We start from the raw sequence: 56,320 nt of genomic DNA on the forward strand, positions 1-56,320 counted from the left end.
ATGTGGAACAGCGTGACGCCCGTTTCGGCTTTGGCGCGCCGCAGGCAGCGCTCGATGTGGGTGCTGAGGTACTGCCTGTTGGGCAGGCCGGTCAGCGGGTCGTGCAGCGACTGGTGGCTGAGTTGGTTCTGTAGCAGGGCGATCTCGGAGTCGTCCTGCACCGCCGTGACCAGGTACCTCGGCTCGCCGTCCACATCGAACACCAGTGATGCGGTGAGCGAGGCACGAACGGTCTCGTTCTCCTCCAGCACCAGCCTGCATTCCCGCCACAACCGGGGAATCCTGCCGTCCAGCAGCTCCTGATATGCGTCGCGCAGTTCGGCAGCATCGTCGGGGTGCACAACCTCGAACAGTGTGCGGCCGGCGAACTCGGTCGTGGTGCGGTTCAGTGTCCAGGCCAGCGCCTCGTTGACCCGCAGGAACCGGCCATCGAGTTCGGTGAGCGCCAGCCCGCACGCGGAATTGGCGAACGACTCGTCCAGCGTGGACTCGCAGAGCTGCTGCTTTCTCCTTGCTTCCCAAGCCACCTTCAGTAGCGCCTGGTTCAACTCTTCCTGCCGTTGCTGGTTGAGGTGGCGCTGCCGGTCGCTGTAGCCCGACATGAGCGCACCGAGTGCGGGCAGCACCCGGTCGGCAGGTTGGTCAGTACCACGCAGCCGTGGGCTGTGTAGTAGAGCCTTGCCGAGAAACTCCACCGATCGGCTCAGGTTGTCGGTGTCGACGCACTGGGACTCAGCCAGCCGCGCGCCGACACCGGCGGCGGGCTCGGCGTCGAACGGGTCGGCGAGCACGATCTGGAACAGCCGTTCGATGGTGTCGACCAGTTCGCGCTCAAGCTCGCCGCGGGCAAGGTGGAGGTAGCCACGCCTGCTGAGCAGGTGCATCCATTTGTGGGCAAGCAGAGCCGACTCCCTGTGGTCGCTGCCACGGGAAGCCTTCTCCTCGGTAGGGATGCTGTCGTTAGGAAGCGAGACGCTCATGTCATCGGTTTCCAGGGGGCCGGACGCTCGATGAGCGTGCACTATACCTATCCGGTTGTACTCCATTCGGGTGGTATCGATAAAGCAGCGCCTGGTAGGTATCCGCTAGGTTGTGACCCCCGGTACGGCCGCCCGACGACGGTCTGCCGGATGAGCGAACCCATCATCCCCGTGCCCGCTCGCGCAGGCGCAGCAGGCCCAACGCGACCAGACCGAGCACGGCGCCGTAGACACCGTTGCCGACAATCATCGCGGCGAGCCCGATCGGGGGTGCCATTTCCGCGTCCGTGGTAGCGGCGCCGACGATGTTGAGCAGCAGTGCCAACACCCCGTATCCGACACCCGCCAACGCCAGCGTGGCCACCGGTTCGCTCACCCGTGTGGCGACCACGGCGGCCACCCACACCACGGCGAGCACCGCGGTGACGGCCACCGGACTCCACGGTTTGCCGAGCGCGTCGAGCACACCGAACATGCTCAGCAGCGGTCTCACCAGTCCGATCGCGGACAAGATGGCGATCAATCCCCACGGCAGGGTGGCCGCTGTGCTCCTGCTGGTTTCGCGCATGGTGTGCCTCGTCTCGAAGTGGCCGGTCGCCGGGGGTGCCGTCCTCCCGACTCACCGCACGGTAGGGCTGCCGCACGTGGGCTCACATCGGTGTGAACTCGAGACCTGCCGTCGACTCGCCACGTACCACCGCGTCGCTTCCGGCGGATACCGCGATCGTTTCGGGTTGTCCTTCGCGACGTGGCCATCGCGGAAGCTGGCTCAGTCGGGCGGTGCCAGCACACCGTCGGCGAGGCCGTCGGTCAGCTTCCGTGCGAGTTCGCCGCCCGTTGCCGTGGCGGCTCGCAAAAGCGGTCGGCTTCAGCTTTCCTTGCTCAGGCGGCCGAACAGCTGAGCGAGCTGGTCCGCGTAGTGCTGGACCAGTTCCGGTGAGCTGCCGTCGGCTCCGAAAATGCCACGGGCGAGCTGTGGGTAGACCGCGAGAGCGTTCGCCGCGCTCATCCCGATCAGCAGCAGCGCGGCGGGGTCGAACCGGTCGTCGAGTTCACCAGCGCGCTGCCGCTGTCGAATCGATTCCACCTCGCGCCGAAGTCTGGCATCGCGTTCCCGCGCTTCGTCGTCGTCGACATCGGAGCCGGAGTCGGCAAGCCCTTCCCAGGCGAGCAGGCGCCCGTTGAGCTTCGGGTCGACGCTGGCCCGAACGTAGTTCCTGACCAGCTCCGGAAAGTCCAGCTCGTCGGGAAACGCCTGGGCCTCGTAGGCCCGCCAGCGCCGTCCGACCGCGCGGTACAGGCCCTCCTTGCTGTCGAAGTAGTAGGCGATGAGCTGCTGATTGACACCCGCTCGCGAGGCGATCTCGGACACCCGCGCGCCCGCGAAACCCTTGGCGGAGAACACCTCGACGGCAGAGGCGAGGATGCGTTCCTTGGTTCGTTCTGGATCGCGCTGCCGCTCGTGCGGCGCAGGAGTTCGCCGCGAAGCGCCTCGGCGCCTGTTCCCGCTGCCCTTCGGCTCGGACCCGCTCGCCATGTCCGACATTCTGCCATCCCGTCGTCGAGCTTAATCATATGTCTGTTTGACAAAGTCATGCATACAAATGACACTGCGTTGGGGACACGACGACAGGAACCGGGGCCCACATGATGGTGACGTCGAACCGGGGGCGCTGGGTGGCACTCGCCCTGCTGCTGACCGCGGTGTTCATGGACATGGTGGACAACCAGATCGTGAACATCGCATTGCCGAGCATCCAGCGCGACTTGCAGGCGCCGTCATGGGCTCTGCAGTGGATGGTCACCGGATACACGCTGGCCTTCGCCCTCACGCTGATCACCGGTGGTCGCCTCGGCGACCGTTTCGGCCACCGGACCCTTTTCGTGCTCGGAACGGCGGGTTTCGCTGCGGCATCGCTTGCCGCGGGAGCCGCGCCGGGGGTGGCCGTGCTGCTGGTCGCCCGCGTCGTGCAGGGAGTGTTCGCGGGCCTGATGGTGCCGCAGGTGCTTTCGTTCATCCGCACCGAGTTCACCGGCGCCGACCAGGGCAAAGCCATGGGTTTCTACGGTATGACCTTCCCGATCGGAGGTCTGGCGGGTCCGCTGCTGGGAGGGGTGCTGACCCAGGCCGATCTGTTCGGCTGGCACTGGCGGGCGATCTTCTTCGTCAACGTGCCGATAGCCGTCGCGGCCGCATTCGGCGCCGCATTGGCCATGCCTGCGCGCCGACCGCAGGCCCGCGGCGGCGCCGACCTGATCGGGGTGCTCCTGCTGGCCGCCGCGCTGCTCGCCGTTCTCTATCCGCTGGTGCAGGGTCGGCAGTCGGGTTGGCCCGGCTGGGCCTTCCTGCTGATGGTCGCCGCGATCCCGATGCTCGGTCTGTTCGCAGCCCGGCAGCGAGCGCGGCAGCGGCGCGGGCAGTTGCCGCTGATCCCGCTCTCCCTGCTCCGCGGGCGAGCGATGCGCTACGCCATTCCGATCATGTTGATCTTCTATTGCGGGCTGGCCGCGTTCTTCGTCCTGACGTTGTACCTGCAGGGCGGGTTGGGTTACTCCCCATTGAAGACCGCGCTGGCCATGCTCCCCGCCACGGTGGGAATCGTCGCGGGCAACGGGATCGGCATGCCCATGGCGCCGAGGCTGGGTCGCGGGCTGCCGATGTTCGGCCTGATCCTGCTGCTGGCGGGAACGGCCCTGTTGGCCGCGGCCGTGCTTCGATACGGCAGCGAGTTGACGCCGTGGCAGCTGGCTCTCCCGGTCCTGCTCTACGGTGCGGGCCTCGGGCTCGGGGCTTCGTCACTCATGCTGATCGCGCTCGGTGAGGCGGCCACCTCCGACGCGGGAGCGGCATCCGGGCTGTTGAACACGGTGGTGCAACTCGGCATGGCCGCCGGGCCCGCGACCGTCGGTACGGTCTTCTTCGATCGACTCGCCGTCGATGGTGACTTCGTCGTTGCCACGCGAAACAGCTTGTTCGCCGGCTTCGGGCTGTTCGCAGTCGCGCTGCTTGCCTGCTTGCTGCTGCCGCGCCAGTCCCAACCTGCCGCCACCGACACCAACACCGGCGCCGCCGTCCGCGAGATACCGGGCTGACCACAGGTGACCGCGGTCAGCGGTCGCGCTCGGCCATCGTCTCGATGCCCGCGAGGAGGAGGTCGAGCCCGAACCGGAAGTAGCCGTCCGGATCTTCGCACTCGCTCAACGGCCCGGCCGCCTCCACCAGTCGCGGGTACCGGTCGGGCGGCAGTGACCGCAGAAATAGCCGTGTTCTGCGCCTGGTTTCCACTAGTTCCGCGGATTCCTCCCCTGGTCCGGCACCGGGTACACCGCTGACGAGATTGGTAAGGGTGCTCAGTGCGTGTCGCAGGATCTGCGTCGCCTCCGCCGGTGAGAATCCGCCGCGCCGCAGGATTTCGAGCATGGTTTCGGCCGCGCGCAGGTTGCCTTGCGAAGTGGTGTTGCGGGATGCGAGCAGCGGCGCGGCAGAGGGGTGGGCTCGCAGCACCTTGACCATTGAAGCCAGGACCGCCCTCAACTGTCGCGGCCAGTCGGATGAGTCCTCGACCGTCGTGTCGACCTTCTCGTAGATCCGGCCGACCATGCCGTCCAGCAGTTCGTCCTTGTTGCGGAAATGCCAGTACAGCGCCATGGGCGATACACCCAGATCCCTGGCCAGTCTCCGGATCGTGACGGCGGCCAGCCCCTCGGTCTCCGCGACTGAAAGGGCCGCGTCGACCACGGCGTGGGGTGTGAGTCGCGTCCGCTCGGTGGCGGCTTCTCGATGCTGTTGAGTCATGACCCATCGATTGTACAGCGTACAGGCGATACTGTACGTTGTACATGTACGTTGTACGTGACAGAAGGGAGGTGCGATGAGTCTCAAACGGTGGTTCTACCGGGGTGGCCGTCCCAACCGGGTGGCGCGCCTGCTCGACAGGGCTACGGCCGGGCTCTATGCGCGTGGGGTCGCCCCGAACTACCTGGTAATGCTCCAGGTGCGAGGACGGCGTTCCGGAAAGCCTGTCGCTGTGCCGCTGGTCATGACCGTGATCGATGGTGAACGCTACCTGGTTTCGATGCTCGGGGAAGGGACGAACTGGGTCCGCAATGTCAGAGCCGCCGCCGGTGAGGTCACGATCCGCCATGGTCGCCGCGAGCGGGTTCGGCTGGAAGAGGTCGCACCGCAGGGCCGGGCGCCCGTGCTCAAGGAGTACCTGCGGCGAGCGCCCAACGCCAGGGCGCATCTACCCGTCGCAGAGGACGCACCGTTGGCCGAGTTCGAGCGGGTAGCGAGCCGGTTCCCGGTATTCCGCGTCGTGTCGGCGGAGCGGTTGTAGGCCGGTTCGGGTCGCCGATCGTTAACCCGATACCAGGATGCTGCGTTCGATGGCCTGCGTGGCGAACTCGATCAATCGCTTCGTGCGGACCCTGCCCTGCCGGGAACCACCGAGAAGCAGGTCGTCCGCGACACCGATGAGCGCGTCCCATACCCAGTGGGGAAGGGCTGCGTCATCGATCAAAGTTTGTCCACACGTCTCGGCCGTCTCCCGCAACGTGTGAGCGAGTGTCCGCAGCGTTTCCTGATACACCGACGCCGAGGTCGCCATGCCCTTGCTCCGCCTGCCGCTGGCGAGCACCTTCGCCTCCCATTGCGGCGCGGAGCGGCCGAGTTTGCGCCACAGTTCGGTTACCTGCGGCAGAATCTCGCGCAACACCGCGGCGATTCCGATCTCGCGGTCCACGTCGCGCAGGGTGGCCTGTACCTGTTCGAGTCGTCTGGCCGTCAGTGCGACGAAGACGTCATCCTTGCCGCCGAAGTACTGATATACGGTGCCGGAGCTGACGCCAGCGCCGGAGGCGATCGCGCGCATCGTCAGCGCCGCGTAGCCGGATTCCTCCAGGAGCCGTTCCGCTGAAGCGAGAATGTCGCGCCGTCTGCCTTCGGCATCACCCCACGCGGCCTGGAGCCGCTGTGTCGTCGCCGCCATGACGCGACCTTACCGCACGGGTGGACAATGTTCAGTTTGACTATTGGACATTGTTCAATTTACCGCTACGGTGGCTCGCATGAAACGGACCGGCACGGCGAGCAAGGCTGAGAAGGGGGCGAAATGACACTCGGCCAGCTGGACCGACTCGAGGCCGACAGCATCGACATCTTCCGGGAGGCTGTCGCGGAGAGCGAGCGGCCGGTGCTGCTGTACTCGATCGGCAAGGACAGTTCGGTGCTGTTGCACCTCGCTCGCAAGGCCTTCTACCCCAGCCCACCGCCGTTTCCGCTGTTGCATGTAGACACGACGTGGAAGTTTCGCGAAATGATCGCCTTCCGCGACGAGACCGCGCGCCGACTTGGTCTGGAACTGATCGTGCACCGCAACCCGGACTGCGTCGCGCAGGGCATCAACCCGTTCGACCACGGCTCGGCACGGCACACCGACCTGTGGAAGACGCAGGGGCTGCGCCAGGCCATGGACAAGTATCGCTTCGACGTTGCCTTCGGTGGTGCGCGGCGGGACGAGGAAGCCTCCCGCGCCAAGGAACGCGTGTTCTCCTTCCGGACCGCGCAGCACAGGTGGGACCCGAAGAACCAGCGCCCCGAATTGTGGCGGCTGTACAACACGCGGATCGCGCCGGGGGAGAGCATCCGGGTCTTCCCGCTGTCGAACTGGACCGAGCTGGATGTGTGGCGCTACATCGAGCGCGAGCGGATACCGATAGTCTCGCTGTACTTCGCCGCGAAGCGGCCGGTGGTCGAGCGTGACGGTGTGCTGATCATGGTCGATGACGACCGGATGCCGCTCGCCGACGGCGAAGTGCCGATGTGGCGCAGCGTCCGTTTCCGCACACTCGGCTGCTACCCGCTGACCGGCGCGGTGGAAAGCCGGGCGCGCACCGTCGAGGAGATCATCGCCGAGATGCGCGACACGACCACGTCGGAGCGCCAGGGCAGGGTGATCGACCGCGATCAGTCCGGCTCGATGGAACGCAAGAAGCAGGAGGGCTACTTCTGATGACGGTGCGGACGGTGCGATCCAGAAACCGAGAGGACGAGACCGGACTGCTGCGGTTTTTGACCTGCGGCAGCGTCGACGACGGCAAGAGCACGCTCATCGGAAGGTTGCTGTACGAGTCGAAACTCCTCTACGCCGACCAGCTCACCGCGCTGCGGGCCGACTCGTCGCGGTACGGCACGAGGGGCGCCGAGTTGGACTTCGCGTTGCTGGTGGACGGTCTGGCCGCCGAACGCGAGCAGGGCATCACCATCGATGTGGCCTACCGCTTCTTCGCCACCGGGGACCGCCGGTTCATCGTCGCCGACACCCCGGGTCACGAGCAGTACACCCGCAACATGGTTACCGGGGCGTCCACCGCCGACGCGGCGGTGATCCTGCTCGACGCGCGCAAGGGCATACTCACCCAGACCCGCAGGCACACCATTCTGGTCGCGTTGCTGGGCATCCGCCATGTCGCCCTCGCGGTGAACAAGCTCGACCTGATGGACTATTCGCGGTCGGTTTTCGACGACATCAGCGAGCGGTATCGAGCGTTCGCCGCCGAACTCGGGATCGCAGAGGTTACCTGCATCCCGATGGCGGCGGTCGAAGGGACGAACGTCGTTACCACCAGCGATCGGACACCCTGGTACGAAGGGTCCGCGTTGCTCGAATGGCTGGAGTCGGTGCCAATACACGAGGCCGAGCAGGTCGGCCCCGCGCGGTTCCTGGTGCAGTGGGTGAACCGGCCGGACGACACCTTCCGCGGCTTCTCCGGCCGGGTGCTGCGCGGCACGCTCCGTGTCGGCGACGAGGTCCACGTGTTGCCAGGCGGCCGGAAGTCGAAGGTGGAGCGGATCACGACGATGGACGGCGACCTGCCTTGTGCGGTCCTCGGCTCATCGGTGACCGTCGTGCTCGCCGACGAGGTGGATGTCAGCCGGGGCAGCGTGCTCGCGGCGGAGGAACCGCTGGATGTCGCCGACGCGTTCCAGGCGCACGTGGTGTGGCTGGACGAGCACGAGTTGCTGCCGGGCAGGCGGTACCTCGCGAAGCTCGGCGCGAGTACCGTCGGATTCAGCGTTGATCGTCCGAAGCACCGGATCGACGTGGACACCGGTGCCAGGCTGCCCGCGAAGACACTGGCAGCAGGCGAGATCGGGGTGGCCAACGTGCATCTCGACCGTCCGGTCGCCGCCGAGCCGTACCACACCTCCCGCGATCTCGGTTCCTTCATCGTGTTGGACCGGCTCAGCAACCGGACGGTCGGTGCCGGAATGATCGATTTCGCGCTGCGGCGTTCGGCCAACGTCCGATGGCAAGCGGTCACAGTGGACAAACAGGCACGGGTGGCCCGCAACGGGCACCGTCCCTGCGTGGTGTGGTTCACCGGTCTTTCCGGTGCGGGCAAGTCCACCATCGCCGACCTCGTGGAGAAGGCGCTGCACGCTCGCGGGGTGCACACCTTCCTGCTGGACGGTGACAACATCCGGCAGGGGCTGAACGCCGACCTCGGCTTCACCGATGCCGACCGGGTGGAGAACATCCGCCGGATCGCCGAGGTTTCCGCGCTGCTTGTCGACGCAGGGCTGGTCGTGCTGGTCTCCTTCATCTCACCGTTTCGGGCCGAGCGCGAACTTGCCCGCGGACTCGTGGAGCGCGACGAGTTCTGCGAGGTGTACGTCGACACCCCGCTGGAGGAGGCGCGGCGGCGCGACCCCAAGGGGCTCTACGCCAAGGTACGCCGCGGTGAACTGGCGAACTTCACCGGAATCGACTCCCCTTACGAACCGCCTTTCGAGCCGGAGGTATGGCTCGACACGACGACGTCGAGCCCCGATTCGGCGGCCGAGCAGGTGCTCGCCAAGCTACGCGAGATGGGAATACTCGACGAGCATTGAACATTGTCCAGATTCCGGTACGCTAACTAGAACTCGTTCTACCAAGAGGAGCTGCCGTGACCGACGTGGCGAAGGCCTGGTCGGAGTTCTGCCGCGGGATCGAGGCGGCCGGGCAGGAGGTACTGCGCGACACCGCGCCGGACACACCGCTGGACAGGGCGGAGGGCTTTCGCTACCTCGCCAGGCTCACCCGCGAGATGCTCTACTCGTGTGTCGACAACGCCGACCCGGACTTCCCGCGACTGCACGAGCTCGACCTCGTGAAGATCGGTGCCGACAATCCGGACAACGTCTACCTTTCGGCGAACATCCGAGGCGACCGCAGCTACCGGATCACCGGCGAACGAGGCACCATCGCCTACTTCAGCATCGGCTCCAAGGCCAACCGCTACGCCAAGGACGGCACCATGGCGTCCACGGGCGAGTTGACCGATGCCGACCTTGTCGCTGAGCCGGACGGGACCATCGAGATCATCGCCAGCGCCACACAGCAAGGGCGCAACTGGCTACCACTTGCCCCCGACTCGACCGGACTCGTCGTGCGCCAGACCTACCTCGACCGTACCACCGAGACGCCGGGGCAATGGCGCATCGAGCAGATCGCAGGACCTACCGAACCGGCGCCGCTGACCCCGGAGTTCATGGCCAAGGCGCTGCGCAGGGCGGCGCTGTCGGTGCACGGCACCGCGGCGACGTTCGCACAGTGGACAGAGCTGTTCATGACCAAACCCAACGAGCTGGCCGACTTCGGCCAGGACATGTTCCAGCGCGCGGGCGGTGACCCGGAGATCTACTACCTGCACGGCTACTGGACGCTGCGGCCGGGACAGGCATGGCTGATCGGGACCGAGGTGCCCGACTGTCCCTACTGGAACTTTCAACTGGACAACTGGTGGATGGAGTCGCTAGACAACCACCGCCGCATCACCGTGAACAAGCACACCGCCGTCGTCGATGACGGGCGGCTGACCATCGTGGTGGCCGAGCGTGACCCCGGGTTCGGCAACTGGATCGACACCTGCGGGCACAGCAGTGGAACCGCGCTACTGCGCTGGCTCGGCGCGAAGTCCAACCCGGTACCGAAGTGCCGGGTGGTCGCCCTGGATTCGCTGACCCAAGGGGAAGTCTGATGGGGCGGCCGTCCCAGCACGCCGCGATGCTCGACGGCGAGGTCGTGCTCATCACCGGTGTCGGGCCGGGACTGGGCAGTCACCTGGCGGTCCGCGCCGCGGCCGAAGGAGCGAAGGTGGTGATGGCGGCGCGCTCGACCGACGTGATGACGCGGCAGGCCGAGAAGATCGCCGAGTCGGGAGGGGAAGCCATCGGGGTTTCCTGCGATGTCCGCAAGCCTGACGACGTCAGCAGGTTGGTGGACACCGCCGTGCAGCGGTTCGGCACCATTACCGGCCTCGTCAACTCCGCCTACGGGCATCCCGGGTTCGCCGACCTGCTGGACACACCGGAGAAGGCGATCCGCCGCTCGATGGACATCATCCTGTTCGGTGCGCTCAACGTGACCCGTGCGGTGGTGCCGCACATGAAGCAGGCTGGCCGCGGTTCCATCGTCAACATCGGCACGATGGCCACCCGTAAGCCCGCGCGAGGTGAGGGTGCCTACGCGGCGGCCAAGGCCGCGATGGCATCGGTGACCAGGTCGCTGGCGCTGGAGTTGGGTGAGTACGGAATCAGGGCGAACCAGGCACTCATGGGCTGGTTGGACGGGCCCGGTGTGCGGTTCTACCTGGGGATGACCGCGGAGGAACGTGGGGTCGGCGAGCAGCAGATCTACGACGAGATCGCCGGTCGTAACCCGCTCGGCCGCATTCCTACCGACGAGGCGTGCGCCGGCGCGGTGCTGTTCCTGCTTTCCCGCTACGCATCCGAGGTGTCCGGGGCGACCCTGGATGTCAACGGTGGGGAGTACATGCCTTCCTGAACTCACCGACGGCGGGCAGGGTTGCCGCGACCCCTGCCGCCACACCTCATCGTTGCCCGTTCGGCGTACGTAGGAGCAGGAACGGGGCGACCACCGTGCCGAGACAGCCGTTGCCTCGCCCTTCGCCGCGCCGGATCTCGAAGTCCCCGCCCGGCTCGATGCCAGGATGCCGTTGTAGATAGTGCCGACCGAGTTGTTCGGCTCCCTGCTCCTCGTCGAGCCACAGGGTCTTGTAGCCGCACTTGGCACACCAGTACCGGAACTTCGCTGACATCGTGGTCCTCCCGTTGTTGGCGGAGTCTTGCCGGTTTCGCGGGTCGTCAACCAGGCCGACTACCTGCCATTCGTGGCCGGTTCGCGGGGTAAGATCACAGGGTCTTTGGTTGTGTTGGGGGGAATTTGCGAGTTGGTGAACCGTTTCGGAGTTTTGCTTCGTGATGCCCGGCGGCGGGCGGGGTTGACTCAGGAGGAGTTGGCTGCCCGGTCGGGTATTGGGGTTCGGACCATTCGGAGGTTGGAGACCGGTAGCGGTACCGATCCTCGGATCGGGACGGTGACGTTGCTGGCCGATGCGTTGGGGGTTGGTCAGCGGGAGCGGCAGAGCTTGTTGGCCGCCGCTGACGGTAGGTATCAGGAGTCGTCACCGGAGTCGCCCGGGCCAGGGCCGGGGTCGTCTGGTGGTGGGGCGGTTTCGGTGCCGGTGGGGGGTGCCGTGGGCCCGGTCACGGGGGCAGCGTCGGCACTGCCGGTGTTGCCGGTGGTGCCTGCGGAGGTGTCGGAGGCGGCGGACCATCTGGCGTTGGTGGTCGCGGCCCGGCTGCGGCGTGAGGAAGAGTTGCGTCGGTTGCATGACCCGTTCCCGCTGCCGGTGCGGTGGCGGCCCGCGCCTGCGCGGTTGGCCGATCATTGGGACAACATCTGCAGGGTCCCGGTCGGGGTGAGCGCGGGGCCGCTGGAGTTGTCCGGCGAGGTGGGCGACATCGCGGGCACCTATCTGCGGGTTCCGTCGGGGCGGCTGGTGGTGCTGGGTCAGGCGGGTTCGGGCAAGACGGTGCTCACTTTGCGGTTCGTGCTGGACATGCTGGCCGCGCGAACGCCGGGGGGCGCGGTCCCGATGATCTTCAACGTGGGGTCGTGGGATCCGACCGCGGCCCCGTTGCGCGGCTGGCTGGTCGAGTTGTTGCAGCGTGATCAGCCGGGCCTGGCCGCGGAGGCGCCGGGCGGGGCGACACTCGCGGCGGTGCTGGTGGACACCGGGCGCATCCTGCCGGTACTCGACGGTTTCGACGAGATCGCCCAGGGCCTGCACCGGCCTGCGCTGGAAACACTCAACTCGCTGTCCATGCCACTGCTGCTGACCAGCCGCGTCGAGGAGTACCAGCGGGCCGTGACCGTGGTCGACGTGCTCACCTCGGCCGCCGTGGTCGAGTTGACCGACCTCACCCCCGACGATCTGGGCGGCTACCTGCCCCGCACCGCACGGCAGGTAGCTGTCGCCACCGAGGGCGGCGGCACGGCCACCGCCTGGGACAGCGTCATCACCGCACTACGAGACCACGACACGACCCAACCCCGCCCCGCCACCGCGCATCTGGCCACCGTCCTGCGCACACCCCTGATGGTCAGCCTCGCCCGCACCGTCTACAGCGACTCCCGCGACCACGACCCCACCGAACTGCTCGATGACACTCGCTTCCCCACCCCACAACACATCGAGGAACACCTCCTCGACAGCTTCGTGCCCACTGTCTACCACCAACACCCCACCCCCACCCACCACGGCAAACGGCACGACTGGGACATCGCCCGCCTCCGCCGCTGGCTGGGATTCCTCGCCGACGACCTCGACCGCCAAGGGACCAGCGACCTCGAATGGTGGCGCATCAGCGGCAGACTCCGCGACTCCACCCGCGTCCTACTGGTAACCGGATTCGCGTGTGTCGCGTCGTTGCTGGTCGACTGGCTGGTCTTCACCCCGGTTCACACGCTCACGTCCGGGATGACGTTTCACTGGTATGTCGCTCTGCTCGACGGGCTCGTGATCGGCCCGGTCATCGGCTTACCTGTCGGCTTGCTGTACCTGCTGATGGTGGTGCGCAAAGGCAAGGTACTCGAACCGACCCGAGTCCGGGTCCGCCTGCTCGACGGGTCGGGCAGGCAACCAGGGCTTCGGCGAAAAGTCGCGACACGGTTCCTTGCGGGTGCGCTCGGTGGCGGCATCGGGGGTGTCGGTTACGGGATCGCGAGAACCATCGTCATGGCGGTATCTCCGAATCTGACTCTCGCCGACGAACCCGCCGCGATCTTGCGGGGGATGCTTGTCGACGCCGCCATCTGCTCGGTGGTGTTCGGTCTGGCGTGCGGTCTGGTGCTGGCACTGGCGGCCGCGCTGGAGGCCCCCGCCAACCTCACCACCGCCACCAGCCCCGCAGACCTGCTCGCCGCCAACCGCACGACAGTGCTGCGCCTTGCCGGTGCGCTGTCGCTCGCACTCGCGCTCGCACTCGCCTTCGGTGGCGTCGCGGTCACGAGTGCGCTGCGGGCAGCCCTGGGCCCAGTGCCATGGAGCCTGAACTGGAACGTGGGCAACGGCCTGCTGGTCGGCCTGATCGGTGGGCTGAGCACGGGCCTTGCCTACATCGTGGCCTTCACGGCGTGGGGACAGTGGCTGCTCTTCACCCGATTCCGGCTACCGGCCAGCGGCAGACTGCCGTGGGCGGTCGGCACGTTCCTGGACGACGCCTACCGCCGGGGCGTGCTGCGCCAGTCCGGCGCGGTCTACCAGTTCCGCCACGCACGCCTGCAAGAACACCTCGCCAAGGCCTACCGAACCGGGCGCTGACAGGCGTCCCGGTCCGGGTCGACCGACGGCCTTTTCTCCCTGGTGCGTTCCAAGCTGGCTGCCTTTTTGCCTGCTCAGTGGCACCGGCCAGCAATGGCCGCCCGCGTGACCTTCCCGTTGTCCCGGACCGGCAGTGAACATTGGCGAGCCGATGAGGAGTCGGTGACCGGAAAGGGGATTCTGGGTGGCAAGCGAGACGTCAGCGGCAGGGCAACACCCGGAGCCGGCGTCCGCCGCCGAGCAACCGTGGGCGGCGGGCGACACGGCGGGTGTGTGGGACGTGTACTTCGGTCAGGACGCGCCGTCGGAAGGCAGCGTGAACTGGGAGGCGTACAGCCACGAGGAGCTGTACCAGATGTTGTGGCAGGACGCCGACGTCGCTGACGTCAGCTCCATCGCCGCGGAATGGTCCGAACATAGGGCCGCGTTGGTCAACCACGCGGAGGTGCTTCGCGAGCAGCGAGCCGCGTTGCTGCAGAGCTGGCAGGGAACTGGTGCCGAGCAGGCGGCACGCAGGCTCAGCGAGCTGGCCGACCGGGTGGAGAAGCTCGCGGAGCTCGCTCACGCGGGCGAGCAGGCCTGCGAACAGGCGGCCGATGCGCTGGCCAGGGCAAGGGCCACCATGCCGCCGCCACCGGGAGACCCGGCCGCGCCGATGAACGACGCGGCAACGAACTGGGCGGGCATCACCGGGGCGTCGCTTGCGAGTGCGCCTGATCGATCGAACCAACCCGAGGTGCCCTACGCGGGGATGTTCGGCGCGGCGGATCGGTCCGCCACCGGGCCGGAGGTCCTGGCACCGAGCGAGCCCGTGCCGGAGCGGGCCACCTCGCAGGCGCAGGCTACTTCGGATGCGGGGACGGCCTTCGGTGCCGTGGGCAGCGCGGGGTTCAGCTTCTATGCCGGCGCCGACTCGACGGACATGCGCAAGCAGCAGGCGGTTCGGTCGATGCAGGGCTATGAATCCAGCCTTACGAACTCAGGCCAGTTGATCGGCCAGGCGCGGAGCACGATCCCGGCGGCGGCCACGAGCGCCTCCTCCAAACCCTCGGGCAAGGCCGTGGGCGGCGAGTCGCCGAAACGCCTCGCGGGACCAGGAAGTCGTAGCGGTACCGCGGAGGCGCTCGCGGCGGGTGCGGTAGTCGGGGCGCTCAGTGGCGGCGCGGGCGCGGCCGCTGGGTTTGCCGCTGGGTTGGGACAGGGTGGCACCCCGCTGCTACCCGGCAAGGGAGTGGGCACGGCGACGATGCAGGGCGGCACCAATGCGACGGCGGCTCGGCTGGCCGCCGAGTCGGCCGCAGGCCGGTCGGGCGCCATGGGAGGCATGATCCCGCCCGCTTCGGGCGTGCGCGGGGGGCAGGACGAAGCAGAGCACGAGAACCAACTTCCGACGATCGACCACGAGCTCTTCCCGGTCGAAGAGCCGGGCAGCGAAGCGGTCATCGGCCTTTCGACGGAGGGCCAATCATGAACAACGGGCAAGGAGTCGAACTCCAGCTGGATCTGCTCGATCAGCGAATCACGACGCTGGCCGAACTCGGCGACCTGACCGGCGACCTGGTAGCCACCGCGAGCAGGCTCGCTGAGCGGTTGCCGATGCTGGGCACCGCACCGCCCGCCGTGCATCTGGCGATGCGGCTGCGGGATGCGGCGGGCAGTTCCGGCCTCGCGGGCGAGATCAAGGCAACGGAGCGAGAGGTGCGGGAGTTCAAACAGTCGCTCGCCGAAGCCAAGAACAAGCACACCGAGCACGAGGCTCAGGCGAGCGACGACCTGCGTGCCAGGGAATCGTCCTTGGACGAGGCACGCGGGCAGGAGCGGACCGGCCGGCGTGAGTCGCCAGGACGGCCGTCATGACCGCCACGGTCGGACCAGCCGTCGAGCGGGGTGCCCGCTTCGAGCCGCCGGAGCTGGATCTGCTCGCGGCCCACGCGGGCATTCGCCCTCCGTTTCCGCTCAGAGTGCCCTCGCTCGGCCGGATCAGCGGTGAACGCGAGGCGTTGCTGGCCGCGGCAGCCAGGTCGCTGTCCGCGCGGGGGCTCATCACCAGGCACGGCCCCTCAGGCGTCGCGGCCGACCTGGTCGCCGCGTTGCGCGGGCACCGCGGTGCGGTCGACCTCGTCGTGATCGACGGTGGGACGGTGACCGGCGTCGTGGCCATGATCCACGGGCCTGGAGCGGTGGTGTGTCACCAGTCCATCGGGGGGGCACCGGGCCCTGTCACCGTCGCGCGCGTCACGACCGCCGCGCTGACCGACGAACTGGCGAACCGGATCCCGAAGACCGGTGCCGCGCAGACCATGCCGATCGCGTTGCCTCCCGGTGTCGTCGGTGACGTGAGCCGGTTGCTGGAGAACACGGCCGGCATCGCGGCGCCCCGAAAGCGAATACGGGCACTGGTCGCCGAACGCGGTGGCGACGAATCCGCTGTCGACGCGCTGGTCGACCTGTTGCCTTCAGTACAGGGGCGCGGGCAGCTCGGAGCCGTGATCGGACGAGCGGGAGACCGTGCCGAACGGCCACTCGAACTGTCGTGGTTGGACAGCCCGAAGGGGCGAATCAGAGTAAACACCGACGATCGCGGCTGGGTGAGCATCAACCCGTTGCGGCACGGCGAACTCCTACGGGTGCTGCGCGAAGCGGCAGCACTGGCCCGCGGCTAGCGCCGGGGCTCACAGCATGCTGAGTCGAAAACCTGGGGAAGGGAAGGGGAGCAATATGGATCCGGCACGGTGGCTGGCCGAATACCGTGATCGTCTCGAGCGGGCGTCCTACGGCGCGCGGCAGGCCCGCGAGAGCCTGCGGGAAGTCGAGGCGACCGCGAGGTCGCCGAGGGGTGAGGTGGCGGTGACGGTGAACGCCGCTGGTGCGCTCGAGGGAGTCAAGTTGACGCCCCCGGCGCGCAGGCTTGAAGCCGAGGCACTCGCCGCACTCATCGTCGACACGGCACGCGAGGCGCAACGCATCGCTGCCGCCAGGATGACCGAGGTGATGGCGGGCTATCTCGGCGACAGTCCGGTCCTCACGCAGATCACCCAGCACGTGCCCCCGGAGGTCGTGCGATGACAACGCGGCCTTCGTACAACGTCGATCCCGACCAGTTGCGGCGACACGCGGGCAGGCTGGCCACACACGCCGATCAGCTGTCGTCGATCGGCAGTGCGTTGCCTGGCGAGTTGGGGCCGCTTTCGCTGGGCGTGTTCTCGCGGTTCGTCGCCGCGAGCCTGGGCACCGCGATGGCTGAAACCAGAGGAGCCTTCGAGCATGCCGCGTCCACTTTGGACAAGGTGAGTGACGGGATGGGACGTGCCGCCGACGAGTACCAGTACGCCGACGAGGGCCACGCGGCCGACCTGACCGGCATCGGCTCGAGCCTTGGCGATGAGGGGGACCGATGAACACGACAGCGCAGACGTGGGAGCTCGCCGAGACCGCCCCGCAGAGCCAGACCGAGACCGAGGCCGGGGGTTCGCCGGAGCCGGGCGAGGCAAGGCGGTCCGCGGTCGAGATCAACACCGCGCTTGCCGACCTGCGGCTCGCCGGAGACGCCGTCGGCAACAAGGAGTGGCTGTCCGTCGAACTCGCGGGAGAGCCCGTCGTCTCGATCGACATGCTGGGCTCGACAGCGAGCCCGCTGTCCGCCCTGGTCAGCGCGGGGTGCGACTTCCTCATTCCGATGATCTCGTTTCTGGAGGAGCCGCTCGACCAGTTGCGTGGCGAGCCGGACTCGGTATCCGGCCCCGCGGGTGAGCACGACGGATGCTCGCAGCAGGCGAACTCCGTCGCCGACGACTACGAATCCACGGTGGAGGAAGAGACCGGCGAGTGGTCGGGCGAGGCCAAGTCGGACTACGCGGAGACGGCGACCAAACTGACCGACGGGGTCAAGTCGATCGCCGAAGCGGCGATGACCAACTCGAAGGCGATGATCGCCGCGGGCGAAGTGGTCGCACAGGTCGTCGACATCGTCACTCGGTTGATCACCGAAGCCGTTGGCAAGATCGTGCCCATCATGACCGAGGCGATCGCCGCGGCTCCCGCGACGTTCGGGGCGAGTATCGCGCAGGCGATCCCGCAGTGTGTGGCGATCGCGGTGGACTACGGCGGGCGGATCGCCGCCAAGCTGGGCGAGTTGCTCGCCAGCGGCGAGAACCTGGTGAAGCTGATCGACGGCGTGCTCGGCGCACTCGACGTCGTGAAGGAAGGGCTCAGCGTAATCGGCGACCTGGCGGGCGGCGACTCGTCGGGTTCAGCCGCCGACACGCAATCAACCGGGGGTGACGACCGATGAGTTCATCGGGGAAACGAATGGGGTCGACAGCATGATGAGGAACAAGACTCAGCGATGGTTCGCGGGTGTGGCAGGCGGTACCGCGCTCGCGGTGACCGCACTCGTCGCGCCCGCGCAGGCCGCGCCAGCGCAGGAGCACGCCGACACTCAGGCGATGCTCGACCGGTACCAGCGGCAGGCCGGTCCCGGCGCGGCCGTCCACGCGGGCGACGGTGCGGAAGCCTGGACGCTGTCCAGCGGCTCGCGCGGCGTCAACGACAACGGGCCGCTCACCGCCTCCGACCATTTCCGTGCGGCCAGCCAGACCAAGACATTCACCGCGACCGTCGTGCTCCAGTTGTTCGACGAGGGGCTCGTCGACCTCGACGCGCCCGTCGAGCGGTATCTGCCGGGTGTGGTCACCGGCAACTACGACGGCACCGTCATCACCGTACGCCAACTGCTCAACCACACCGCCGGTCTCTCCAGGGATACCAACGGCGCGGCGGCGAACCCGGACGGAACCTACGAGCTGGCCGAACTGGTGCGGGCGGCGATGGACGAGACACCGCAGTCCGCGCCGGGTGGTCCCACCAAGTACTCCAACGTCGGCTACCTGGTGCTGGGGATGCTGATCGAGAAGGTGACCGGCCAGTACGTCGGTGACGCGATCACGCAGCGGATCATCGAGCCGCTCGGGCTCAGTGAGACGTCGTTCCCCGCGCCGGGAGAGCGGGCGTTGGCCGACCCCTACCTTCCCGGCTACCAGGGATTGCGGATCGGCGGCTTCTACTTCTGGATCGAGGCGACCACCATGATCGAACTTTCGCTGTACAGCAGCGCAGGCGCGATGGAGTCCACACTGGAGGATCTGGCGAGATTCTACCGCGCTCTGCTCGACGGCGAGCTCCTGTCCCAGGACGCACTCGCCGAGATGCGCACCACTGTGCCGTTCTCGCCGGAATACCCGGACGGCTACGGCCTCGGCATACGCAGCCTGCACCTGTCTTGTGGCGTCGTGGCGTGGGGGCACGACGGCATGTCGCTAACCGGGCACGCGTCGCTCACAATGGTCACCGATGACGGCCGGTTCGCATCGGTGGTCACCAACGCCAACATAAGTCCGCAGGACCCGGCGGCGCTCGATGTCGCCAACGCCGCCCTGTGCGAGGGACAGTCATGACGAAGCGCCGCAGGACGGTTGTGGTACTCGGTTTCATCTTCGCGTTGGTTGGCCTGCTCGGTTTCACCGGCGCGACCCCGGCGGCACATGCCGGCAACGCACCGCCGGTCTTCGCCGACGGCCACGGGCTCACCGTCGTCAAGCAGCCGTGGTGGGTGGACGGAGCCGAGCGCACCTTCAAATTCGTTGTGCGAACCGTCGAGGTGCCGGAGTACTCGACCATGGCGGGGCAGAACTCGGGGGAGCACGTGATCATGGTGACGCTGCCGGAGGGCTACGACTCCTCCGGCGCCACCCGCTACCCGGTGCAGTACCACCTGCACGGACATCCCGACTACCCGGACACCGCCCTGAACCAGCAGATGTTCGAGGAGTCCACGGCGGGAGGCGTCCCGCTGATCAACGTAGCGCCCAACGGGTCCGGCCGTGGCTGGTACACGAACTGGGTCAACCCTCCCGCCGCGCTCGGCCCGCAGAACTGGCAGAACTTCCACCTCGACCAGGTGATCCCGTTCGTGGACGCGAACCTGCGAACCATCGCGGCAAGGCAGGGGAGGGCGATATCCGGTCATTCGATGGGCGGTTTCGGCGCATTCCACTACGCGCAGAGCAGGCCGGAACTGTTCGGCTACGTCGGCAGTTTCTCCGGCGGGCTGGACCTGCTGAACCAGGCGCAGCGAGCGGCGGTGGTGGCCACCACGCAGCTGCCGGGTAGCGGCACGCCCACCGTTGCTCCGGATGCGATCTTCGGAGTACCGGTGTGGCCGCTGGACACGGTGTGGAACGAGAAGAGCCCCGCCCAGCACGTGGAGTCGCTTCGCGGCATGGGCGTGGCGATGTACACCGGCAATGGTGGGAACCTGGCGGACAATCCCCCGCAGGCCCTGACCGAACACGTGGCACGGGAGACCAATCTGGTCACCAGGGACAACCTCGTCGCGGCCGGGATTCCACACACGTTCATCGACTACGGCGACGGGAGCACGTGGGCGGAAGGCTGCAACGGCAAGCATGCGCAGCCCGCCTGCCTGAAGGCCGACATGAATCACTTCGTCGGGCTGCTCATGAAGGAACTCGCTCACCCGTAGCAGCCGGGTGAGTGCGCTGCCGGTCGGTTCCGTGCGAACCGGCCGGCAGCGGCGTGAGCAAGCTACTCGGCGCTGACTTACGCGCCTGTTCGCGCAACGATGGCGACATCGAACGAGTCTTCGTCCTCGGCGTCGAGTGCGAGGTCGATGTACTCGCGTGCAGTGTCCTCGGCCTCGGTAAGTGATCGGGTCTGGGTGACACCCACACCGTCGATGTGCGGTTCCCAGCCATATGCCTGGCGCTCGGCCGTGACGGTATAGGTAGCTGGGTCGGCTCGATGCGGGTCCCAGTGCTCCACACGTTCAAGGTAAATGGGAGCTGGAAGCCCTGTGCGGACGCCTCCCACGTGCGCTCGAACGGGTCCCGGAGCTCGACCTGCCGCTTGACACGGCGTTCACCCGCTCTAAGAATGACACATGAACCACCTGTCATGTATTGATCTTCCGGAAGGTGCTGGGTGAATCACAGCGCAGCCGCGACCGACCCACTGGTGCGTCGTCGCGACGAGGGCTCCGTCGCCGTCCTCACCCTCAACCGCCCCGAACGCCACAACGCTCTCGTGCCCGCGCTGCTGGATGGGCTCAGCGAGGCGATCGCGGGTGTTGCGGCCGACGACAGCGTGCGGTGCCTGGTGCTGGCAGCGCGGGGGCGCAGCTTCTCGACCGGCGGTGACGTTGCGGAGTTCGCCCGGCACACCGGCGACGAACTGGTCGGGTACGCGCGCAGGGTCGTGGGTGCCTTGCACGACACGGTCATGGCCCTGCTCGCCCTCGACGTGCCGTACGTCCCCGTGGTGCACGGTGCGGTCACCGGCGGTTCCCTCGGCCTCGTGTTGCCAGGCGACGTCGTGGTCGCCGGACCGCGCGCGACCTTCGCCCCGTGGTACGTGCGGGTGGGGTTCTCGCCGGACGGAGGCTGGACCGCCCTGCTGCCAAGGAGGATCGGGCACGGGCGCGCGGCAAGCTGGCAGTTGACAAACCGCACCGTCGACGCCGTCACGGCCGAGCAGTGGGGTCTGGTCGACGAAGTCCACGACGATCCCGGTGCCCGAGCCATGGAGATCGCCCGGCACCTGGCCGGTATGCGCCCGGGCGCGGTCGCACGCACCAAGCGACTGGCGCGAGGTGACCTCGCCGCCGTGCGCGCGGGTCTGGACGCCGAACTGGAAAGCTTCGTCGAGCAGATCCAAACCGACGAGGCCGGCGCCGGAATGGCCGCCTTCCTCGCGGGAACGAAGCAGTGAGCAGCGAACCTCGTCGGCTGATCGGAGCGCCATGCACCTGCCCGACCTGACAGCCAAGCGCGCCGAACTCCACCCGAACCGGGTGGCGCTGGTCGATCCCGAACGCGGTCGCGAGATCACCTACGCCGCGCTGGAGGAGCGTGCCAGCCGGCTGGCCGGGCACCTGCGCACCGAGTGGCGGATCGAGCCAGGCGACCGGATCGCGACGCTCGCCCACAACCGCACCGATGCGGTGGAGTTGCTGTTCGCCTGCGCCAAGACCGGTGCCGTGCTGGTACCGCTGAACTGGCGGCTCGCGCAGGCCGAACTGGAGTTCATCCTCGCCGACGCCGAGGTCGTGGGATTGGTGCACGACACCGCCAACGCACCGATGGCGCGAACGCTCCAGGTCACCGCGAAGGGCGCCCGTGGCGCGATCCGGCTGCTGTCCTTCGACGACGAGTACGAGGCAGCGCTGGATGCCGCCAGCGGCAGGCAGGTCGTGCACGAGCCCCGCGAGGAGAGCGCGCTGTGGTACCTCATGTACACCTCCGGCACCACGGGCCGCCCCAAGGGCGTGCTGCAGACGGCAGGGATGGCACTGGTCAACCACCTCAACATCGGGATGGCCGCCGGGATCACCTTCGAGGACGTCTTTCTCTCGGTACTGCCCCAGTTCCACACCGGCGGCTGGAACCTCTACACCCTGCCGATGCTGTTCGTCGGTGGTACCGCGATCATCCCGTCCGGCTTCGACGCGGGCCAGTCACTGCGGCTGCTGCAGGACCGGGCCTCGGTCTTCTTCGGCGTGCCGACGATCTACCAGATGTTGGTCGAGCACCCGGACTTCGCTGCCGCCGACCTGTCCAGGGTCCGGTCGTGGTCGGCTGGCGGCGCGGCCATGCCGGTGCCGTTGCTGGAGCGGCTGGCCGACGCCGGGGTGTCTGTGCAGCAGGGGATGGGCATGACCGAGACCGGCCCCACCGTGTTCCTGCTCGACGAGGAACACGCGATCAGCAAGGCGGGATCGGTTGGCAAGCCGCAGCCGTTCGTCGACGTGCGGCTCGTTGACTCCCGCGGTCGTGATATCGCCCCGGGTGAGTCCGGTGAACTGCTGATCCGTGGCCCCGGCGTCACTCCCGGATACTGGCGTAACCCCGAGGCCACCGAGCAGGCCTTCGAGGACGGCTGGCTACACAGCGGCGACGTGGGCAGGCAGGACGAGGACGGCTTCTTCTACATCGTCGACCGGGTCAAGGACATGTACATCTCCGGTGGCGAGAACGTCTACCCGGCCGAGGTGGAGGCGGTTATCCATCGGCTCCCCGGCGTGCGGTCGTGCGCGGTCATCGGTGTCGCCGACGAGCGGTGGGGAGAGGTCGGCCGCGCGGTGGTGGAGGTCGAGCCGGGTGCGGGGCTCGACGAGGAGGCCGTGCGTCGTCACTGCCGCGAGCACCTGGCCGGGTTCAAGGTGCCCGCGTCGGTGCGAATGGTTGCCGAGTTGCCGCGAAACGCGACGGGCAAGGTGCTCAAGCACGTACTGCGCCACCAGCAGGGAGAGCCCGAATGAGCCACGAGTCCGACTTCCTGGTCGTGACCCAGGAGCACCTGGACGGTTTCGCCGAGATCTCCGGTGACGACAACCCGATCCACGTCGACGCGGAATACGCCGCGACGACACCGTTCCGGCTGCCAGTGGCTCACGGCATGTTCCTCTTCTCGCTGGTCCGGGCGCGGGTGCGTCGTCACTGGCCGGATGCCCGGCTGGTTGAGCAGCGACTGATGTTCCCCGCGCCTACTCCGGTGGGAGCGCGGATTCGGGTGGTGCTGGAGGAGCGGCCCGCCAAGCCGGGAGAACTGGCGCTGGCGACCCGGGTGGTGCACGAGGACGGCACGGTGGGACTCACCGGCGAGTGTCGCATGTGGATCGACCCGGGCCACCGCGCGGAGGAGGCGACGTGATGAGTGACTGGTGGGAGACGGCGGTGGGCCGCTCGCGAACGCTGTATCGCACTTTCAGCGAGGCCGACCTGACCTCGTACGGCGCGCTGGCGGGCGACACCTGCCCGGAAGGTGAGGTACCCGAGCCGCTGGTGGCGGGTCTGTTCTCGACGCTGCTGGGGGTTCACCTGCCCGGTCGCGGCACCAACTACCTCAAGCAGGCGCTGCGGCCGGTCTCGGCGGCGCGTATCGGGGAGGAACTCGCGGCGACGATCGAGGTGGTTCGGGTGGTGCCTGACAAGCGGTTGGTCTACCTGGCCACCACCTGCCACGGCGCGGACGGTCGCACCGTGGCCGAAGGGGAAGCACTGGTCCTGGCCGGAGGCATCCCCACGCCCTGAACGGCGCTGAACAGCGAGAAGTCTCGCCAGCAATACTCGCCACAGCTTCATCACGCACCTAGTCATGAGACATGAACCACCTATCATGTTGAGACGTCCAAAGGAGGACTGACATGGCCAACAGCTCAACGTTCAAGAGGGTGCGACTGGGTGCACTCCTCGTCGGCAGCCTGGCGCTCGTCGTCGGAGCGTGCGCGTCGGAGGACCCGTCGGGCGGCGGTGACGCCGGCCCGGTCAAGGTCGGCGTCGTCACGTCGCAAAGTGGACTGCTCTCGGCCTACGGCGAGCAGTTCACGCAGGGTTTCAAGGCGGGCATCGACTACGCCACCGACGGCACCGGCGAGGTCGACGGGCGAAAGCTCGACATCGAGTACGCCGACGACGGCACCGACCCGGCCAAGGCGACCGCGGCGGTCACCTCGATGGTCGGCAAGGGCACCCAGATCATCACCGGCCCGGTCTCCTCAGGTGTTGCCGTGCAGGTCGCCCCACTTGCCGAGCAGAACCAGTTCCTCTACATCTCCGGCTCCGCCGCCACCGATGCCATCACCGGTATCAACGACTACACCTTCCGCTCCGGCCGGCAGACCTATCAGGACGTGGTGACCTCGGCGCGCATCGTGGGCGACCTCAACGGCAAGAAGGTCGTCGTGTTCGCCCAGGACTACGAGTTCGGCCAGGCCAACGTGGCCGCGGTCAAGGCGGTCCTCGGTGAGGAGCAGGGCGCCGACGTGGTGCCCGTGCTGGCGCCGGTCGACGCGACCGACCTCACGCCCTTCGCCCGACAGGTGATCGACGAGAAGCCGGATCTGGTCTTCGCCGCCTGGGCGGGCGAGACCACCAACGCGATGTGGCAGTCGCTGTCGCAACAGGGCGTCTTCGACGACACCGTCGTCGTGACCGGCCTCGCCGACCGTGCCTCGTTCGACAGCTTCGGACCCGCGGCGCAGCGCATCGACTTCGTCTCGCACTACTTCGCCGAGGCCAGCGACAACGAGCCCAACAAGGCACTCGTCTCCTATTTGGAGGGTGAGAATGTCAAGGCGGACATCTTCCACAACGACGGCTTCGTTGCGGCGCAGTTGGTCGTGCGGGCCGTTCGCGAGGGCGGCGACGACGTCAACGGCATGATCGAGGCGCTGGAGGGCTGGGAGTTCACCGGTCCGAAGGGCCAGCAGCGAATCCGCGAGGAGGACCACGCCATGCTCCAGCCGATGTTCACCGCGTCCCTCACCGGTGAGGTCGGCGCCCTCACGCCCGAACTCGGCGAAACCCTGGCCGCCGAGGACATCGCACCGCCCGTCGCGAGCGAATGACCGGAGCCCGTTCGTGAGCGCAGTAGAGAATCAGAGTGACTCGCGAGGGTCGGTGCGCCCGACCCTCGCGGGGAACCCCGTGGTCCGGACCGAGGGGCTTTCGTTCACCGTTGGCCGGGTGGGGATCGTCTCCGAGGTCGACCTCGAGGTCCGCGAGGCGGAGTTCCTCGCCGTGATCGGCCCCAACGGTGCGGGCAAGACCACCCTGTTCAACCTGCTGACCGGGCTGTACAAGCCGACAGGCGGCCGGATACTGCTCGGCGGCGAGGACGTGACCCGGCTCAGCCCGGCGAGGCGGGCACGCCGAGGGATGGCCCGCAGCTTCCAGGTGACCAGCCTCTTCTCCCGGCTCACCGTGCTGGAGAACGTTCGGCTGGCGGCCCGCGCCCACCTCGGTGGCTCGGGTCGGATCTGGGGCCGCGTGCACCGCCGCGACGAAGCCGTCAGGCGGGCGCGGGAAGCGCTGGAGACCGTCGGCCTTGCCGACCGGGCCGGTGAGGTCGCCGCCAACCTCTCGCACGGCGACAAGCGCAAGCTCGACCTCGCCATCGCGATCGCGGGCGAGCCGAAGGTGCTGCTGCTGGACGAACCCACCGCGGGCATGGGTGCCGACGACCTGCCGCCGGTCATCGAACTGATCAGCGAGATCCACCGCCGCGGCACGACCATCGTCATGGTCGAGCACCGGATGGACCTGATCCTCGGACTTGCCGACCGGATCGCGGTAGTGCACCACGGTGCCCTGCTGGCCTGCGGCGAGCCGGACGCGGTGATGGCCGACGAGACCGTGCAGACCGCCTATCTGGGAGAACCCCTGTGACCACCGTCCCAACCGACCAGCGGGCGCCGGGCGCAGCGTCGACCGCCGACCCCATCCTGGAGTTGCGGGGTGTCGATGCCTTCATCGGCGAGTCGCACATCCTGCACCGCGTCGGGTTCTCGGTGCCCTCGGGCGAGATCACCGCGCTGCTTGGGCGCAACGGTGCGGGCAAGACCACCACACTTCGCAGCATCCTCGGTCTGGTCGAGCGGCGCGGCACGATCCGCCTCGAGGGGCACGACGTTTCGGGGAAAGCCCCGCACGAAGTGGTGCGACGCGGCGTCGGCTACGTGCCCGAGAACCGCGACGTCTTCGCGGGGCTTACCGTTGCCGAGAACCTGCGCCTTGCTGAGCGCCACGGCGCGGGCCACCGCTACGACCTGGTCTACGAGCTGTTCCCGCGACTGAAGGAACGCCTGACGCAACGGGCGGGCTCGATGTCCGGTGGCGAGCAGCAGATGCTGGCGCTGGCACGTGCCCTGCTCAACGACGACAACAAGCTCCTGCTCATCGACGAACCCAGTCAGGGCCTGGCACCCAACCTGGTGCGGGAGGTCGCGATCGCTCTCGAGCGGATGGCCGAGTTGGTGACCACCGTCGTCGTCGAGCAGAACCTCGCGGTGATCCGCCACATGGCCCGCCGTGTCGTGGTGCTCGACCAGGGCCGCGTCGTGCATCAGGGGCCCGCTCGCGAACTCTTCGAGGACGAGCGGTTGACCCACGAACTTCTCGGTGTGGCACGCGGAGGTGACCGCTGATGACCACCTTCCTGTTGCTGACCATCACCGGGCTCGGGCTGGCAGGGCTGTACTTCCTGGTCGCCTCCGGACTGTCGCTGATCTACGGTTTGATGGACGTCCTCAACTTCGCCCACGCCGCGTTCCTTACGATCGGCGCCTACGCCTCCTGGCTGGTCGCCGCCAAGCTGAGCGGGACTTTGCCCGTGTGGCTGGTGTTCCTGCTCGGCCTGCTCGCCGGGCTGGTCGTCGGCACGCTCGCAGCCGTGCTGATGGAAGTGGGAATGGTCCGGCGGCTCTACGGCGACCACGTCGGCCAGGTGCTGCTGACCGTCGGGTTGCTGCTGGCGATCACCGCGCTGACCCGGGCCGTGTTCGGGTCCGATCCGGTGCGCGTCGTCGTGCCCGCGTGGTTCAACGACGTCACCCGCATCGGCGGAGCAGCGGTTCCCAACTCGCGGCTGGTGGTGATCGTCTCGGCCGTCGCGGTCTTCGCCGCGCTGATGTTCTTCCTGCGGCGCACCCGCTACGGGTTGGTCATTCGCGCGGGTGTCGAGAACCGCGCCATGGTCTCGGCTCTCGGCATCGACGTCGGTCGCGCGTTCACACTCGTGTTCGCGATCGGAGGCGCGCTGGCCTCGCTCGCGGGCATCCTGACCGGCACCTTCTTCGGCTCCATCACCGCTGACCAGGGGACCAGCCTGCTGATCTTCGCCTTCATCGTCGTGATCATCGGCGGGCTCGGTTCGATCCCCGGTTCGGCGCTCGCGGCGTTGGCGGTGGGTCTGTTGCAGCAGTACGCCAACTACTACGGCGCCGTCGGCATCGGCGACCTGATCGTGGTGGCCATGCTGGCCGTTGTCCTGCTGGTGCGGCCGCAGGGACTTCTGGGAAGGGTGACGACATGACCATCCCCGCATCGCCGAAGCCGCGCTGGGCGGTCGGCGTGGTACTGGTCGCCGTGGCGGCGGTGTTGCCGTTGCTGCACCGCGACGTGCCGTACGTCTTCGACGGCGCCCTCGACAGCCCCGGCGTGCTGCACCTGCTTGCGCTGATGCTGGTTTTCGGAGCCCTCGCGATGACCTACGACCTGATGTTCGGGTTCACCGGACTGCTGTCCTTCGGGCATGCCCTCTACTTCGCGCTCGGCGTCTACGGCACGGTCGTGGTGCTGTCCGAACTCGACCTGGGCTTCGCGGGCAGTGTGCTGCTGGTGGCGGTCGGCGGGATCGTGCTGCCGTTGCTCGTGGGCGCGGTGTGCCTGCGGGTCAAGGACATCGCGTTCGCGATGGTGACGCTGGCTTTCGCCCAGGCTGGCGCGATTTTCGTGATGCGGGATCCATTCGACATCACCGGCGGTGAACTCGGCAGGGCACTGCCCTTCCGGGAGGTGCCGGACGTGTTCGTCGGGATCGTCAACTCCCGCAACATCTACTGGCTGGCGCTCGCACTCGTGGTCGTTGTCTACCTGGTGGCCCGCGTCGCCACCGCGTCGCCGACCGGCCGGGTCTGGCAGGCGATCAGGGAGAACGAGCGTCGAGTCGGTGTACTCGGTCTCGCGCCGTACCGGTTCAAGCTGACGGTGTTCGTGCTGGCGTCGTTCCTCGCCACTATGTGCGGCGTCGTCTACGTTCTCGCGGTCGGCGGTGCCAACCCGACGGTGACCACCCCGACCTTCACCCTCATCCTGCTGGTGATGGTGGTGCTGGGTGGCGCGGGCAGGCTCTGGGGCGCGCTGGTGGGCGGCATGCTCTACACCTACCTCGACAACCGGCTCGCGCAACTGGCGGCGTCCCCTTCGGTGGGCGAGCTTCCCGCCGTGATCCGGGTCCCGCTCTCCGAGCCGTTGTTCGCGCTCGGTCTCCTCTTCGTCGTGGTCGTCCTGTTCGTTCCCGGGGGTGTCGCGGGACTCGTGACCGGACGTCGTGGCGCGGGAAGTTGGCGCCCGCCGTGGCGCGGTCGTGGTGGCGGGGACGGGTCGTCCTCACGCACGGCAGAATCCGGCGAGCAAGCCCCGACAGCCGAACGAGCCGCACAAGACGTAACTGAAGGAGTGGCCCGGTGAGCACGAACAGCCCGCGCTGGGAAACCGAGGAACAGCAGCCCAGCGGCGCCGACGGTCGCACCCTGACAAGTCGCGGCGTGCGGACCCGAGGGGCGATCCTGGAGGCGGCCGAGTCGGTGTTCGCCGAGCACGGCTACCACGACGCCTCCATCGTGAAGATCACCGAGGCCGCCAGCGTCGCACAAGGCACCTTCTACCTGTACTTCGAGAGCAAGCAGCAGGTGTTCAACGAACTGGTGCGGGACCTCAACCGCCGGGTACGGCACGCCATGAGCGAACGCGCGGCGCAGGCCCGGACCCGGGCGGAACGGGAACGACTCGGTTTCCGTGGCTACTTCGAGTTCGTCGCCGAGCATCCCGCGCTGTACCGGATCATCAGGCAGGCCGAGATCGTGGCACCGGACATCCTGCGGGAACACTACGAACGGATCTCGAAGGGCTACGTCGACGGCCTGCGCGCCGCGATGGCGACCGGTGAGATCGGGGAGTCCGACCCGCAGGTCCTGTCCTGGATCCTCATGGGGATCGGCGAGATCGTCGGTGCCCGGTGGGTGCTGTGGGGAGAGACCGACACGGTGCCCGACGACGTCTTCGAGAACGTCATGCGCTTCATCGAGCGGGGACTGGCCAGCCGGGAGGAGATGTGAAGGCGGTCGGCATCCGCGGCACGTCGCACTACCTGCCCGCGCGCTGGATGACCGCCGCCGAGATCGGTGCCGCCAGTGGCATTCCGGAGGCGGTGGTCGCGGAGAAGTTCGGAATCCGAGGCAAGCACGTCGCCGCACCCGGCGAGCATGTCAGCGACATGGCCGTCACCGTCGGCGCCAGCGCGTTGCGGGAGGCGGAACTCGACCCCAGCGACATCGACGCCGTCGTCTATTTCGGGTCGACCTGGAAGGACCACCCGGTGTGGCAGGCTGCACCCCGCATCGCCGACCGGCTGGGTTGCACCGAGGCGTTCGCCCTCGAACTGGACTACGTTTCCTGCGGTACTCCCGTCGCGCTGCGGGTAGCCCGTGACCTGCTGGTGGCCGAGGTCGAGCTGCGCCGGGTGCTGCTGGTGGCGGCGTGCCGGGAGTCCTACCTGGTCGACTACGAGGACCCGGGTTCGCGCTTCACCTACAACTTCGGTGACGGTGCCGCGGCGGCCGTGCTCGAACGGGGGCTGGAGCGCAACGAGGTGCTCGGCAGCCACATGCTCACCGACGGTTCGTTCAGTCACCACGTGAAGGTGCCCGCGGGCGGCAGCGTCGAACCGGCGAGCGAGGACACCGTCCGCGCGAGACGACACCTGCTCAGTGTCGAGGATCCGGCGAACATGAAGACCCGCCTGGATCCCGTCAGTGTGCCCAACTTCCTGCGTGCGGCCGAGGGGGCGTGCAAGCGGTCGGGAATCAGCCTCGACGAGATCGACTACCTTTGCGGCATCCACATGAAACGGTCGATGCACGACGAGATCGTTGCCGCGCTTGGGATTTCACCCGACCGAGCTTCGTATCTCGACGACACCGGACACATGAGCGGGGTCGACCCGATGCTCGCGCTGGACCGCGCGGTCGCCGCGGGTGAGGTACGGGAAGGCGACCATGTGCTCGCACTCGCAGCGGGTACCGGATACACCTGGGCCGCGACGGTCGTGCGCTGGGGAGAGAGGAAAGCATGAGCAACGAAAGTCCAATCAGTACCGAAACCGAACAGCGGGTCGCGGTCGTCACCGGAGCGGGCGGAGCGCTCGGTCGCAGCCACGCCCTGCACCTGGCGGGGCGCGGCATGGCGGTCGTGGTCAACGACGTGACCGACCCCGAGCCGGTGGTCAGGGAGGTTTGCGCCGCCGGGGGCCGCGCTGTCGGGGTGAGCGCCGGGGTCGACACCTGGAAAGGCGGCGAGCAGATCGTCGAGAAGGCACTCGCGGAGTTCGGGCGGCTCGACGTGGTCGTCAACAACGCCGGAATCCTGCGCGACAAGTCGTTCGGCAAGCTGACCCGGGAAATGGTCGAGTCGGTGCTGGCCGTGCACCTGCACGGGGCTTTTCACGTCACCAAGGCCGCCTGGCCACACCTGGTCGAGCGAGGCGGCAGTGTCGTGATGACTTCCTCCGGATCGGGGCTGTACGGCAACTTCGGGCAGGCGAACTACGGCGCCGCGAAGATGGGACTGGTCGGCCTGACCAGGGTGCTCGCGCTCGAGGGTGTCAGGGCAGGTGTGCGGGTCAACGCGATCGCTCCGCTGGCGCGTTCGGGGATGACCGAGGACGTGTTGCCTGCCGAGGTGCTGGAGCGGCTGGACCCGGTCTGGGTGTCACCACTGGTCGGCTGGTTGGCCGACCCCGCCTGCGCCCTGAACGGGCAGATCTGGTCGGTCGCCGGGGGAAGGTATGCCCGGGTGGCCGTGGTCGAGGGACCGGGCGTGGTCTTCGACCACGTGCCGACGCCGGAGGAACTGGCCGCCGCGGAGGGTCTGTCGCAGCTCGAACCGTGGACCGAGCCGGGCTCACTTGCCGACCAGGTGAAGCTGCTTTCCCTGGACCAGTAGCATCGTCACGGGGCGGCGTCGCCGTATCAGGTTCTGCGCACGCGGGTCGCGCGGAAGCGGAAGCTGTCCTGTTGCGCCTCCTCGTAGCTGAACTCGACCTGGTCGCCGACTTCAAGGTCGCGGTAGCCGTCCATGTCGATCGCGCTGAAGTGGACCCATGCGTCGCAGCCGTCCGGCAGGTCCGGCGAGGTGATCGCTCCCCAGCCCTTCTCGGGTTTGAAGAACTTGACGGTTCCGTGTGCCATGTAGAGAGCATGGCGGGCGCCCGTCGGGTGGGGCAACCGAGTTAGGGCGGTTGTCGCGCCACTAGCCGGGCGAGCGGGCACGCGAGCGCTTGCCCGTTCGCTTCGCCTTCAGTGCGAGCAGTTCCTCGTCGAGATCGGATTCGGTGCTCACGACCTTCACATACAGGCCCGTGAGTTTCCCGGCGAGTTCGGCGTTCAGCCCACGTGTCCCTACGGCGCCGCCGGTCGCGTGCGTCTCGACCGCCACCACCGCGACGCCACTGTCAATCTTGGAGCGGACGACCCTCGCGGGCTTGAAGGACTGTGTCAGCAGCGTCGCGCGTTGGCTGGAGTAGGGGATGATCTCCAGACTCTCCTCGCCGATGAGTGCGCTTCGTTCCAGCACCGCCTTGGTGCAGTTGACTCGGCTACCTGCCTCGCCCAGACAGGCGCCCTTGGCGTCGACGCCAGGCGTGGTGGCTGCCACCACCAGCTTGGTTCTCGCCCCGGGGACCCGGGCGGAGCTCTGGATGACGACTTTGCCGTTGAGCAGTTCCGGGACGAAACCGGACAGCAGTCGCTCCACGAGCGATTCCGTCCTGGTCGACAGTTCGAGGCGGGCAGCGCCGCTGGTGGAATCGCGGGTGAGTCTGGTTACCTGTCCGATGATCCGATCGTGCTCGGCGAGCGTGGGCGCGTACTCGATTCGACTCGTTATGTCCTTCAGGCGAAGGAACGCCTGCAGGCGCTCGCCGGTCACCGGGTCATCGACCACACAGCCATAGCCGTTGGGCCGTACGGATTCGACGCGAGCGGTGACCGCACTGCCGGTCAGTTCCAACGGGCTTCGCCGGAGGATGTACCGCGCTGCCTCGTCGGGGGTGAGTTCACGCGCGCCGACGACAATTCGGACCGGCCCGATCCGCTCGCGGTCACACGCGCGGCACCTGATCCGATTGTCTCCGGAGAGAACCAGCACGTCCTCGCGGGTGTACCGCACGTGCGTTTGATGAGGTCGAGGGCACCGCCACCGGCCACTCTCGTCCGGTGAACAGCCAAGGCGTGTGAGGACCGTGCGGATGTCGACCGCGTTGGCCTCGGCGATGAGCCCGTCCAAGGCGGAAAGCGGCCTCGAAGCCACTACTTCCGCCATGCGAGTGTCCGAAAGGGAGTCGGTCTGGTGGGTTTTGACTTCCCGGCGGATCTTTTCCAGATCGACGCCTTGCAGCGGGTCGTCCTTGGCGAGTGGGGGTGGCTCCTTACCGGTGGACAGGTACGGGAGCCGGTCTTCGGCTCCTCGCCGTCGCAGCGCTGCCACGAGTCTCAGCAGTGCGAACGCATCGGCGGGCTCCGGCGGTGGCACCATCCGTAACCGGGAGGCCTGCTGGATCACCATCGCTGCCCGCGGGCTGGGGAGCCCACGGCGCGGAGAGTTGATGTGAACCGTTGGCATGGCGTCCGTCGCCCCACCCACCTGGGCCCACAGCAGCGGACCCGGTTGCCTGATTCGGGCTATCGGGTGGACGCTCAGGTCGTCGGGTGTTCCCATTCGCAGGATCTCGCCGTCGGCGTAAACGTCGATGGGCCTGCCGACGAGACCGTAGAGTGCGGCGTACTGTGCCAACCCGTTTCGTACCAGGCCGCTGGAACGCTCCGGGGCGAGGAAAACGGTGCTCGTCGTAAGAAGGTCCCTGTACTTCAACCGGTTCGCTTCCAGCGCGTCGACGACGGTTGATGCCGGTTCGTCCTCGTCCAGGACCAGATCCACGACCGTGACGCCCGCCGGTGCCGGGGGTGCGCCGACAGCACGGATCACCATCTCGTACCTGGTCAGCTCCGCCATGACGCCCCTCTTCGACGGTACCGCCGCCAAGGTAGCACCGCCGTGACACCGAGTCGGTGAATTCGGCATTACCAACCCGGGGGTAAGACCCGCGAGGGCACAATGCAGGTAATCGTGGAGGTGGCGATGGTCGACCCGATTTCTGTGGGGTTGTCGAGCGTGTCAGCGATCAAGTCGGCACGCGACATGTACGAGAAGCTGGGGATCCGGGAACGCCGAGTGCTGTCCCGCATCGCCAAGGCCGCTGTGGCTGACTCGCTCGAGAAGTCCCTGCTACCGGAGGCGGCATCCGACACGAAACGAGTGAAACACCTCCGATCCAGGTTGCGGAAGGTGATGGTGGGCAAACGGCTCGACCTGACGATCGAGCTGCTGCGAAGTCCGGACCAATCCGGGTCGCTCCGGCCGGATGGCGACCGATGGCGTGGCGTGCTCGAACAGGGCATGAAGGCCGCGAAGGTCGACGAGGAGTTGTTGACCGGGGAGGTGGACGACGAGGCGTTCGCGACGGAATTGTGGCGGCAACTGGACGACAAGGTCCGTCGGGTGGCGGCGGGAACCGACGGCACGCTCCGGTCCTTCTACGAGCACGTATGCAAGGAGCGGCAGGCAGAACGCGAGCGCAGGGCCGAGCAACCACAGTTGTGGCCGCAGGATCATCGCTACGATCTGACGCGGTTGCTCACCGCGATCGAGCGGGAAGCGGGAGTGGTCCGACATCTTGATGACCTGCCAAGTCTCGGCGCGCTGCGGGTGAACCGGTTGGTCACGCCGGTTTGGCGCTCGACGGTCACCCTGCGGCCGCACGCGGCCTCGGATCCGGCGGTGGCTCGGGGAGTCGACTGGGCGGGGTTCGCCGATCAGCACGCGCAGGTAATGGTGCTTGCCCATCCCGGTATGGGCAAGACCTGGCTGGTGCGCGCTGAGGCGAAGCGGCTGGCGGCGGGCGCGTTGAGAGCGCTGCGCGACGGCGCCGAGGTCGAGAACCTGGTGATCCCGGTCTGGATGAGCTGTCACGAGTTGCTGAACACCATCGGCGCCGCCGATGAGGGCGCTGACACCACGCTGGCCACAGCGGCGGCCAAGGTGCTGCGGGCACGGCATCGGACCGACTTCGCGCCATCGCTGCAGCGATGGCTTTCCGAGCAGGTTGCACGCGGGCACGCCGCCGTACTGCTGGATGCCTGGGACGAACTGCGAGACCAGAGCCTGCGCAACCGGTTGGCGGAAATCATCGACAGCTGGGTCGAGGTTCCGGCCGACGTGCTGGGCCAGGACACTCTGGTCGAACAGCCCGAGCGCGCTGCCGGGGCACGGTTGCTGCTCACCAGCAGGATCGCCGGATACGGCGGACCTCCTGGCGTGCGGACCAGACTGGAAGAAGTCGAACTGGAGCCCTTCCATCGCGACGACATCGACACGGTCATCGATGGCTGCGGGCTGCCGGTTGAGGTGTCGCGGCGGCTATGGAACGGCTTGCGGACCCCTGCTGTGGAGGACCTGGCGAGGACCCCGCTCCTGCTGGCCATGCTCTGTTCCATTGCCCGAGAAGGTGAAGCGCTGCCGCAGGTCCGGTACGAACTGTACGAACGGGTGCTGCGGCGCCTGCTCACCCGTGATCGCACCGGCAAGAGTGGGCGTGACGTACTCGACGGCACGGACAGCAACGTCGTTCTCGACGTACTGGGAACGGTCGCTCACGAACTCGCCAGCCGGGAAGCCGACTGGTCGGGGATCGACGAGGAACTTCTCACCGATGTCCTCGGCCGGGCACAGCAGGCGCGCGAGATCGCCGCGGACAAGTACGAGGCTCGCGCCCGGTTGGTCAACGAGTTCGGTTTGCTCACACCGACCGGCTGGGAACAGGCGGGGAGTCGGAGGAAGTACCAGTTTCCGCACCCGACGTTCGTCGAGTTCCTGCTGGCGCGCTGGCTCTCTCGGCAGCAGGAGAACGTGTGGTTGGAAGCCGTCCAGCACCGGGTCCTGCTCGACGCGAGCTGGGATGAGGTCATCCCGATGCTCGGTGGACTACTTCACCAGCGGGCCGCTGAACCTGCCTGCCTGGTCGGCTGCCTGCTCGACCTGCCATACGACCCGTTCCACCAGGGGCTGCGAACGGCGGCCCGTACGATCGCGGACCTGCCGGAGGCCGCGATCAGTGGAGTCGCGGGCCTGACGGACCGGATCGTGGAGCGTGCGGTGGCGTTGCTGCGCACCGCGGCACGCGAGGACGGCGTCGCCGTACTCACCGGACTTGGTCGCCGCCTGGTGGGCCGGACAGGCCGCCTGCTCGATCAGCTCCGGGATCCCGATTCCGGTGTGCGATGCGCCGCGATCAGGTCGCTGACCAGTGCGGTCGCCGACGACGAGCGTGCAGGTCAGGCGGTGATCCTCCAGCTCAGGGACACCGAAGGGAGCGTGAGACAGGCGGCGGCCGAGTGTCTGGCCAATGCGGTGGGCAAACGCGAGGTGCGGCTGGCGTTCCTGAACGTGCTCAAGGGCGAGGACCGGTTTGTGCGGCGGATCGCCAGACGTGCCCTGGCCGACTCGGCCGCGACCGATCACAAGGCTCGCCAGGCCCTGGTGATGCTGCTCGCCGACACCGACCCGGAGTTGCGCAAGGTCGCGGCGCGGAGCCTGAGCTCCGCCGTCGACGCGGGCGACGCGGCTGCCGTGCGTGCCGCGCTGGCCGAGGCACTCGACGACGAGGACGCGGAGGTACGCCGCGCCGCGGTGCTGACGCTGGGCCGTGCGGTCAGCGAGTACGAGGAGGCGCGGCTCGCGCTCCTGGCGGCGCTGCGTAACCCGGACCAAGAACGTGAAGTGGCGTTGTGCGTGGCCGCGAACCTGGCGGAGGTGATCGTGGCCGACCCGGGGGTGCGGGACGCCTTTCGCGGCATCCTCCTTACGGCACCACGCAGCGAGCTGCGAGGTGCCGCGGCGCGGGGCTTGCGGGCGGTGGCGACCGAGCCGGAGGTGTACGACGACCTGATCAACGCCCTCAAGGAGGGAAACGCGGAGCTGCGGATGGCCGCGGCGGACAGCCTGCGTGTGGCAGCGGCTGTCCCGGCGGTGTGCACCACGCTGCTGGAGCTGTTGCGGCAACGGGAAACCGTCCACTGGCAGGTGCGTCGCGCCGCCGCACTGGCGTTGCGCGGCGCGGTCACGGTGAACCGTGAGGTCGAACAGGCTCTCGTCGAAGCCGTCAGGTTCGATGAAGACGTGCGTACGGCCAGTGCCGCGAGCTTGGCCGATCTGCTCGACATGGGTCGTGATACTCGCGACGCACTGCTTGGCATAGTCGAGAACCCGAACGAGGATCCGTACCTGCGCATGTCGGTGCTGCCCGGTCTGGTGAGAGCGCCGGACCCGGACGGCACGGTTCGGGAAGCCCTCCTGGAGTTGCTGGCCGACCGTGATCAGGAGCCCTACATCCGGGTGCCCGCGGCGGAGTTCCTGCACGACGCCGTCACCGTGCATGACCGGGCCCAGCGGAGCTTCGTGGATCTCCTCACAACGGACGGTGAGGATCCCTATCTGGCCTTGTGCGCGGTGAGGGGTTTGGCACGTGCGGTCGACATCGATGCCGGCGCGGTTGAGGTCCTGCTGTCCACGATGCGGGAGCAGGGTCAGGACGCCAACGTTCGGGAAGCCGCGGCCGCCGGGTTGCGAAGCGCGTACGCCGACCCCGCCGTACGAGCGGCGCTGGTGGACAGGCTGAGCGACAAGTCACCGGGGGTGTGTCGAGCGGCCGCGACCGCACTGAAGAAGGCGGCGGCCGAACCGGACGTGTGGCGGGCTCTGCTCGCTGCCATGAGGCAGCGAGGCCACGACGCGAAAGTGCGTGAAGCCGTGGTGGCCTGCCTGAAGGACGCCGTCGCGGACAGCCCGGAACTGCGTGCCGAAGTGTTGGATTCCTTCCGGAACGCGAGAGGATCGCTGAGACTCTCCCTGGCGGAGATTCTCGGATCCGCGGTGCTGACGGATCCCGCCGTCCGCGACGGGCTGCTGGACGCACTGACCGATCCTGATCAACTCGTCCGGAACACGGCGATGCGTCTCACGGCGAGGCGGCCGATCCTCACGGAGTTCTCCGAGCGGATCCTCCAGCAGTGGGAGGACCTCGACGTCAACGCCGACTTCTATCTGTTCCTGCGGCATTGCGTGCTCCCTGCGCTACGGCAAGCCCCCGACGACCGACGTCAGGCCGACTCGATCCGCAGCAAGGTGCTGCTGCGAAACTTCGGCCGGATCACGGACCGCCTCGCCACCCATGTGATCACGAAGCATCCTTGATCGCCCACCCGTCGCCGTCGACAGCGTGCCGCGCCACTACCAGACGTACCGGACTCGATACTTCCGGACTTCGGCTCAGTGTGAAACGACTTCCCACTGACTGCTGCCCCGGACCGTTCTGACACCGCGGTCGCGACCGGCATACCGTTGGGGGAGACAGCCGCGTCCCAGCGCGGGTCGCTCGACGGGAGGGCGACGATGACCCAACCGCTGCTGCTCGACGAGTATCTGCCGAGCTATGACCACGCCATCCATGTCTCGCGTATGTTCCGGGCCCCGCCAACCGACGTCTTCGGGGCCGTCACGAACCTTGACCTGTTCCGGCTCCCGCTGGCACGGGTACTGCTGCGAGCGCGCGCCCTGCCGGGTCGGCTCGCCGATGCCCGTGCCCGACGCCAAGGCCGCCCTCCCACCGTGGAACCGCCGACGTTTCGCATCCGAGACCTGCCCGCACGGGGCTGGGTGCCGCTGGGCGAGCGACCGGGGAGGGAACTGGTATACGGCCAGGTGGGCAAGGTGTGGAAAGGCACTGGTGGTGCGCCAAGCCGTCCCGTCACCGCGGACACCTTCGCCGCCTTCGCCGAACCCGGCTTCGCCAAGCTGGCGGAGAGCACGCTCGTCACGCCTTACGGCGAAGCAGCCTGCGTGCTTACGGTGGAATCACGGGTGGCTCTAACCGATGTGGACAGTCGGCGGCGGTTCCGGCGCTACTGGCTGGCGGCGGGGCCGTTCATCCGGCTCATGCGACCAGCCGTGATGCGCGCGCTGGCTCGGCGGTTCCGGGACGAGTGAGGAAGTGGAGATCAGCTCTTGGTCGGGGCCGGCTCGGTGAGCGCCGGGGGCGGTACGTCACCGACGTCGCCTGGCTCGGGCGTGGCAGGCTGACACCGGCGCGTCGTCATGGCGCGCGGCAGCTACACACCCGGGAGTGCCGGGGCGGACCCGGCACTCCCGATCGCGTGTTGGCATCCGCCGACTCAACGGGCCAGGCAGGAATTTGGCGTGATGGTCTGCGCTACCCGGTGCCGGTGCGATCAATCGACCGTGGGGCGCCGCCACCGATCAGCCTTGTGCGACGTGTCCGATCTTGAGGATTCGTGTGTCGATTCTGCGCCAGTCGCTCTTCGGTGAGAACGGCTTCCAGGTGTCCGGCGCTTCTCCTGGCTTCCCGTGATGACTGCGGAATCCTGCGGCTCGTCCTTACTCATGCGCGCCCGCCAGGTGTCGTAGGCCGTGCCTGAGGTGTTGTTGCTCGGCGAGATTGACGGTAGCGGCGATGGCTCGCCGGTAGGCGTTCGCCGCGGCGTCGGGTCGGCCGGCTCGCTCCAGGAGGTGGGCACGTACGGCGTCGAGACGGGGAAGGCGGGGGTGGTCGGCTTCCAGCGCATCGAGCTGGGCGAGGGCGGTGTCGTTCCCGTCGACCATGGCCTGCGCGACGATGCGGTTGAGGGTGATCGTGGGGTTGCCGTGACCGGTGACGATCTCGAGGAGCCGGTAGAGCGCGAGGATCTCGTGCCAGTCCGTGGCCGCGGTGTCCGGGGCTTCGGCGTGCAGGGCCGCGATGCAGGCCTGGAGGAGGTAAGGGCCGGGTTCGGCGCCCGGGGTGGCTCGGCGGACGAGTGTGATTCCCTGGTCGATCAGTTCCCGGTTCCACAACGTGCGGTCCTGCTCGTCGAGTGGCGTCAGGCGCCCGTCCGGTCCAACTCGGGCAGGCTGCCGGGCCTCGGTGAGCAGCATCAGGGCGAGGAGTCCGGTGACCTCCGTGGACTTCGAGAGGCTCAGGAGGAGGAGCCGCGTCAGGCGGATCGCTTCGGTGGCGAGGTCCGTGTCGGCAGGTGGCGCGCCGGTGGTCGTGTGATGCGCCTCGGTGAACATCACGTACAACACGTCGAGTACGGCGGTGACGCGCTCGTCCGCGTGCTTGGGTGGCGGAAGCGGGGTGCCGAGCTCGGACACGCGACGCTTGGCACGCGTGATCCGCTGGGCGATGGTGGTTTCCGGGACCTGGTAGACGTTGGCGATCTGGGCGGTGGTGAGTCCGGCCACCGCCCGAAGGGTCAGCGCGACCTGTCCGGATCGTGGCAGGTCGGGGTGGCAGCACAGCCGCAGTACCAGCAGCGAGTCGTCAGCCTGGACAGCCTGCGGTGGCATTGGGGGATGCAGGAGCGCGGCTCGGGTCTCGCGCAGGCGGCGGCGCGCGTCGCCGCGGGTGAGGTCGACGTAGCGGCGGCGGGCGGTCGTGACGAGCCAGCCCACCGGGTCGTCGGGGAACCGGGTCGGCCACTGTTGGTACGCGTGCAGGAGAGCCTCCTGGACGGCGTCTTCACACAGGTCGAAGTGGGTGCTGCCGTAGGTGCGCAGCAATCGGGCGAGGGCTTGTGGGGCGAGTTCGCGCCACAAGCCCTCGCTCAATCGAGGCTCAGTGGTCACTGGTCTCCCAGGTCGGTGAACATCACCGGCCGTAGTTCGAGGGCGAGTCCCGGGATGCTCGCGTCGGGGATCCGCTTGGCCAGCTCCACCGCTCGAGCCTCGCTGTCGACGTCGATGAAGTAGAAGCCGCCCATGAACTCCTTGCTCTCGGCGAAGGGTCCGTCGGTCACCTCGGGGCTGCCGCCGGAGCTGCGAACGACCTTCGACTGGCTGGGATCGGCCAGGGCCTGGGTCGCGATGAACTCGCCGCTTTCCTTGGTGGCGGCCATGAACGCGGCATGTCCTTCTTGGATCTGCTTCTGCTGCTCGTCGGTGAGCTGCTCGAGCACCGCCGGATCGACCTGCATCAGGATCAAGTACTTCACGATTTCCTCCTTGATTAGGTGAACCACCTGCTTGGCGGCTCACCAGGGGTCGTCACCGACCCGGCGGACACGACACTACGCGCCCAGGAATTTTCCGCCGGATTTCTCGCCGCGGCTGTCTAGGCGGGCGGGTCGGTGACGACCAAGGGGTATGCAAGCGACAGCTTTCACACCACACGGAGGTCGGCCATGACACAGCGAGTCAGGGTCCACTGCTTCACCGTCACCCAGGACGGGATCGGCGCGGGCGAGGACCAGAGTTTCGAGCGCCCGTTCGGCCACGCGGACCCCGGCGCACTGCTGGGCTGGGCCGAGGCCACGGCCAGCTGGGTGAACCGTACCGATCCAGGCGGCACCCGAGGCCTCGACGATTACGTCGTCCGCGACTTCACGCGCAACATCGGTGCCGAGATCATGGGGCGCAACAAGTTCGGTCCGATTCGCGGTCCCTGGTCAAACTATGACTGGCAGGGGTGGTGGGGAGACAAACCCCCGTTCCACACACCGGTTTTCGTGCTGACGCATCACCCGCGGCCGTCGTTCACACTCAGCGACACGACGTTCCACTTCCTCGACGCGACGCCGCACGAAGCGCTGGAGCAGGCGAAGGCCGCGGCGGGCGGGCGGGACGTGCGCATCGGCGGCGGCGTGACGACCATCCGGGAGTTCCTCGACGCGGACCTGATCGACGAGATGCACATCGCCGTCGCCCCGTACGAACTCGGCAGCGGCCTTCGACTCTGGGACAGCCCGGAGGAACTCACCGGCAGCTACCACCTGGAACGCGTGCCAAGCCCCAGCGGCGTCGTGCACCACTTCTTCTGGCGGCACTGAAGGCTCGCTCAGGCCATGGCTTCGGCCAGGTACGCGCGCAGGGATTTGGCCGGGCGGCCGAGCAGTTCACCCAGCGCGGGGTTGGTGACTGCGAACTCGCCGCGGCGCGACGCCTGAAACATGCCGAGCAGCATGGTCGCGCCCGCGCCTCCGGTACGCCCTGCGTGATCATCCGCGCCACCCACTCGTCGTCGTCCACGACGACACGGCGGACGGTGCGGCCGGTCAGCTCGGTGAACACGGCGGCGACCTGCTCGAGGTCGAGCAGCTGTGGTGAAGTCAGCGGCGGGGTCGGGCCGTCGAACCGGCCCACGTCGGTGAGGGCGAGGGCAGCGGCCTCGGCCAGGTCCGCGTGCTCGGTCCACGACACGGGACCGTCGGCGGGCGCGACCAACTCGCCGGTGTTCATCGCCTGGCCGAAGAGAAGCGGGATGGTGTTGGCGTAGTAGCCGTTGCGCAGCGCGGTGAACGGCGTGCCCAGCGTGGCCAGGTACCGCTCGGTGGCCGCGTGGTCGACCATCGGCGCGAACCTCGAGTCGGGGCCCGCGCCCTGGTGGCTCGTGTAGAGGACGCGCTTCGCGCCGGCGTCGACGGCGGCGTCGATCGCGGCCGTGTGCTGCGCGACCTTCTCCGGGCCGACCGCGTTCACCGACACGAGCAGCACCTGTGTGGCGCCCTCGAACGCCTCGGCCAGCGTGGCAGGGTCCGTGAAGTCACCCCGCCGTACCCGGACCCCGCGCGCGGCCAGCGCGTCCGCGCGTCCCGGCTCCCGCACGCTCACGCCGACCCACTCCGACGGGATCCGCTCGAGCAGCCGGTCGACGATCAGTGCCCCGAGCCTGCCGGTGGCACCCGTGATGACGATCATGCTTCACCTCGCGATATCGATGGAATCAATTTGACGCTAACATCGGAAATACATCGATAGCAAGGAACTGATATCGTTGGAACCGTGGATGCACGGACCAACCTCGTCGAGGTCGCGGCTCGGCTGCTGCGCGAGCAGGGACCTGCTGCGGTGACCACCCGAGGGGTCGCTCAGGCCGCGGGCGTGCAGGCGCCGGCTATCTACCGGATGTTCGGCGACAAGGACGGCCTGCTGGACGCTGTCGCCGAGCACGTGTTCGCGACCTACGTCGCAGAGAAGTCCCGCACCCCCGACACCGACGACCCGCTCGCGGACCTGCGGGCCGGGTGGGACACGCACATCGGCTTCGGGTTGGCCAACCCGGCGCTGTACGTCCTGCTGGCCGGGCGACCGCCGTCGCCCGCCACGGTCGCGGGCATGGCGAAGCTGCGTGCCAAGGTGCGAAGGGTCGCGGAGATCGGCAGGCTTCGGGTGTCCGAACAGCGGGCCGTCGAACTCATCCACGCCGCGAACACCGGGGTTGTCCTGACCCTGATCGCCGCACCTGACTCCGACCCCGGTCTCGCCGACGCGATGTACGAGGCGGTGACCCGTTCGATCCTGACCGACGCACCCGCACTGGCGCAGGACGGCCCTGTCGCGGCCGCGGTCGCCTTCCGGACGGTCGTGCCGGACCTGCCGGCGCTCACCGACACCGAGCGCGCCATGCTGTCCGAGTGGCTGGACCGGGCCACGGGGTACTAGCGAGTGTGGCGTTGATTCATACGGGTGAAGCGTGGGCAGGCCGGGGTACCTGCGCCGCCCGATTGGCGGGTCACCCGAGCCAGGTCACGTTCAGCACGTCGACCCGGTCCTGGTCGTCAAGGACCAGTACTTCGGCCGGAAGGGCGTGAATCGGCGAACGGACCTGTGGGTCCGTCACGATCCGAACGGCCACCGAAAGGTCAGACGCCCAGTTCGGCGCGCAGCCGCCTCAACTCGACGGCGCCTTCGGGCGGTTCACCGGTACGGCGGGTTGCGACCCGCCTGCCCGGATTCGGCCGGGTGGTGGCCGACAGCGTCGCCGCGCTCGGTGCCACCAGGCTGTTCACGTGGCGTTCTCGCCGATTGCCCGGAGCTCCTCTGTGGAACCCGGCTGCGGCGCCGACCTGATCGAGGTCGGCGCCGCGGTAGTTTCAGCGCAACTTGCCGAAGAACTCCCGGACGTCGTCGACGAGCAGGTCGGGGGCCTCCATTGCGGCGAAGTGGCCGCCACGGTCGAACTCCGACCAGTGCACGATCGTGTGTTCGAGTTCGAGCGTGCGGCGGATGGACACGTCCAGAGGGAACACCGCGACACCGGTAGGCACGGTGGAACGCTCGCGCGCACTCCAGGCTCCGGCGTGTGCGGTCTCGTAGTAGCTGTTGGCCGAGGAGCCGGCGGTGCCGGTCAGCCAGTACAGCATCACGTTGGTGAGCAACTGGTCCCGATCCACCGCATCCTCGGGCAGTTCGGCGGCCGGATCGGTCCACTCCTTGAACTTCTCCACGATCCAGGCCAACTGCCCCACCGGGGAGTCGTGCAGCCCGTGCGCCAGTGTCTGCGGCCGGCTGATCTGGACCATCGCGTAGCCCGATCCCTCGGTCTTCAGGTACGCCAGGTGCTCGAGCCGGGCTCGCTCTGCAGCGGTCAACTCCTCCACCTCGTGTGGGCTGACCTCGGCGAACGCGGAGAGCCCGTTCGTGTGCACGCCGACGACGTTGTCGGGGCCGAGGCGGCCCAGCCCTGGGGCGATGACCGCGCCGGTGTCGCCGCCCTGTGCGCCGTAGCGGTCGTAGCCGAGCCGGTTCATCAGCTCGGCGAAGGCCCTGGTCGTCCGGTTGATGTCCCAGCCGGCCTCGCGGGTCGGCCCGGAGAAGCCACTGCCGGGGTTCGACGGGATAACCAGGTGAAACGCCTCCGCCGGGTCGCTACCATGTGCCCGAGGGTCGGTCAGCGGGCCGATGACGTTCATAAACTCGACGATCGAACCGGGCCAGCCGTGGATCAGGATCAGCGGCAGCGCGTCCGGTTCTGGCGAGCGCACGTGCAGGAAATGGATGTTCTGCCCGTCGATCTCGGTGGTGAACTGCGGGTAGGAGTTCAACTCCCGCTCGTGGACACGCCAGTCGTAGCCATCGCGCCAGTACTCGGCCAGGCCCTTGAGGTAGCTCACCGGCACCCCGCGGCTCCAGCCCACATCGGGCAGGTCCACGGTCCAACGGGTCCTGGCGAGCCGGTCCCGGAGGTCGTCCAGGTCGGACTGGGGAATGTCGATGGTGAAAGGCCGGATCTCGCTGTCGTGTGTCATGCCGGCAACGCTAGAAGCCGGTTAGGTCGGATCTGGTCCTAGGTCGATGGCAGACTTCGAGACATGCGGGAAACCTCGGCACGACTGCTGCACCTGCTCTCCCTCTTGCAGACCCGACGCGACTGGTCCGGCGCCGAACTCGCCGAGCGCCTGGAGGTAGCTCCACGCACCGTGCGCCGCGACATCGACCGGCTGCGAGACCTCGGCTACCCGGTGCACGCGACTGCGGGCACCGCAGGCTACCGGCTCGGCGCAGGCGCGAACCTGCCGCCGCTCCTGCTCGACGACGACGAAGCCGTCGCCGTCGCGATGGGCCTGCGCACGGCCGCCGGCGGTTCGATCACCGGCATCGAGGAGACCTCGGTGCGTGCTCTGGCCAAGCTCGAACAGGTACTGCCTTCCCGGCTACGCCACCGGATCAACGCCCTACAGACGATGACCGTGCCGATGACCAACACCGGCCCCACCGTCGAGCCGAGCACCCTCACTGCCATCGCCGCCGCCTGCCGCGACTCGCTGCGCCTGCGCTTCGACTACCGGACCCACGACGGAACCAGCGCCATGCGCACCACCGAGCCGCACCGGCTGGTGCACGCGGGCCGGCGCTGGTACCTCATCGGCTGGGACATCGACCGCCAGGACTGGCGCACCTACCGCGTGGACCGCCTCGACCCGCGCACGCCCACCGGTCCCCGGTTCACCCCACGCACGCCGCCAGAACCAGACCTCAGCGGCTACACCTCGCGGGCGATCTCCACCTCTGCCTACCGCTACCAAGCCCGATTCACCCTGCACGTCAGCGCTGAAACCGTGGCAGAGCGCATCGCTCCCACCATCGCGACGCTGGAGCCGATCGACGAGCACAGCTGCACCCTGCGAGCCGGATCAAACTCACTCGACGAGTTGGCCATCTACGTCACGACCAAAGGGTTCGACTTCCAGGTGCACGAACCGCCGGAACTCGTCGAGCACATCAAGACGCTGACGGCCCGACTCGCCCGCGCGACGGATTAGGAGTTGTTCACTTCGGTGCCGGTTGTCGTAAGGCCGACCCCAGCTTCCGACATCGCTGACGCGGCCGATGGCGAAGACGCCGGGGGTGTACTGCGAAAACTGGAAGGGAGACCGGTTGCGGACGCGAACCAACGCGACGAGGTCGCCGACTTCGGACGTGTGCCACTGACAGCGTGACTTGCCATGTTCGGATCCGCAGACGACAGTGTGGGTTGCGGTGTCGCACCTGTCGAGCAGGGACTCGTGCTGATGGGCACGGACAAGCCAGTAGCACATGCCCGGCACCCGTTTCGGCGTCGAGGGCTATCCGGCGCTGTTGGTGGGTCTTGGTGTCCTTTTCCCGGGTTTGTTGTCCGTTCTGGGCGATGCTGGTGCGAATCCAGAGCGCGGCGTTGTCGAGGTCGAGCCGGTCCCAGCGGAGCGCGCACAGTTCGCCCCGGCGTGCGCCCGTGGTCATGGCAAGCCAGACGAACATGCCCCAACGCAGGTCCTTGAATGCCTCGTTGACGATCGCGGCGGCTTCGTCAGGCGTCGGTGGTTGCGGGTTCGACGTCGGCCCCTTCGAGGCTTCTGCCTGGTCAAGCGGGTTGATTGTGATCCACTTCCACCGGATGGCGTCCTTGAACGCCCCGCTCAAGCACCAATGGACCTTGCGAATCGTCCCGTTGGAGAGCGGCCTGCACTCGTGCGCACGGCACTTGTCGTCACATGCGTGCTCGCCCCGCGTTCGGTGAATGACGAACTTCCGCCCGCCGCAGTGGTCGCGGCAGGCTCGGAGCGTGCGATAGAAGGAGTCGAAGGTTTCCGCGTCGAGTCGCGCCAACGTGACCCTGCCGATAAGCGGGCGGATGTGCGTGCGAATGACGCTCTCGTACCGCTGGCGAGTCGATGCGTCAACGTCGACTAGTTCGAGATAGCGGTCCATGAGCTGGTTCACGGTCGCGTTGGTGCGCGCGTTCCGTTGCTCGTTGATCTCGTTGAGAATCCGGACGCGGACCTTCTCGGCTTCCTTCTCCACGTTCGGGCCAGCCGGGACGGTCTCACGTACGTAGTGTCGGCGGCCTGTGAGCGGGTCCTCGCCCGCGTAGACCACGATCCGGCGGGCGCCACTGGGCAGCGTCTCGATCCGGCCCCTATGGCGCTTCTGAGAGCTCTTTCCGGCGTCAGCCATGGTGCGAAGATACGGAACTCGCACCACGATCCGCACCACGCGGGCTTCCGAAGATCACCGGAAACCGCCTCTGACCTGGGCGCCCCCGGGAGGATTCGAACCTCCGACACCCGCTTTAGGAGAGCGGTGCTCTATCCCCTGAGCTACGAGGGCAGGGATACTGCCTGACAGCTTAGCGGGTGACTTCCGCTGGCTGGAGCCGGGACCTTGACGTGGCGCGAGTTGCTCACTGTAATACCCCCACTACTTGTGAGTAACCCTCACGGATCGGACACGGTGACCCCGGTCCCCTGCCCTTGGAGGCGCCGTTGATCAAGGTCGTTTTCGCCGACGACGAGGAACTCGTTCGTTCTGGCCTACGCACGATGATATCCGTCGCGCCGGACATAGAGCTGGTCGGTGAGGCCGCCGACGGCAGAACCGCCGTGGAGGCCGCCCGCCGTCTCCATCCCGATGTCGCCTTGCTGGACATCAAGATGCGCGCTCCGGACGACGGCATCCGCGCCCTGCGCGCCATTCAGACGCTGCCGGAACCCCCAGCGGTGGCGATGCTCACCACTTTCGACGTCGATGAGTACGTCAGCCTCGCACTTCGGTTCGGTGCCAACGGTTTCCTGCTCAAGGACATCGAGCCCGCCGCGCTGGTTCGCGCGATCCGCGACCTGGCGCGTGGTGGGGCGGTGCTGGACCCGAGTGTCGCCGCGCGCATGGTCAACGCGCACCGAGACGAGCAGCGCGCCGCGGCACCCGCGCGAAGGCTGCTCGCCTCCCTGTCCGATCGTGAGCGCGAGGTCGTCGCCCTGATCGGGAAGGGCCTTTCGAACGCGGAGATCGGCGGGACGCTGCACCTGTCGGAAGCGACGGTCAAAGGTTATGTCTCCGCGGTGCTGTCCAAGATCGGCGCCGCCAACCGCGTGCAGGCCGCCCTGTTGGCTTATCGGGGCGGACTGGTCGACTGACACGCGGCCCGACGTTAAGGGCCGTCTCAGCCGGGCGAGTAAGACTGGTGCTATGCGCATTCTTGTCGTCGACGACGACCGTGCGGTCCGCGAGTCGCTGCGACGCTCGCTCGAGTTCAACGGCTACCAGGTCGATGTCGCGGGCGACGGTGCGCAGGCGCTGGAGAAGGTCGCCGCCGACCGCCCGGACGCGATGGTGCTCGACGTCATGATGCCCAGGCTCGACGGGCTCGAGGTGGCGCGCAGGCTCCGAGGTATCGGCGACGACCTCCCCATCCTCGTACTCACCGCGCGGGACACGGTCTCCGACCGGGTCTCCGGCCTCGACGCGGGTGCCGATGACTACCTGCCCAAGCCGTTCGCGCTCGAGGAACTGCTAGCGCGGCTGCGCGCGCTGCTTCGGCGAGCCGGAGCCGAGGCGCAGGCCGCCGGCAACTCCGAAACACTCAGCTTCGCCGATCTCAGCCTCGACCCCGGCACCAGGGAGGTCTACCGCGGCGAGCGGCAGATAAGCCTGACGAGGACCGAGTTCGCCTTGCTCGAACTGTTCATGTCCTACCCGAAGCACGTACTGACGCGCAGCAGAATCCTGGAGGAGGTGTGGGGCTACGACTTCCCGACCTCGGGTAACGCACTTGAGGTCTACGTCGGCTACCTGCGGCGCAAGACCGAGGCCGGTGGCGAGCCCCGATTGATCCACACCGTCAGGGGCGTCGGCTACGTACTTCGGGAGACGCCCCCGTGACCCGTCCGGGTGACCCTGCCCAGGCCCGGCCACGCCGGTTCTCCTTGCGTGCTCGGGTCATGTTGCTCGCCGCCATCTCGGTGGGGGTCACCGTGGCGCTGGTATCGCTGGGCGCGTACCTGACCGTGTACAACAACCTCTACCAGCAGTTCGACGACAGCCTTACCGAACGCGCCATGGCCGCCGTGGAGAGCCCGACGGTGCAGTCCAGGGTGCAGTCGATCCCCGGCGCGTTCCTGGTGAGCAGCGACATCCAGATCGGCCTGCTCACCGCGACCTCCGACATGATCCATCCCCGTGCGGGCACCCCGCCGCCATGGGGGCCACCCGAGTTGGCGGTGGCACGTGGAACCACCGGTTCGTCGTTGCGCACCGACTCGGCTACCGACATGCGGGTGATCGCGCTACCCGCTGGAAACGGCGTTGCCATGGTGCTGGCACAGTCGCTGGAGCCGACCAAGCGAACGCTCTCGGACCTGGCGCTCGTGCTGCTGCTGTTCGGAGGTGCGGGGATCGTTGTAGCCGCGGTGGCGGGTACGGCGGTCGCCAGAGCCGGGCTCCGTCCCGTGGAACGCCTGACCTCCGCGACCGAGCGGGTGGCCCGGACGATGGACCTGCGTCCCATCCCGGTGAGCGGGGACGACGAGTTGGCGCGGCTGACGCACAGCTTCAACACCATGCTCGACGCCGTTTCCGAGTCGCAGGAGCGACAGCGCAGGCTGGTCGCGGACGCGGGCCACGAGTTGCGGACACCGCTCACCTCGCTGCGCACCAACCTGGAGTTGCTGCTCGCTGCGAGCAAGCCGGGTTCGCCGTCGCTGTCGGAGCGCGATCGCACGGAGATCGAGGCGGACATCCGGTTCCAGCTCGACGAGTTGACACAGTTGATCGGTGACCTGGTGGAGCTGACTCGCGGTGAGGCTGCCAGAGAGGAAGCCGAGCGTGTCGACCTCGTCGAGGTGATCGAGCGGGCGCTTGATCGGGCGCGGCCGAGGGCGGGTGAGGTGGAGTTCGAAACCGACCTGCGTCCCTGGGTGCTCACCGGCGACCCGAACACGCTGGAGCGCGCGGTGCTGAATTTGCTCGACAATGCCGTGAAGTTCTCGCCCGCGGGGTCGGTCGTGCGGGTTGTTTCGCGTCCGCTCGGTGACGGCACGGCCGTGGTGGAGGTGGCCGACGCGGGACCGGGTATCGCGGAGGAGGATCTGCCCAAGATTTTCGACCGCTTCTACCGGTCGTCAGAAGCACGTACCCTCCCGGGTTCCGGGCTCGGTCTGGCGATCGTCAAGCAGGCGGTGGAGCGACACGGCGGTGCGGTGTACGCGGGGCGCGCCCCGGAAGGCGGGGCGCTGCTGACGATCCGGCTGCCGGGCGTACCTGGGTAGGCAACCCGACGGCGGCGGTAGAGCGTCACCCCGATATCGGGGCGCTGTCCGTGGTGGGTCGGTTACCGTCCTTCGACCGCGACGTTGCCCGTCCCGCCTTCGGGTGGCTCCTACGCCCCAGGTATGTTCGATCATGTAGAGTTTTGTGTACTTCAGGTGCGGTTGCGGATGGAGTAAGACGGTGCTGGCGCGGCAGCGGCAAGCGATGATTCTCGACGAAGCGCGACGGACCGGTGCGGTCCGGGTCAGCGATCTCGTCGATCGCCTCGGCGTGTCCGACATGACCGTCCGCAGGGACCTCGACGTACTCGCGAGCAGGGGACTCGTGGAGAAGGTCTACGGAGGCGCGACCACGGTCACGACCATGAGCACGCACGAACCGGGGTTCGAGGCGAAGTCCGTTCGCCAGCGCGCACAGAAGGAGGCCATCGCCGCGGCCGCCGCGGCGTTGATCCGCCCCGGAACCGCCATAGGCATGTCCGCGGGAACCACCACCTGGACGCTGGCTCGCGCTCTGGGCCCGATACCTGGCCTGACGGTCGTCACCAACTCCATTCGCGTCGCCGACGTGTTGCGCGGCTCGGGTGAGCCGGACCGCACCGTCGTTCTCACCGGAGGTGTGCGCACGCCATCCGACGCGCTCGTCGGTCCGGTGGCGGTGCAGAGCCTGCGCAGCCTGCATCTGGACATCGTCTTCCTCGGGGTGCACGGCATGGCTGACGGGCCCGGCTTCACAACGCCCAACCTGACCGAGAGTGAGACCGACCGCGCGCTTGTCGAGGCAGGGCGAAAGCTCGTCGTCCTCGCGGACCACACCAAGTGGGGGATGGTCGGTATCTCCACGATCGCCGATCTCACCGAGGCCGACGTGGTGGTCAGCGACGACGGTCTCGCCGAGGACGCTCGCGGCGTCCTCCGTGAGCACGCGGGTGAACTCGTGATCGCGCAGGTCGACAGTCCGGCTGGGGCGCACGAGTGAACAAGACCGTTCGGCACCTCGCGGACGGCCGGGAGATCATCTACTTCGACGAGGGTCTCGCGCCACCGTCGCGCGACACCCGGGACACCCGTGCGCTTCCTCCCGTGGCGGGGGGTTCGGAAATCCGCAGGGACCCGCTCACCGGCGAGTGGGTCGCCATCGCCACGCACAGGCAGACGCGCACACACAAGCCACCCACCGACCTCTGCCCGCTGTGCCCCACCCGCCCCGGCAAACCGAGCGAGATACCGGAACCGGACTACGACGTGGTCGTTTTCCAGAATCGTTTCCCGTCCTTCGCCAACGGGAACGGCCGTACCGAGGTGGTGTGCTTCACCAGCGATCACGACCGTTCCTTCGCCGAACTCAGCCCGCGCCGGGTGCGCACGGTGGTCGACGTGTGGGCCGATCGCACGGCCGCGCTGTCCCAACTGGACGCTGTGGAGCAGGTGTTCCCCTTCGAGAACCGAGGCGAGGAAATCGGCGTCACCCTGCACCACCCGCACGGGCAGATCTACGGCTACCCGTTCGTCACGCCGAAAGCCCAGCGGATGCTCGCCACCGCCCGCGACCACTTGGCGAAACACGGCAGGCACCTCCTCGGCGACGTGCTCACCGCCGAGCGTGCCGATGGCGCCAGGGTGGTCGAGGAGGGTGAGCATTGGACCGCCTTCGTGCCCCCTGCGGCGCGCTGGCCGGTTCACGTGTTGGTGGTGCCACATCGCAGGGTCGCCGACCTCACCGGCCTGACACCCGAGGAGCGCGCCGACTTCGCCGAGGTGTATCTGCGCCTGTTGCGCCGGTGCGACGGCCTCTACGACAGGCCGCTTCCGTACGTCGCGGGTTGGCAGCAGGCGCCTGTGCGGCAAGGTCGCGACCTCGCCTGGCTGCACCTGGAGCTGTTCTCGATACGTAGAGCACCGGACAAACTGAAGTACCTTGCGGGCTCGGAGTCCGGCATGGCCGTCTGGATCAACGACATGTCGCCGGAGCTGATCGCAGAGCGGTTGCGGGCGGCCGGGTGATTCTCCTGCCTGGCACAGGCTCGATTCAGCATGCTCTCAGGACCGCGGAGCATCATGAACTCATGACCGACAACGACCCCTACGCTCAGGACAAGCCCGGCGGCCAGTCGCCCGGAACACCGGAGCAAGGCGGTTGGGCTGCCCAGCAGGAGCCGAGTCCATGGTCGGCCCGCGGCCACGCGATGCCCGGCTACAACCCGTACCAGCCTGGCCAGTATCCGGCAGCGAGCACCATGCCGGGCGGCGAGCCACCGTCGCCGCAGCGCGGCCGCCGCGGCGGCACCGCCAAGCTCGTCGCGGGCGTCGCGGTGCTCGCCCTCCTTGTGGGCGGCGGGGCAGGCACCGTGGGTGGTTACCTGGCAGCCGACAACGCCACGACCGGCAGTTCGGTCAACGCGCTGAACGAGCCGCTCCCGGCCAAGGACTCAGGTGACGCTCCGGCGGGCAGCGTTGAAGCGGTCGCGCAGAAGCTCATGCCCAGTGTGGTGCAGCTACAGGTGCGCGGTCGCTCGTCGGCAGGCGAAGGCTCCGGGTTCGTCATCAGCGACGACGGCTACATCCTGACCAACAACCACGTCATCGAGGGCGCGACAGGCGGAGGCGCAATCAACGTGGTGTTCCAGAACGGCGACAAGGCGGAGGCCACGATCGTGGGCCGCGACCCCACGACCGACATCGCGGTGGTGAAGGCCGAAGGGGTCAGCGGGCTGCCCACCGTGGAGCTGGGCCGGTCCGACGACCTGCGGGTCGGCGAGTCCGTGGTGGCGATCGGTTCACCGTTCGAGCTGGCGGGCACCGTCACCGCGGGCATCGTCAGCTCGCTGCACCGGCCCGTCACGGCGGGCGGTCAGGGCGACCAGACGACGGTCATGGACGCCATCCAGACCGACGCCGCCATCAACCCGGGCAACTCCGGCGGGCCGCTCGCCAACATGCAGGGACAGGTCATCGGCATCAACTCCGCGATCTACAGCCCGCAGTCCTCCGGCATCCCAGGTATGCAGTCCGAGGGTGGCAACGTCGGGATCGGTTTCGCGATCCCGATCGACCAGGCCAGGCGCACCGCGGACGACATCATCAAGTCGGGGCACGCTACTCAGACCTACATCGGGGCGACCGTGGGCGACGCCCCTTCCGGTGGCGCCGTGATCGGCGAAGTACAACCAGGTAGCCCCGCCGAGGGAGCGGGCTTGAAGTCCGGCGACGTGATCGTCAAGTTCGGCGACCGGCGCATCGACGACGCGAACACCCTCGTGGCGGCGGTCCGCACCAGGGCGCCGGGTGAAACGGTCACGATCACACTCGGTAGCAACCGGACGTTGGACATCACGCTCGGCGGCCAGCCGGTTCAACCGAACTGAGACGCTCGGCCGCCGGTGCGGCCGAGACCAGCGCGGCGGCCCCGGGCGGGTGAGTTCAGCCAACTACCGCTGCCCGCGGGCCGCCGGCCAATCACTCCACCTCGCTCAGCGCGATGCGGCCCCGGTCCGAATCGCCCGTACCGCAGCCGCGAACCGCGAGTCGGGGATCAACTCGGCGACGCGAACCGCGTCGGCCATCGTGTCCACATCGCACAGCGGGTCGGTCCGCGTCACCGGTAACCCAGTTGCGGCGAGCGCACGGCGGGTGAGCGCCGCGGTGTCGGGCTGCGACATCGGCACACCGGCGAGTACGCAGGCGCGTGTCGGCTCCCGCAGCGCCAGCACCCACCAGCCACCGTCGAAAGCCGGGCCGAGCACGGCCTCGTGGGTACGGAGGTCATCGGCGACCGAGCGCAGGAGTGCGGGGGTCAGCTGTGGCGTGTCCATCCCGACCTGCACGACGGGCAGACCCGGCCACAATCGAGCGACGTCCGCGTGAGCGTTCGCCAGCCGAGCCCCGAGGTCGGGTCCTCGCTGGGCCAACACGGTGCAGCGACGCAGCAGGCCCGACAACTCGCCGCGCCGCGCGGCGGACGCGAGCTGCCCCGCAAGCGCGACCACCGGCACCGCTGCCGGAGCCTTCAGCGCGGCGTCGAGCGTGTCGAGCAGCGCGGCCGCGGCCAGGTCGGCGGCTTGCCACGGCGTCGCGGGTGGGCACAACCGCGTCTTCGCCTGGCCGGGCACGGGCGCCTTCGCCACGACCAGTGCGCACCAGGCGTCATTCACGCGCGCCAGACCCCCGCCATGTCTCGCGCGGCACGCAGAGTTCCGCGCAGCGAACCCGACACCTTCGACACCGTGCCATCCGCCCTCGGGCCGTACGGAACCTCGACCTCGTGCACCCGCCAGCCCGAGCGAGCCGCCCTGACCAGCAGTTCCAGCGGATAGCCGAATCCTCGATCGGCCACACCCAGTTCGAGCAGCGCCGAACGCTTCGCCGCCCGGATCGGCGCGATGTCGTGCACGGGCAGTCCGCGCACCCGCAGGAGCAGCGCCAGTGCCGCGTTGCCCGCGCGTGCGTGCCATGGCCACACCCCCGGTTCCGCTGCCACCCGGCGGCCCACCGCGAGCTCCACCCTGCCTTCCCGTACTGGCCGCACCAGTCGGGGGAGTTGCCCGGCGTCGAGGGAGCCGTCGGCGTCGAGAAAGCACACGATTCGCGACGAGGCCGCTTCCAGACCGGTGTGGACGGCCGCGCCGTACCCGCGCCGTGGCTCGAAGACGACCTTGGCCCCCAGTTCCTCGGCCACACTCGCGGAGTCGTCGGTGGAACCGTTGTCCACCACGATCGCGCGGAAGCCGGGTGGGAAGGCGCCGAGCACGGCGGGCAGTGCGGGCGCCTCGTCGAGGCACGGCAGGACCACGTCGACCGGTTCTTCTCGGTTCACGAAATCGGACGATAGATCCAAGCAGGACAGTGCGAAACTCGCGCGGGATTACGAAACTCTGACGGGCGTCGTCTGAGTATTACCGAGTTCTGACGTGTCTCCGCAGCCCGCTGACGGTCCGGTTCCCGCCCGTTATCGTGCGAGGGGTGGTCGCTTCCTCCACCACGGATAGGCCCGGCGCGACAGCGAATCGAGTGCGTGGTGACCTCGTCGCCGTTGGTCTCGCCGCGTTACTCGTCGCGGTCGCGGTCGCGGTCAGAGGGTCACCGCCGCTGTACGGTAGTTGGCTGCCGCACGGCAGCCCGGCATCGGTGTTCGCGGTGCTGCTCGCGGTGGCGGCCGTGGTGTGGGGCCCGGCACTCGCGACGTCGCTGCCATGGCGTGGGTTGCTCGCCACCGGGTACGTCGCCTCGCTGGCGTGGCTGCTGTCGTTGGCGCTGGTAGACGGCTGGCAACGTGGTTTCGCGGCGCGGCTGGCGACACCGCACGAGTACCTGCACGAGGTAACCGGCATCACCGACATCCCCGCGATGCTCGACACGTTCGCCGACCGGATCGTCGCGGGCACGCCGGGCTTCTGGACCACGCACGTGGCAGGCCACCCTCCAGGTGCCGTGCTGGTGTTCGTCTGGCTGGATCGGCTGGGGCTTACCGGTGGTGTGTGGGCCGCGTTCGCGTGTGTGACCACGGCGGCATTGGTGTCGGTGGCAGCGCCTGTCACCCTGGCCGCGCTCGGCCGTGCTGAGGCGGCGCGTGCCTGCTGGCCGTTCGTCGTGCTGTTCCCGGGCGCGGTGTGGCTGGCGGTGTCCGCGGACGCGGTGTTCGCGGGTGTGACCGCGTGCGGCATCGCCCTGCTCGCGCAGGCATGCCGAGCCGCCCACCGCGGGTCCCGGTATGCCCCCGCGCAAGCTGTCGGTGCGGGCGCGCTGCTCGGCTTCGGGGTGTTCCTGTCCTACGGCCTTGTGCTGCTCGGCGTGGTAGCGCTTGCCGTCCTGCTGCTCGGCAGAAGTGCGAGGGCGACGCTGTACGCCGCCGGGGGAGTCGCGGCGGTGGTGACCGCTTTCGCGGTGGCCGGCTTCTGGTGGTTCGACGGCTACCGGCGGGTCGTCGAGCGATACAACCAGGGAATCGCCTCCGAACGGCCCTACTCGTACTGGGTATGGGCCAACCTGGCGTGCTTGGCGCTGGCGGTGGGGCCCGCTGTGGTCGCTGGGCTGCACAGGGCATGGCTGCGCCGCGCCTGGACGCCTATGGTGGTGCTCACGGCCGCCGCCCTCTGCGCCGTCCTTGTCGCCGACGTGAGCGGCCTTTCCAAGGCAGAAGTGGAGCGGATCTGGCTGCCTTTCGCGGTGTGGCTGCTGCCTGCCACGGCCCTGCTACCGCCCGGCGTGCACCGCTGGTGGCTGGCCGCCCAAGCGGCGACCGCGCTGGCGGTCAACCATCTGATGCTGACGGTGTGGTGAGGGCGATGAGCGAGGACAGTGGCGAAGGCCTGGTGCTCGTGGTCGATGACGACGAGACGGTCCGGGACGTGGTGCGCCGCTACCTGGAGGTGGCCGGGTTCGCGGTGGAGGTCGCGGGTGACGGCTACGAGGCGCTGGAGCTTTGCGCCGCAAATCCACCCGACCTGATCGTTCTCGACGTGATGATGCCGGGGCTGGGTGGCCTCGAGGTGTGTGGCCGATTGCGGCGGACCAGCGAGGTGCCGGTGGTCATGCTGACCGCGCTCGGCGAGGAGGAAGACCGCATCGCGGGCCTGCGAATAGGTGCCGACGACTACGTGACCAAACCATTCAGCCCGCGAGAGCTGACCCT

56 protein-coding genes, 1 tRNA gene and 1 pseudogene (2 of these 58 cut by a window edge) are annotated in these 56,320 nt (G+C 68.1%); 40 read left to right on the forward strand and 18 right to left on the reverse strand.

Annotation, left to right across the window (positions count from 1 at the left end; all coding sequences use genetic code 11):
• The 3 genes from FHU38_RS03665 to FHU38_RS03675 all read right to left on the reverse strand — a co-directional run.
• Positions 1 to 980 carry the 5' portion of a bifunctional diguanylate cyclase/phosphodiesterase gene (locus FHU38_RS03665; RefSeq protein WP_167166486.1) on the reverse strand. Its footprint begins 1,192 nt before the window's first position, so 980 of the gene's 2,172 nt are visible here — the first part of the coding sequence; it begins with the start codon at positions 978 to 980; the stop codon falls past the left edge of the window.
• A gap of 163 nt (positions 981 to 1,143) precedes the next feature.
• Positions 1,144 to 1,548, reverse strand: coding sequence for a hypothetical protein (locus FHU38_RS03670; protein WP_167166488.1), 405 nt, complete (start codon positions 1,546 to 1,548; stop codon positions 1,144 to 1,146).
• 300 nt (positions 1,549 to 1,848) lie between these two features.
• Positions 1,849 to 2,517: a TetR/AcrR family transcriptional regulator gene (locus tag FHU38_RS03675; RefSeq protein WP_167166490.1), complete on the reverse strand. Its 669-nt coding sequence runs from the start codon at positions 2,515 to 2,517 to the stop codon at positions 1,849 to 1,851.
• A 110-nt stretch (positions 2,518 to 2,627) separates the two neighbouring features.
• Between FHU38_RS03675 and FHU38_RS03680 the strand changes: the two genes are divergently transcribed.
• A complete protein-coding gene (locus FHU38_RS03680; protein WP_167166493.1) occupies positions 2,628 to 4,073 on the forward strand; it encodes an MFS transporter in 1,446 nt (481 codons plus the stop codon).
• 16 nt (positions 4,074 to 4,089) lie between these two features.
• Here FHU38_RS03680 and FHU38_RS03685 read toward each other — a convergent pair whose 3' ends face one another.
• Positions 4,090 to 4,776 carry a TetR/AcrR family transcriptional regulator gene (locus tag FHU38_RS03685; protein WP_167166495.1) on the reverse strand — a complete coding sequence of 229 codons (687 nt, stop codon included), beginning with the start codon at positions 4,774 to 4,776 and terminating at the stop codon, positions 4,090 to 4,092.
• Between the two features lie 76 nt (positions 4,777 to 4,852).
• Here FHU38_RS03685 and FHU38_RS03690 point away from each other — a divergent pair, with 76 nt between their 5' ends.
• Positions 4,853 to 5,317 carry a nitroreductase/quinone reductase family protein gene (locus FHU38_RS03690; RefSeq protein ID WP_167166497.1) on the forward strand — a complete coding sequence of 155 codons (465 nt, stop codon included), beginning with the start codon at positions 4,853 to 4,855 and terminating at the stop codon, positions 5,315 to 5,317.
• Positions 5,318 to 5,338: 21 nt separating this feature from the next.
• Here the strand turns inward: FHU38_RS03690 and FHU38_RS03695 are convergent, their stop codons facing one another.
• Positions 5,339 to 5,968, reverse strand: a complete 630-nt coding sequence (locus tag FHU38_RS03695) for a TetR/AcrR family transcriptional regulator (protein WP_167166500.1) — start codon at positions 5,966 to 5,968, stop codon at positions 5,339 to 5,341.
• A gap of 123 nt (positions 5,969 to 6,091) precedes the next feature.
• On the opposite strand from FHU38_RS03695, the gene cysD reads away from it, so the two are divergent.
• From cysD to FHU38_RS03715, 4 genes are read left to right on the forward strand one after another with little or no spacing between them, the layout of a single operon-like run.
• Complete coding sequence (gene cysD, locus FHU38_RS03700; protein ID WP_167166502.1) at positions 6,092 to 6,991, forward strand: sulfate adenylyltransferase subunit CysD; 900 nt, start codon at positions 6,092 to 6,094, stop codon at positions 6,989 to 6,991.
• A gap of 14 nt (positions 6,992 to 7,005) precedes the next feature.
• Entirely contained in the window at positions 7,006 to 8,874 is a 1,869-nt protein-coding gene (gene cysC / locus FHU38_RS03705; protein ID WP_313886657.1) for an adenylyl-sulfate kinase, read from the forward strand.
• Between the two features lie 56 nt (positions 8,875 to 8,930).
• Positions 8,931 to 10,004 carry a DUF1214 domain-containing protein gene (locus FHU38_RS03710; RefSeq protein WP_167166506.1) on the forward strand — a complete coding sequence of 358 codons (1,074 nt, stop codon included), beginning with the start codon at positions 8,931 to 8,933 and terminating at the stop codon, positions 10,002 to 10,004.
• Positions 10,004 to 10,810, forward strand: a complete 807-nt coding sequence (locus tag FHU38_RS03715; RefSeq protein ID WP_167166508.1) for an SDR family oxidoreductase — start codon at positions 10,004 to 10,006, stop codon at positions 10,808 to 10,810. Before FHU38_RS03710 ends, FHU38_RS03715 begins: the two co-directional genes overlap by 1 nt.
• Before the next feature lie 46 nt (positions 10,811 to 10,856).
• On the opposite strand, the gene FHU38_RS03720 is transcribed toward FHU38_RS03715, so the two are convergent.
• Positions 10,857 to 11,084: a hypothetical protein gene (locus FHU38_RS03720; protein ID WP_167166510.1), complete on the reverse strand. Its 228-nt coding sequence runs from the start codon at positions 11,082 to 11,084 to the stop codon at positions 10,857 to 10,859.
• Between the two features lie 135 nt (positions 11,085 to 11,219).
• Between FHU38_RS03720 and FHU38_RS03725 the strand changes: the two genes are divergently transcribed.
• The 9 genes from FHU38_RS03725 to FHU38_RS03765 all read left to right on the forward strand — a co-directional run bounded on the left by FHU38_RS03725 (position 11,220) and on the right by FHU38_RS03765 (position 20,193).
• A complete protein-coding gene (locus FHU38_RS03725) occupies positions 11,220 to 13,652 on the forward strand; it encodes a helix-turn-helix domain-containing protein (protein ID WP_313886658.1) in 2,433 nt (810 codons plus the stop codon).
• Positions 13,653 to 13,836: 184 nt separating this feature from the next.
• Positions 13,837 to 15,123 carry a hypothetical protein gene (locus FHU38_RS03730; RefSeq protein ID WP_167166515.1) on the forward strand — a complete coding sequence of 429 codons (1,287 nt, stop codon included), beginning with the start codon at positions 13,837 to 13,839 and terminating at the stop codon, positions 15,121 to 15,123.
• Complete coding sequence (locus tag FHU38_RS03735) at positions 15,120 to 15,509, forward strand: hypothetical protein (protein WP_167166517.1); 390 nt, start codon at positions 15,120 to 15,122, stop codon at positions 15,507 to 15,509. The genes FHU38_RS03730 and FHU38_RS03735 overlap by 4 nt, the downstream gene beginning before the upstream one ends.
• Positions 15,506 to 16,315: an ESX secretion-associated protein EspG gene (locus FHU38_RS03740; RefSeq protein ID WP_167166520.1), complete on the forward strand. Its 810-nt coding sequence runs from the start codon at positions 15,506 to 15,508 to the stop codon at positions 16,313 to 16,315. Before FHU38_RS03735 ends, FHU38_RS03740 begins: the two co-directional genes overlap by 4 nt.
• Positions 16,316 to 16,370: 55 nt before the next feature.
• Positions 16,371 to 16,718 (forward strand): YbaB/EbfC family nucleoid-associated protein, encoded by a 348-nt coding sequence (locus tag FHU38_RS03745; protein ID WP_167166522.1) that lies wholly within the window; start codon positions 16,371 to 16,373, stop codon positions 16,716 to 16,718.
• Complete coding sequence (locus tag FHU38_RS03750) at positions 16,715 to 17,050, forward strand: WXG100 family type VII secretion target (protein WP_167166524.1); 336 nt, start codon at positions 16,715 to 16,717, stop codon at positions 17,048 to 17,050. Before FHU38_RS03745 ends, FHU38_RS03750 begins: the two co-directional genes overlap by 4 nt.
• Positions 17,047 to 17,943 carry a hypothetical protein gene (locus tag FHU38_RS03755; protein WP_167166526.1) on the forward strand — a complete coding sequence of 299 codons (897 nt, stop codon included), beginning with the start codon at positions 17,047 to 17,049 and terminating at the stop codon, positions 17,941 to 17,943. The genes FHU38_RS03750 and FHU38_RS03755 overlap by 4 nt, the downstream gene beginning before the upstream one ends.
• A gap of 34 nt (positions 17,944 to 17,977) precedes the next feature.
• On the forward strand, positions 17,978 to 19,105 hold the full coding sequence (locus FHU38_RS03760; protein ID WP_167175472.1) for a serine hydrolase domain-containing protein: 1,128 nt from the start codon (positions 17,978 to 17,980) through the stop codon (positions 19,103 to 19,105).
• Positions 19,102 to 20,193, forward strand: coding sequence for an alpha/beta hydrolase (locus tag FHU38_RS03765; protein WP_167166528.1), 1,092 nt, complete (start codon positions 19,102 to 19,104; stop codon positions 20,191 to 20,193). The genes FHU38_RS03760 and FHU38_RS03765 overlap by 4 nt, the downstream gene beginning before the upstream one ends.
• A gap of 77 nt (positions 20,194 to 20,270) precedes the next feature.
• Here the strand turns inward: FHU38_RS03765 and FHU38_RS03770 are convergent, their stop codons facing one another.
• Complete coding sequence (locus FHU38_RS03770; protein ID WP_167166530.1) at positions 20,271 to 20,492, reverse strand: hypothetical protein; 222 nt, start codon at positions 20,490 to 20,492, stop codon at positions 20,271 to 20,273.
• 159 nt (positions 20,493 to 20,651) lie between these two features.
• Here FHU38_RS03770 and FHU38_RS03775 point away from each other — a divergent pair, with 159 nt between their 5' ends.
• The 12 genes from FHU38_RS03775 (at position 20,652) to FHU38_RS03830 (ending at position 31,228) form a co-directional block, all read left to right on the forward strand.
• Complete coding sequence (locus FHU38_RS03775; RefSeq protein ID WP_208415540.1) at positions 20,652 to 21,437, forward strand: enoyl-CoA hydratase/isomerase family protein; 786 nt, start codon at positions 20,652 to 20,654, stop codon at positions 21,435 to 21,437.
• Between the two features lie 31 nt (positions 21,438 to 21,468).
• Entirely contained in the window at positions 21,469 to 22,986 is a 1,518-nt protein-coding gene (locus tag FHU38_RS03780; protein WP_167166532.1) for an acyl-CoA synthetase, read from the forward strand.
• Positions 22,983 to 23,378, forward strand: coding sequence for a MaoC family dehydratase (locus FHU38_RS03785; RefSeq protein ID WP_167166534.1), 396 nt, complete (start codon positions 22,983 to 22,985; stop codon positions 23,376 to 23,378). The genes FHU38_RS03780 and FHU38_RS03785 overlap by 4 nt, the downstream gene beginning before the upstream one ends.
• The gene (locus FHU38_RS03790; protein WP_167166537.1) at positions 23,378 to 23,758 is read left to right on the forward strand and encodes a phosphate acetyltransferase; all 381 of its coding nucleotides are present in this window, start codon (positions 23,378 to 23,380) and stop codon (positions 23,756 to 23,758) included. The genes FHU38_RS03785 and FHU38_RS03790 overlap by 1 nt, the downstream gene beginning before the upstream one ends.
• A 113-nt stretch (positions 23,759 to 23,871) precedes the next feature.
• Positions 23,872 to 25,074, forward strand: coding sequence for a substrate-binding domain-containing protein (locus FHU38_RS03795; protein WP_167166539.1), 1,203 nt, complete (start codon positions 23,872 to 23,874; stop codon positions 25,072 to 25,074).
• Between the two features lie 79 nt (positions 25,075 to 25,153).
• The gene (locus tag FHU38_RS27885) at positions 25,154 to 25,894 is read left to right on the forward strand and encodes an ABC transporter ATP-binding protein (protein WP_167166541.1); all 741 of its coding nucleotides are present in this window, start codon (positions 25,154 to 25,156) and stop codon (positions 25,892 to 25,894) included.
• The gene (locus FHU38_RS03805) at positions 25,891 to 26,652 is read left to right on the forward strand and encodes an ABC transporter ATP-binding protein (RefSeq protein ID WP_167166543.1); all 762 of its coding nucleotides are present in this window, start codon (positions 25,891 to 25,893) and stop codon (positions 26,650 to 26,652) included. Before FHU38_RS27885 ends, FHU38_RS03805 begins: the two co-directional genes overlap by 4 nt.
• Positions 26,652 to 27,539: a branched-chain amino acid ABC transporter permease gene (locus FHU38_RS03810; protein WP_167166545.1), complete on the forward strand. Its 888-nt coding sequence runs from the start codon at positions 26,652 to 26,654 to the stop codon at positions 27,537 to 27,539. Before FHU38_RS03805 ends, FHU38_RS03810 begins: the two co-directional genes overlap by 1 nt.
• On the forward strand, positions 27,536 to 28,696 hold the full coding sequence (locus FHU38_RS03815) for a branched-chain amino acid ABC transporter permease (protein WP_167166547.1): 1,161 nt from the start codon (positions 27,536 to 27,538) through the stop codon (positions 28,694 to 28,696). Before FHU38_RS03810 ends, FHU38_RS03815 begins: the two co-directional genes overlap by 4 nt.
• The gene (locus FHU38_RS27890) at positions 28,693 to 29,343 is read left to right on the forward strand and encodes a TetR/AcrR family transcriptional regulator (RefSeq protein WP_313886659.1); all 651 of its coding nucleotides are present in this window, start codon (positions 28,693 to 28,695) and stop codon (positions 29,341 to 29,343) included. Before FHU38_RS03815 ends, FHU38_RS27890 begins: the two co-directional genes overlap by 4 nt.
• Positions 29,340 to 30,359 carry a 3-oxoacyl-ACP synthase gene (locus FHU38_RS03825; RefSeq protein WP_167166549.1) on the forward strand — a complete coding sequence of 340 codons (1,020 nt, stop codon included), beginning with the start codon at positions 29,340 to 29,342 and terminating at the stop codon, positions 30,357 to 30,359. Before FHU38_RS27890 ends, FHU38_RS03825 begins: the two co-directional genes overlap by 4 nt.
• Positions 30,356 to 31,228: an SDR family NAD(P)-dependent oxidoreductase gene (locus FHU38_RS03830; RefSeq protein ID WP_167166551.1), complete on the forward strand. Its 873-nt coding sequence runs from the start codon at positions 30,356 to 30,358 to the stop codon at positions 31,226 to 31,228. Before FHU38_RS03825 ends, FHU38_RS03830 begins: the two co-directional genes overlap by 4 nt.
• Positions 31,229 to 31,254: 26 nt before the next feature.
• Here the strand turns inward: FHU38_RS03830 and FHU38_RS03835 are convergent, their stop codons facing one another.
• A complete protein-coding gene (locus FHU38_RS03835) occupies positions 31,255 to 31,473 on the reverse strand; it encodes a cold-shock protein (protein ID WP_167166553.1) in 219 nt (72 codons plus the stop codon).
• A 61-nt stretch (positions 31,474 to 31,534) separates the two neighbouring features.
• A complete protein-coding gene (locus FHU38_RS03840; RefSeq protein WP_167166555.1) occupies positions 31,535 to 33,295 on the reverse strand; it encodes a hypothetical protein in 1,761 nt (586 codons plus the stop codon).
• 159 nt (positions 33,296 to 33,454) lie between these two features.
• Here FHU38_RS03840 and FHU38_RS27895 point away from each other — a divergent pair, with 159 nt between their 5' ends.
• Both FHU38_RS27895 and FHU38_RS03850 read left to right on the forward strand, forming a co-directional pair.
• The gene (locus FHU38_RS27895) at positions 33,455 to 37,591 is read left to right on the forward strand and encodes a HEAT repeat domain-containing protein (protein ID WP_167166557.1); all 4,137 of its coding nucleotides are present in this window, start codon (positions 33,455 to 33,457) and stop codon (positions 37,589 to 37,591) included.
• Between the two features lie 198 nt (positions 37,592 to 37,789).
• Positions 37,790 to 38,383, forward strand: a complete 594-nt coding sequence (locus FHU38_RS03850; RefSeq protein WP_167166559.1) for a hypothetical protein — start codon at positions 37,790 to 37,792, stop codon at positions 38,381 to 38,383.
• Positions 38,384 to 38,791: 408 nt separating this feature from the next.
• Here FHU38_RS03850 and FHU38_RS03855 read toward each other — a convergent pair whose 3' ends face one another.
• Both FHU38_RS03855 and FHU38_RS03860 read right to left on the reverse strand, forming a co-directional pair.
• A complete protein-coding gene (locus tag FHU38_RS03855) occupies positions 38,792 to 40,003 on the reverse strand; it encodes an RNA polymerase sigma factor (protein WP_208415541.1) in 1,212 nt (403 codons plus the stop codon).
• A gap of 14 nt (positions 40,004 to 40,017) precedes the next feature.
• Positions 40,018 to 40,386, reverse strand: a complete 369-nt coding sequence (locus FHU38_RS03860; RefSeq protein WP_167166563.1) for a YciI family protein — start codon at positions 40,384 to 40,386, stop codon at positions 40,018 to 40,020.
• A gap of 189 nt (positions 40,387 to 40,575) precedes the next feature.
• On the opposite strand from FHU38_RS03860, the gene FHU38_RS03865 reads away from it, so the two are divergent.
• Positions 40,576 to 41,220 carry a dihydrofolate reductase family protein gene (locus FHU38_RS03865; RefSeq protein WP_167166565.1) on the forward strand — a complete coding sequence of 215 codons (645 nt, stop codon included), beginning with the start codon at positions 40,576 to 40,578 and terminating at the stop codon, positions 41,218 to 41,220.
• Here the strand turns inward: FHU38_RS03865 and FHU38_RS03870 are convergent.
• On the reverse strand, positions 41,147 to 42,088 hold the full coding sequence (locus FHU38_RS03870) for an NmrA family NAD(P)-binding protein (protein ID WP_243852190.1): 942 nt from the start codon (positions 42,086 to 42,088) through the stop codon (positions 41,147 to 41,149). The genes FHU38_RS03865 and FHU38_RS03870 overlap by 74 nt on opposite strands.
• A gap of 84 nt (positions 42,089 to 42,172) precedes the next feature.
• Between FHU38_RS03870 and FHU38_RS03875 the strand changes: the two genes are divergently transcribed.
• Entirely contained in the window at positions 42,173 to 42,832 is a 660-nt protein-coding gene (locus FHU38_RS03875; protein WP_167166567.1) for a TetR/AcrR family transcriptional regulator, read from the forward strand.
• Between the two features lie 200 nt (positions 42,833 to 43,032).
• Here the strand turns inward: FHU38_RS03875 and FHU38_RS03880 are convergent, their stop codons facing one another.
• Positions 43,033 to 43,179 carry a hypothetical protein gene (locus tag FHU38_RS03880; protein ID WP_167166569.1) on the reverse strand — a complete coding sequence of 49 codons (147 nt, stop codon included), beginning with the start codon at positions 43,177 to 43,179 and terminating at the stop codon, positions 43,033 to 43,035.
• A gap of 84 nt (positions 43,180 to 43,263) precedes the next feature.
• Positions 43,264 to 44,418 carry an epoxide hydrolase family protein gene (locus FHU38_RS03885; protein ID WP_167166571.1) on the reverse strand — a complete coding sequence of 385 codons (1,155 nt, stop codon included), beginning with the start codon at positions 44,416 to 44,418 and terminating at the stop codon, positions 43,264 to 43,266.
• 63 nt (positions 44,419 to 44,481) lie between these two features.
• On the opposite strand from FHU38_RS03885, the gene FHU38_RS03890 reads away from it, so the two are divergent.
• The gene (locus FHU38_RS03890) at positions 44,482 to 45,432 is read left to right on the forward strand and encodes a helix-turn-helix transcriptional regulator (protein WP_167166573.1); all 951 of its coding nucleotides are present in this window, start codon (positions 44,482 to 44,484) and stop codon (positions 45,430 to 45,432) included.
• Between the two features lie 7 nt (positions 45,433 to 45,439).
• Here the strand turns inward: FHU38_RS03890 and FHU38_RS03895 are convergent, their stop codons facing one another.
• Both FHU38_RS03895 and FHU38_RS03900 read right to left on the reverse strand, forming a co-directional pair.
• The gene (locus FHU38_RS03895; RefSeq protein ID WP_208415542.1) at positions 45,440 to 46,603 is read right to left on the reverse strand and encodes a tyrosine-type recombinase/integrase; all 1,164 of its coding nucleotides are present in this window, start codon (positions 46,601 to 46,603) and stop codon (positions 45,440 to 45,442) included.
• Between the two features lie 80 nt (positions 46,604 to 46,683).
• Positions 46,684 to 46,756 (reverse strand) — tRNA-Arg (locus FHU38_RS03900).
• Positions 46,757 to 46,911: 155 nt separating this feature from the next.
• Between FHU38_RS03900 and FHU38_RS03905 the strand changes: the two genes are divergently transcribed.
• The 6 genes from FHU38_RS03905 to FHU38_RS03930 all read left to right on the forward strand — a co-directional run bounded on the left by FHU38_RS03905 (position 46,912) and on the right by FHU38_RS03930 (position 53,057).
• A complete protein-coding gene (locus FHU38_RS03905; protein WP_167166575.1) occupies positions 46,912 to 47,562 on the forward strand; it encodes a response regulator in 651 nt (216 codons plus the stop codon).
• Between the two features lie 52 nt (positions 47,563 to 47,614).
• Complete coding sequence (locus FHU38_RS03910; protein WP_167166576.1) at positions 47,615 to 48,307, forward strand: response regulator transcription factor; 693 nt, start codon at positions 47,615 to 47,617, stop codon at positions 48,305 to 48,307.
• Complete coding sequence (locus FHU38_RS03915; RefSeq protein ID WP_167166578.1) at positions 48,304 to 49,692, forward strand: sensor histidine kinase; 1,389 nt, start codon at positions 48,304 to 48,306, stop codon at positions 49,690 to 49,692. The genes FHU38_RS03910 and FHU38_RS03915 overlap by 4 nt, the downstream gene beginning before the upstream one ends.
• 181 nt (positions 49,693 to 49,873) lie before the next feature.
• Entirely contained in the window at positions 49,874 to 50,671 is a 798-nt protein-coding gene (locus FHU38_RS03920) for a DeoR/GlpR family DNA-binding transcription regulator (protein ID WP_313886660.1), read from the forward strand.
• Entirely contained in the window at positions 50,668 to 51,696 is a 1,029-nt protein-coding gene (gene galT, locus FHU38_RS03925) for a galactose-1-phosphate uridylyltransferase (RefSeq protein WP_167166580.1), read from the forward strand. The genes FHU38_RS03920 and galT overlap by 4 nt, the downstream gene beginning before the upstream one ends.
• A 62-nt stretch (positions 51,697 to 51,758) precedes the next feature.
• Positions 51,759 to 53,057, forward strand: coding sequence for a S1C family serine protease (locus tag FHU38_RS03930; RefSeq protein ID WP_208415543.1), 1,299 nt, complete (start codon positions 51,759 to 51,761; stop codon positions 53,055 to 53,057).
• A gap of 105 nt (positions 53,058 to 53,162) precedes the next feature.
• Here FHU38_RS03930 and FHU38_RS03935 read toward each other — a convergent pair whose 3' ends face one another.
• A complete protein-coding gene (locus FHU38_RS03935) occupies positions 53,163 to 53,843 on the reverse strand; it encodes a TIGR04282 family arsenosugar biosynthesis glycosyltransferase (protein ID WP_167166582.1) in 681 nt (226 codons plus the stop codon).
• A complete protein-coding gene (locus tag FHU38_RS03940) occupies positions 53,840 to 54,505 on the reverse strand; it encodes a glycosyltransferase family 2 protein (RefSeq protein WP_167166584.1) in 666 nt (221 codons plus the stop codon). The genes FHU38_RS03935 and FHU38_RS03940 overlap by 4 nt, the downstream gene beginning before the upstream one ends.
• Before the next feature lie 146 nt (positions 54,506 to 54,651).
• Here FHU38_RS03940 and FHU38_RS03945 point away from each other — a divergent pair, with 146 nt between their 5' ends.
• The gene (locus tag FHU38_RS03945) at positions 54,652 to 55,968 is read left to right on the forward strand and encodes a hypothetical protein (RefSeq protein ID WP_313886661.1); all 1,317 of its coding nucleotides are present in this window, start codon (positions 54,652 to 54,654) and stop codon (positions 55,966 to 55,968) included.
• Between the two features lie 5 nt (positions 55,969 to 55,973).
• Positions 55,974 to 56,320: pseudogene (locus tag FHU38_RS03950) on the forward strand (response regulator transcription factor); it runs 360 nt beyond the window's last position.

This window comes from Saccharomonospora amisosensis, from assembly GCF_011761185.1.
GTDB classification, from domain to species: domain Bacteria; phylum Actinomycetota; class Actinomycetes; order Mycobacteriales; family Pseudonocardiaceae; genus Saccharomonospora_A; species Saccharomonospora_A amisosensis.

Coding starts and splice junctions, on each gene's coding strand:
- FHU38_RS03670 (WP_167166488.1), bottom strand. CDS start 1,548: ATGCGCGAAACCAGCAGGAGCACAGCGGCCACCCTGCCGTGGGGATTG.
- FHU38_RS03675 (WP_167166490.1), bottom strand. CDS start 2,517: ATGGCGAGCGGGTCCGAGCCGAAGGGCAGCGGGAACAGGCGCCGAGGC.
- FHU38_RS03680 (WP_167166493.1), top strand. CDS start 2,628: ATGATGGTGACGTCGAACCGGGGGCGCTGGGTGGCACTCGCCCTGCTG.
- FHU38_RS03685 (WP_167166495.1), bottom strand. CDS start 4,776: ATGACTCAACAGCATCGAGAAGCCGCCACCGAGCGGACGCGACTCACA.
- FHU38_RS03690 (WP_167166497.1), top strand. CDS start 4,853: ATGAGTCTCAAACGGTGGTTCTACCGGGGTGGCCGTCCCAACCGGGTG.
- FHU38_RS03695 (WP_167166500.1), bottom strand. CDS start 5,968: ATGGCGGCGACGACACAGCGGCTCCAGGCCGCGTGGGGTGATGCCGAA.
- cysD (WP_167166502.1), top strand. CDS start 6,092: ATGACACTCGGCCAGCTGGACCGACTCGAGGCCGACAGCATCGACATC.
- FHU38_RS03715 (WP_167166508.1), top strand. CDS start 10,004: ATGGGGCGGCCGTCCCAGCACGCCGCGATGCTCGACGGCGAGGTCGTG.
- FHU38_RS03720 (WP_167166510.1), bottom strand. CDS start 11,084: ATGTCAGCGAAGTTCCGGTACTGGTGTGCCAAGTGCGGCTACAAGACC.
- FHU38_RS03735 (WP_167166517.1), top strand. CDS start 15,120: ATGAACAACGGGCAAGGAGTCGAACTCCAGCTGGATCTGCTCGATCAG.
- FHU38_RS03740 (WP_167166520.1), top strand. CDS start 15,506: ATGACCGCCACGGTCGGACCAGCCGTCGAGCGGGGTGCCCGCTTCGAG.
- FHU38_RS03745 (WP_167166522.1), top strand. CDS start 16,371: ATGGATCCGGCACGGTGGCTGGCCGAATACCGTGATCGTCTCGAGCGG.
- FHU38_RS03750 (WP_167166524.1), top strand. CDS start 16,715: ATGACAACGCGGCCTTCGTACAACGTCGATCCCGACCAGTTGCGGCGA.
- FHU38_RS03755 (WP_167166526.1), top strand. CDS start 17,047: ATGAACACGACAGCGCAGACGTGGGAGCTCGCCGAGACCGCCCCGCAG.
- FHU38_RS03760 (WP_167175472.1), top strand. CDS start 17,978: ATGAGGAACAAGACTCAGCGATGGTTCGCGGGTGTGGCAGGCGGTACC.
- FHU38_RS03765 (WP_167166528.1), top strand. CDS start 19,102: ATGACGAAGCGCCGCAGGACGGTTGTGGTACTCGGTTTCATCTTCGCG.
- FHU38_RS03780 (WP_167166532.1), top strand. CDS start 21,469: ATGCACCTGCCCGACCTGACAGCCAAGCGCGCCGAACTCCACCCGAAC.
- FHU38_RS03785 (WP_167166534.1), top strand. CDS start 22,983: ATGAGCCACGAGTCCGACTTCCTGGTCGTGACCCAGGAGCACCTGGAC.
- FHU38_RS03790 (WP_167166537.1), top strand. CDS start 23,378: ATGAGTGACTGGTGGGAGACGGCGGTGGGCCGCTCGCGAACGCTGTAT.
- FHU38_RS03795 (WP_167166539.1), top strand. CDS start 23,872: ATGGCCAACAGCTCAACGTTCAAGAGGGTGCGACTGGGTGCACTCCTC.
- FHU38_RS03810 (WP_167166545.1), top strand. CDS start 26,652: ATGACCACCTTCCTGTTGCTGACCATCACCGGGCTCGGGCTGGCAGGG.
- FHU38_RS03815 (WP_167166547.1), top strand. CDS start 27,536: ATGACCATCCCCGCATCGCCGAAGCCGCGCTGGGCGGTCGGCGTGGTA.
- FHU38_RS03830 (WP_167166551.1), top strand. CDS start 30,356: ATGAGCAACGAAAGTCCAATCAGTACCGAAACCGAACAGCGGGTCGCG.
- FHU38_RS03835 (WP_167166553.1), bottom strand. CDS start 31,473: ATGGCACACGGAACCGTCAAGTTCTTCAAACCCGAGAAGGGCTGGGGA.
- FHU38_RS03840 (WP_167166555.1), bottom strand. CDS start 33,295: ATGGCGGAGCTGACCAGGTACGAGATGGTGATCCGTGCTGTCGGCGCA.
- FHU38_RS03850 (WP_167166559.1), top strand. CDS start 37,790: ATGACCCAACCGCTGCTGCTCGACGAGTATCTGCCGAGCTATGACCAC.
- FHU38_RS03865 (WP_167166565.1), top strand. CDS start 40,576: ATGACACAGCGAGTCAGGGTCCACTGCTTCACCGTCACCCAGGACGGG.
- FHU38_RS03870 (WP_243852190.1), bottom strand. CDS start 42,088: ATGATCGTCATCACGGGTGCCACCGGCAGGCTCGGGGCACTGATCGTC.
- FHU38_RS03885 (WP_167166571.1), bottom strand. CDS start 44,418: ATGACACACGACAGCGAGATCCGGCCTTTCACCATCGACATTCCCCAG.
- FHU38_RS03890 (WP_167166573.1), top strand. CDS start 44,482: ATGCGGGAAACCTCGGCACGACTGCTGCACCTGCTCTCCCTCTTGCAG.
- FHU38_RS03895 (WP_208415542.1), bottom strand. CDS start 46,603: ATGGCTGACGCCGGAAAGAGCTCTCAGAAGCGCCATAGGGGCCGGATC.
- FHU38_RS03910 (WP_167166576.1), top strand. CDS start 47,615: ATGCGCATTCTTGTCGTCGACGACGACCGTGCGGTCCGCGAGTCGCTG.
- FHU38_RS03930 (WP_208415543.1), top strand. CDS start 51,759: ATGACCGACAACGACCCCTACGCTCAGGACAAGCCCGGCGGCCAGTCG.